Origin of the sequence: Dysgonomonas mossii (assembly GCF_004569505.1) — a bacterium.
Lineage (GTDB): Bacteria > Bacteroidota > Bacteroidia > Bacteroidales > Dysgonomonadaceae > Dysgonomonas.
In genome coordinates this window covers 288,358-346,028 of sequence record NZ_SPPK01000002.1, presented here as the reverse complement: position 1 = coordinate 346,028, position 57,671 = coordinate 288,358, and the positions used below count along the sequence as shown (strand labels likewise).

Genomic DNA, 57,671 nt, shown 5'->3' with positions numbered 1-57,671 from the left:
ATATTGAACCAATCGTTCAGCAACAAAACCGATTACCTACCCAATGCGCATCATGGATATACAAATATTACGGGTACACCATACATCAAGTTTCAGGGCGCAAACTGGAATGCCGATTTAGGAGCAAACCTGAGTGCATTGTTTGACGTGAAAACGGCTTTTGCTATTTCACCCAATGTAAAAGCTAGCGTGAGCTTCTACGAAGTAAACACGCTTTATGCCGAAGTAGGCGGAGGCGTGAACAACAATACATTCCTCGACATTTTGCAAGAAAACCGTTATGCAGACCCTAGCACCCGCATCGAATATTCAAAAACATATTACGATGCCAAGATCGGATTCCGTTCGGGTGTTGTCAGTGGTTTAGAGTTTGACCTCTTTGCCGGATACAAGCACGTAAGAAGAGACCACCTCTATGTATACAACTATTATAAAGAAGAAGGATGGGGAAATGTTGGAAGCCCTGTATATGCTAACATCTCTACAGGACACATCGGCGGGTTGCTGAAAACCAACCTGATCCCATACACCGACCTTTCGGCTCGTATGACTGCTTACTTCTACAATGTAAAATATCATGAACCGTATGTGCAAGTAATAGACGCAGAGACGTTGCCTGATACCAAACCTTGGGGACGTCCTACATTCACTGCCGAGTTTAACGCTGACGTTAATCCAATCAACAACCTTACCCTATCGGTGAATTATCTATATGCAGGCGGACGCAAGGCTCTTGCCTCAAACGCAAGTACCACTGCATGGACAATTGCCAACATGAAGGATATAAACGAGCTGAACTTCAGAGCCGAATATAAGATAAATGACTATATAGCCGTAAACGGACGATTGAACAACGTGCTTTTCCAGAAGTATGAGTTACAATACGGATATCCGCTACAAGGCTTTAACTTCATGGCGGGTGTAAGCCTCAAGTTCTAAAAAAAGAAAATACATTAATCTTCATAAATGGAGTGAGACCCCGTTCGTGCAACGGATCGTTTCACTCCGTTTTCTTTGTAGGGTTACTGTATTTTTTGTTATGCAGAAGTTATGGAGTATGAGAGAAGACAAGAATACATTTTAACCCTTTCTTTAACTACAAATAAACAATATGCCGGTTCGAATAGCGTTATAAACATGAGGAGTTCTTAAGATATTTCCCCGAAAGATAGTTTATAACAACGGTTATACTGTGTAGTTTATATCTAAAATTGAGCTAAAGCCATACTAAACATCGCATACAGAAGGGTATGTAATCAACTTATAAACAAATCATTAAAAATTATCTACATATAATTTGTTTGTTTGTAAATTTTAACTATTTTCGTAAACTGTAAAATGCGAGTAATGAATATCAGAATACTTTCGAAAATCAGAAATTCCACCAATTTATTCAGAAAACATTTTATAAAGCAATCGGGCACAAACGAACTTCTCTCTCTATTTATGTGTTATAAAAAAAGAGTTAATAAAAGGTATTACGTATGAAAACAAAACAATTAGTATCGCTAGCACTCTTTGTACTTATTTGCGTACTGAGTATTAATACTGCCTCAGCCCAGTTTCGTTTAGGTGTAAGGGGAGGTGTAGATGTAGCCAGCAACAAGCTGAATACCGATATATTGAAGGCCAGCAACCGATTAGGCTTCCAGATAGGCCCTACCGCCGAATTTGTAGTTCCTATTTCGGGATTCGGGGGAGACATCTCTGTTCTGTACGGACATAAAGAATATAAGATCAGTGAAAAGCAAGACAATGCGTCTCTATCCGACTATAATTATATAAGCGTGCCTATCAACTTAAAGCAACGTATCAAGCTAGGTCCTTTGGGCTTGTTTGTTACAGGTGGAGTATATGGCAACGTGAAAGTGGGTGACGACAATGCTAAAAATGCAAACGAAGTGGTTAACGCTTTCAAGCACAAAAACTTTATCTTCGGATTGGGTGCAGGAGCAGGAGTTACTTTATTCAGAAACATCGATTTGGGAATGTACTTCCGTGGCGACCTGACAAACAATTATAAAGAAGAATACATGGATGCCGATACGTTCCAAAACAAGAAAAACCAATACTGGACCGTAGGACTCAATTACTACTTCTGATAAACAAAAATGCTGTATGCTGATGTAATACTACCCTTGCCGCTACAAGGGACTTACACTTACGCTATTCCTTTAGAATTTAAAAAATCGGTATACGCAGGGAGTAGAGTTATTGTACAGTTTGGCAAAAAGAAGTTTTACACAGCCATTGTTTTTCAGATATACGAAAAAGAAAAATTATCACAGCCGGTAAAAGACATTGTTACCGTGCTCGAAGAATATCCGATAGCCACCCCTCTCCAGCTAAAGTTCTGGGAATGGGTGGCTATGTATTATATGTGTTCGCTGGGCGATGTATATCGTGCGGCACTACCCTCTGCCCTGAAACTGGAAAGCGAAACACACGTTTTGCTCAATGCCGACTTTGAGACTTCCGAACCGCTTACCGCCAACGAACAGAAAGTATTCTACTGCCTTTCGTCCGACAAAGCCAAAACGATAGCCGAGATAGAAAAGCAAGCGGGAATATCGAATGCCGTAACTGCAATCAAAACCTTGGTAGACAAAAAAGCGGCATACATCAGCGAAAACATACAAGACACATATACCGTAAAGAGCCAAACAGCCATACGCCTCACCCGTCAATACAGCGAAGAAGAGCTAAATGCGATAATGGACGAGCTGGGTAGAGCAAAAAAGCAACAGCACTTGTTTTCTACCTTCCTGTTTATGAAGGACGAGACTCCCCTTGTGCTAAAGAAAACACTGCTCGAAGAAGCAGATACTTCGGCTAGCGTATTGTCTGAACTGCTGAAAAAAGGATTCCTCGAAAGATACGAATACGAAGTCAGCCGTTTCGACTATGGCGATACCAATATAGATGCCGCTTCGGAACTGAACGAATATCAGCGAAAAGCCCTTGAGGAGATAAAAGATTCATTCAAGGAAAAAGATATTACCCTGCTCTTTGGCGTCACATCGAGCGGAAAGACAGAAATATACATACAACTTATAAAGGAGGCAATAGAGAAAGGCAAGCAGGTACTTTACCTTCTGCCCGAAATAGCCCTCACCACCCAGATAACCGACAGGCTAAAAGCCGTTTTTGGTAACAAACTTGCGGTGTATCACTCCAAGTTTAACGATAACGAGCGAGCCGAAATTTGGAACAACCTACTAAAGAACAACGACATACAAGTTGTCTTAGGAGCACGTTCCGCTATATTCCTACCTTTTACAGACTTAGATCTGGTGATTGTTGACGAGGAACACGAAAGCTCGTACAAGCAGCAAGACCCTGCCCCCCGCTACAATGCACGCAATGCCGCTATCGTATTGGCTTCTCTATTCAACACCAAAACGCTGTTGGGTACGGCTACCCCTTCGCTAGAAACATACAACAATGCCCTCACGGGAAGGTACGGACTGGTAAGGCTGGACAAGAGATATGAAAATATCGAGTTGCCACAGATAGTAGTCGTTAACACCAAAGAGCTGAGAAGGAAGAAACAAATGAAGTCGTTCCTCTCTCCTCCCCTCATCGACAAAATGAAGGAGGCATTAAGCAAAAAAGAACAGATCATACTTTTCCAAAACAGACGTGGATTTGCATCTATGCTCGAGTGCAAGACCTGCTCGTGGACATTGCATTGCCGAAATTGCGACGTAAGCCTCACCTATCACAAAGGGCAGCGCATGATGGTATGCCACTACTGTGGAGCAACATACAAAGTGCCTACTGTTTGCCCCGATTGTAATACCCCTACGCTCGACATGCTGGGCTATGGTACGGAACGGATAGAGGAGGAAGTTGCAGAACTCTTTCCCGAAGCTTCAGTTGCACGTATGGACTTAGACACCACACGAGGGAAGCGGTCGTACGAACGTATTATTTCCGAATTTGAACAAAACAAAACCAATATACTTATCGGTACGCAGATGGTATCCAAAGGCTTAGACTTTGATAATGTAAGCATTGTAGGCATACTCAACGCCGACAATATGCTCAACTATCCCGACTTCAGAGCATATGAACGGGCGTACCAACTCATGACACAGGTAAGCGGACGTGCCGGACGAAAGAACAAACAGGGCTTGGTCTTCCTCCAAACCTCGCATCCGGGTAGCCCGTTGATCAGCTTTGTAAGGAGAAACGACTATGAATCGTTTTACGAACTGCAAGCAGAAGAACGAAAAATGTTCCGTTATCCACCCTACTTCCGTCTGATAAACATTGTTGTACGTGGCAGAGACGAGCAACTGACCGACAGCGCAGCACGGGAGTTTGTCTCAGCCTTGCGCATCACCTTTGGCGAGCGTGTGTTGGGACCGGGCAAGCCGCCGGTATCACGCATACAGTCTTTGTATATCCGTCACATCATGCTCAAAATCGAAAATCAGGCATCGATACAGAAGGTTCGTGAAGGTATTTTCCAATGCCAGACCCTTGTATTTGCCAACCCGGCGTTCAAGTCGCTGTTGTTGCACTACGATGTTGATCCGATGTAGATTTAGACCCGCTGTTAGGTTATCATCCTGAACGGAATGAAGGATCTTTTCCAGCCAAATATAAAAAACGCTTTCCGCTACCGAACATAACAAGAATTATTGAAAAGCATTTAAGTTTTTTTATCTGCATTATTGAAACGTTTTATATAACTTTGCGCCAAGTTAAAAGACTTGCATACACTTATGAATGAGAAGGAAAAACAAAGAAGGAATAATAAGACAAATAAAAAACGCACCCCGAAGACCATCATAAAAAAGATGTGGATCGGGTTTGCCTGCTTCATCGGAGTACTCACCATCACATTTGCCCTTATCAGTATAGGAGCAATCGGCTATATGCCTGATGTAGAAGAGTTAGAAAACCCGATTGACAAATATGCCTCTCAGATATATTCTACCGATGGGCAACTGTTGGGCACATATTCCCTTGCAAAAAACAACCGTATATATTCCAACTACGAAGATCTTTCTCCGTATCTGGTACAAGCGTTGGTAGCTACCGAAGATGCACGCTTCTATTCACATTCGGGTATTGATGCATACGCATTACTGAGAGCCGTAGTGAAAAGAGGTATCCTGATGCAGGAAAGTGGCGGTGGGGGTAGTACCATTCCTCAGCAGCTGGCAAAACTGCTCTATTCTCCTCCTTCCGAAAACTGGGTTCAACGTGTGTTTTTACGCAAGCCTATCGAATGGGTTATTGCCGTAAAACTGGAACGATATTATACAAAAGAAGAAATAGTGAACCTATACCTCAATCAGTTCGACTTCCTATACAATGCTGTAGGTATCCAGTCGGCTGCACAGGTGTACTTCAACAAAACACCAAAAGAGCTCAAGATAGAAGAAGCCGCTACCCTGATAGGGATGTGTAAAAACCCTTCGTACTTCAACCCGAGAAGATATCCCGACAGAACAAAAGGTCGTAGAAATGTGGTATTGGAACAGATGTACAAGAGCGACTACATTACCGAACAACAATACGACTCTCTGAAACAAACAGAACTGAAACTCGACTTCAAACGGGTAGACCACAAAGACGGGCTTGCTCCTTATTTCAGAGAGTATCTGCGTATGGCTATGACAGCCAAGAAACCGAAGAAATCGAATTACGCTTCGTGGCAAATGGAACAATATGTGCTCGATTCTATCAGTTGGGAAACAAACCCGCTGTACGGATGGTGCAACAAGAATAAAAAACCGGACGGCTCTAATTACAACCTCTCTACCGACGGGCTGAGAATATATACAACGATCGACTCTCGCATGCAGCAGTATGCCGAAGAGGCAATGGCAGAACACCTCAGCAAGGAACTACAACCCGACTTCGATAAAGAAAAGAGAGGTCGCTCGTATGCTCCGTTCTCCTACTCGGTAGCCAAAGATGTAGACACATTGCTATATCGTGCCATGAAGATTAGCGACAGGTACAAGGCTCTGAAAAATGAAGGCATGTCCGACAAAGAAATACTACAGATATTCAAGAAGCCTGTAGATATGAAAGTATTCTCTTGGAAAGGAGAAGTAGATACTACAATGACCCCTTGGGACTCTATACGCTATCACAAAAGCTTCCTGCGTTCGGGCTTTATGGCGATGGATAATCACAACGGATATGTAAAAGCTTATGTGGGAGGAATAGACTTTAAGTTCTTCCAGTATGATATGGTGAACATGGGACGCCGACAAATAGGTTCGACCATCAAACCATTCCTTTACACCCTGTCGATGGAAAGCGGAATGACGCCTTGCGACCAGATGCTATATGTGCCTCAAACCCTCATTGCCGAAACAGGTAAAGAGTGGACTCCGAGAGGAGGGCGAGCTTCTATGTTTGGCGAAACGGTCACCATCAAATGGGGGCTGCAAAACTCCGACAACCTTGTTACGGCTTACCTCATGGGACGTACCACACCGTATGCCTTTGCACGTATGTTGCACTCTTTTGGTATCACCGGACGCATAGACCCTGTGGTTTCTATGGCACTGGGTACACACGATGTGTCTGTATCGGAAATGGTTGCCGCTTATACCTCTTTTGCTAACAAAGGAATACGTTCCAACCCTGTATATGTAACCCGCATCGAAGACGCCTTTGGCAATATAATAGCTGATGCAGCCTTCGCTCCGAAGATGGACGAAGTGTTCAGCGAAAGTACATATGTGAAGATGCTCGACATGCTTCGCGGAGTAGTGGATGGCGGTACAGGCGGACGCATCAGACGCAACTATGGCATAACAGCGCCAATGGGAGGAAAAACAGGAACAACACAAAATAACTCCGACGGATGGTTTATGGGATTCACACCTAAACTTTCTACCGGATGCTGGGTAGGTGGAGAAGACCGCTCTATACACTTCGACCGCACGACTGACGGACAGGGAGCCAGCATGGCTCTGCCGATAGTAGGTCTGTTCTTCAAAAAAGTATTTGCAGACAAGCGACTCGGTTATAGTCAGGGAGACCAGTTTGAGAGTGTACCGGGATATGGTGTTTGCGACAAGAGCAGCGACGAAGAAGTTCAGGATGCACCGCCTCCGGCTCAGATAGACGAAATGTTTAAGTAAAAACCGGCTATAATCCGGCCTAGACTTTATGCTGAAATATTACTACATCGATGATATATCGAAGTTGCAATGCGGCCCCTTTACTTCAAACGAGTTACTTCGGAAGAATATCAGCCCCGAAACAATCGTTTGGCGTTCGGGGATGGCAGACTGGGCTGAAGCCGGAACGTTGCAGGAACTGAATTTCCTTTTCGACACTAAAGCTAATGCACCGCAAGACCGTAGAGAAGAACAGCAGACACCTCCTCCAATACGACAGCAGCAGAATAGACAAAACCCGACATATAACAGCGGGCAGCGATACCAATATGACGATCAGCACAAGTGGGATGGCATAATACCCATGCCCAAGAATTGGCTTATAGAATCGATATTACTTACTATATTTTGTTGTTCGCCGATAAGCCTTGTTGGAATATTTTATGCCGTGAAGGTAGAAACGCTGTATGGCAAGAGAGAATATGAAGCATCACAAGAAGCATCACGCAAGGCCAAACTATGGACGCTATGGGGTATTGCATTCTTGCCTGTTATCTATATGTTATTGTTCATTTTAGGTTTGCTTGCAGCTCTTTCGCAGTATTAAAACCGAGAAACAATGCCAAAATATCTAATCAGAGTTATTGTGATAGGCTGCGTACTACTGCTTGCCACAATTATATACTTTCTGTTCAGTCCCGCAGAATCGGCATATTTTCCGCAATGCCCTTTTCATCGGATCACAGGGTTCGACTGTCCGGGCTGCGGTTCTCAACGAGCCATACATCATTTACTACACTTTAGGCTGAAAGATGCGTTTGCGAGCAACCCTCTCCTTATACTGGCAATTCCCTATCTTATCATTGGAATTTATTTCGAATACTTTGGCGGTAAAGAAAAATTTCCGACCGCACGGAAGATACTATTCGGAAAAAGGGCTATTGTTATAGTTCTTATACTGATTGTGCTTTTCTGGATAGGGAGGAATATCAGCTTTTCATAATATATAACAGGGATAGCAAGCCACCGGATACAATTTCCCCCTCCAATAGAAAAGAGTGAATCTAATGAAGGGGGAAGAAAATAAAGTATATCTTTTATTTCACAGCTTCTACTGTGTATCCTTTAGCAGCAAGCTGAGCGAGCAAACCGTCCTTGTCGGCAAGGTGCAATGCACCTACGGCAATGAGGCTCGATTTATTTTTCATTATCTCAGGAAGTTTTGCGATCCACTTGTCATTACGGTCTTTATTCAGAGCGTTTTGCGACTTTTGTGATACACCACACGGATCGTCGGGATTATTAAAAGCAAGGTTGTACATATTTGTCAGCTGTCCTGCCTTGTAGTATGCATTCAGTTTATCCAACATATCTTTTGCCTTGTCGCTGTTCACTACATAGCATGCCAATGAAACAGCCTGATCTTTCAACGGTTCGGCATCGAACAGAGCATAAATCTGATCTTCGACAGTTTCGAGACCAACAACGGTTTTTCCTTTCTCTGTCGCTATGCGTTGCACATATCCATCGATAGCCTCGTGTGCCATCGGGTTAAACTCAGGATAAAACTTTGTATATAACGTGATGGTGTACAACATAGAAAGCATGCCGGGTTTGAGTTGCCCAAACTGACTGAGACCAACACCGAAAAGCTCTTTCAATCCATTATCCAGCTTAGTATAGTCGTCGGGAGACAACAAAGCTGCATAACTTTCGCCTGCCGGCATCATCGCCGCCTGTTGCAGTTTGGCCTGCATCGCTGTCTGATCAGACATCAGAAGTTCGCCCACCGTTTGTTCGGTAGTTTCCATGGCACTTCTTAGCCCCGGAATGCTATCTACATAGCTCACATGTGCCAGATGGTGCGTACCAAGTATATAAGAAGGCTTTGATAGCCCATTGCCCGAAACCTTCCAAAGCAAAGCGTTATCATACTTCGTTTCGTTCTGAGCTGTGAGCGTGGTAGCAGCTACAAATAGTATCAGTGCAAAAAATGTTGCGACCAGATTTTTCATATTACATTTATTCGTTAAGTTTCTTACAAAGGTTATTTATATTTTATCATGCTGACGACTAGAAGTATTTCTTACGGCAAGAGATTTTTGGCTATGCCGATTTTCAATTCAGTTCTTTCAAAATGACAAAGAGGATATTCTTATTATTCAGTCAACATTATCTTTCTCAAAATCTTCTATTTCCCGTATCGAATCTTGTATCTTCCTTATATTATTCAAGTACAAATATTTATAGATAAGGAAAGAGAAAACCATCGTAGATGCAATCATAAAGATAAGCAACAAGAGCATAAACGACGACTCGCCGTCGGACGAATATCGCCCCATCAGCTTAGGAAACATACTCGGCAGACCATAATATATATACGACACCGAGAAAGCGACTATCCACACCGCTCCTATAATAATTTCGTACACCAAGAATTTCTTGTAGCGCGTCACCCCCTTCGATATTTCCAGTATTCCCATTTTAGACACATCCGCCTTCTTCAGGTAGCTGATCTTATACAGCTGCCAGAAAAATGCCGGGATAAGCAATGCAAAATAAAGGATACCGGGCAGAGGATGCATACAATAGAACAAGACTCCTGCAAACACACAAGGTATGAGCAGCCACAGAAAGCACTTGTCATACTTCAATAAATTTGCATAAGCGCTTTTCCCCTTATTATCCAACATTTTCTGAATCTTTGATTCATCGATTGTCGGCTTTATATCCGCTTCTTGCCACGTTTTTTTTATGCTATCGAGATCCATATAATTTGGTTAGTTTTCTCCATTCGACATCTGCTTCAACTTATCTTTTATGCGGCTCAGTTTGGTTGCCACATTTGTCACAGAAAGCCCTGTGATTTCGGCTATCTCCTTGTACGGTTTATCGTCGAGATAGAGTAAGACTAGGGCGCGTTCGATTTTTCCTAAACGGTTGATTAATTTGTACAATTCTTGTATTTCTTCATTGTTGTCTACCACGTCGGGAATATCTGTCGATATATCTACATAGGAAACATTAATTCTATTCCTGCGATAGAAAGACACACAGGTATTGAGCGCAATCCTATATATCCAGGTCGAATACTTGCTTTCGCCCCTGAACGACGGATACCCTTTCCATAGGTTGAGTACGACTTCTTGATAAAGATCGCCGATCGGATGCTCTTTGTCGACATAGAAGGAAGCTACCTTGAAGATAATACCCTCGTTTTGGCGTATCATCTCTAAGAATTGCTCATCCCTTTCCTTCGTTTCTTTCATCTATTAGAAGTCGCTTTATTATATATGTCGCAAAAGTGTGCGATTTGTCACAATATTAGGAATTTTTTAATGTTTAATCACGAATAGATGATGAAAATATGAAGCGGTAACAAAAAAATTGAATGTAAAAGCTTGTTGCTAGGGGCATGTTCTCAATTCGGTTAATCACAAGAATAGCCTCTACTGTAAGATATATTTTTTGTTATGTACTAGTCATTTTTCATATCTTTGCAAAAAAATACAAACATCGGATATAATGAAAAAGATAGTATACTTGCTGATTATTTTGTTTAGCATATCCGCGTGTAAATCTGTTAAGTTTATGACAAGCAACGAAAAATCACTGATAAATAGCGGAAGTGCAGATACTCCGTTCAGAGTATTACAAACCGACAACCAAAAAGATTCTCTTTTCCTCAGAAAAAAAAGCATCGATCTGGATGCGAAGAACATTGCGACCAACAAAGACCTGCAACTACTTATCGACCGCCTGCAAATGACACTTGCCGTAGAGTCGGGAGTAGGAATAGCAGCTCCGCAGGTGGGTATCGGGCGCAACCTGTTCCTTTTCTTGCGTATCGACCAAAAAGGAATGCCTGTGCAAGTAGCCATCAATCCACGTATTGTAGGTCATTCGGCTGAGACATTCCTCTTCGAAAGAGACGGATGCCTTTCTGTGCCGGAACTATCGGGCACAACGAATCGCTACACATGGGTAGATGTGGAGTATTACGACGATAACGGAACGCTTATAAAAGAAAGACTAAGCGGCGGCTCACGTGGCGCAGACTTTACGGGCGTGATATTTCAGCACGAGTACGACCACCTGCAAGGTATATTGTTTACCGACAGACTGGCTACTGCCGTTTCTCCTGAGGTTCAGAAAGAGGATTGATGCCGCCATTTGAAGAAAAACAATCGACAACATAAAAGCAAAAAGAGTAAATCAAGGAAATGATTTACTCTTTTTTTTGACGAATATAGTTTTGTATGTGTTCGTATTAAGATTAGAAAGTTAACATAATCGTCGTCTAAAGTAAGACTGTAAAGCAAAAGTATAGTATTCATTTTGCACTTATGTTAACTATTATAAATCCTGACCACAACTTTTCTCCACACAAGCAAATTATATAAAGCTGTTTTTTCGAATGTATTCTTTGGAAATAAAAGCTGTTTACTAAAAATTACCGATCATTTTCCTATGTTGCGAAAACACCCTCAAGAAGCAACAAAAGGTGTAAACATTTATAAATATTTACAGCAGAAAGGGCATTAGAAAAGCGTTTCCGCTATTTGGAGAACTCATCGTAGAGAAAGAAATATTGTCAATGTGTTGAATTTATAGCGGCAAAAAACAAGTCATAAGATGTGATAAAAGATAAAGTACATCATCGCAAAGTTATATCCGGCATGCGACAGCACAGCTCCAAATATAGAGTCACACATCTGCTTGCACGCAAAAAATAGTCGACTGACAGCAAACATTGACAGTATCCACAACAGTGCCGGAACAGGAAGCAATTTCCACACCCCTGCATCAAAAATGATTCCGAAATGAGCCAAATGCGTTAATGCAAAAGCGAGGCTATCAAAGAGAGAAGCCTTCGTTTCGCCAAACTTGGGTACAAAGCTACCGTGTATTACCCCTCTGTACAGAAATTCTTCGCCGATAGGGCTGAATAGCATACTCGGTATAGCTGCAATAAGGAAGAAGATAAGCCGATGACTATCGTCCAACACGACAGACGTGCTGGCTTTCGAGATATAGACAAGCGAATTGCTGATTGTATTGCCATAAAAAAGATAAAACAGCCCGTATATAGCTCCGCACGCCAATGCGCCTAAGGCAAAAGAATAAAGCAAACGAAGGTAATTGTTAGGACGCTTAAAGCCAATTTCTCTCCTGCCCTTCCGAGTGAGAAAAATAAAAGGGGTGAACCACATGATGAAAAAGATGATAAAAGCTGTGCCATATCCGCCCGACATGTTCGCATCCAACACCAAAATAAAACGAGGAACACCAAACAACAGAATTAGCGCAAGACCAAATTGCCAATTATAGCTGAAATAACGTGACCATATTTTGTGTAGTGATTCCATAATTAAAATAAGTATTACGATTGAAAGTATAAATGAAGGATCTTTTTCTATTCTGACATAAGATTCTTCACTTGTGAGCATGGCAATAAAAATACATTTTAAATATCATCTCCAAAAGAAGAAACTCCTAAAATCTGAAAAATGAGCTTAAATATTTACTTAATAAGAAAAAACATCGCCTGAATATCGATGAAAATTGTACTTTTGTGATATAAACAATTTATCGAAAGTATTGATTTAAACTTTTATCGACATGAATGGGATAGACTGGTCTAATTTGTCTTTCGGGTACATGAAGACAGATTATAATGTAAGAAGCCATTACAAAGATGGAAAATGGAGTACACCAACCGAAACTACTTCTGAGAGTATTGACATTCATATAGCTGCCACTTGCCTCCACTACGGACAAGAAGCATTTGAAGGACTCAAAGCGTTTAGAGGCAAAGACGGGAAAATCCGAATTTTCAGAATGCGCGATAATGCTTTGCGTATGATTTCTTCATGTCATGGTATTATGATGGCCGAGCTTCCTGTCGAAGTTTTTGAAGAAACAGTATTAAAAGCTGTAAAACTGAACGAAAAATTTGTTCCGCCATACGGAAGCGGAGCTTCTTTATATATCCGTCCGCTACTGATAGGCACAAGTGCACAGGTGGGCGTGAAACCTGCTGCCGAATACATGTTTCTCGTATTTGTTACCCCTGTAGGCCCATACTTCAAGGAAGGGTTTAAACCTACCCCGGTTGCCATCCTGCGAGGATACGACCGTGCTGCACCGCTGGGTACAGGCACAATCAAGGTAGGTGGCAACTATGCAGCCAGCCTCGTAGCAGGACACAAAGCACACGAAATGGGGTATTCTGCCGTTTTGTATCTCGATGCCAGAGAAAAGAAATATCTTGACGAATGCGGCCCTGCAAATTTCTTCGGAATAAAAAACAATACATATATCACACCGCTTTCGAGCTCGATACTTCCTTCCATCACCAACAAGAGCCTGATGCAACTGGCCGAAGATATGGGAATGAAGGTAGAACGCCGTCAGATACATGAAGACGAATTGGCGACATTCGAAGAAGCGGGACAAGTGGGTACAGCTGCCGTAATCAGCCCGATACTAAGAGTAGATGATCTGGACGAAAACAAGTCGTATGTGATATCTAAAGATGGTAACGCAGGTCCTGTAAGCACCAAGCTGTACAACAAGCTGAGAGCGATACAGCAGGGAGACGAACCCGACACACACGGCTGGGTAACAGTTCTCGACTGATCGGGTATACAATCCTAACAACTTGTTTGCTTGTCTACAATAGTAATTGAATAATGGCAGAAGATAACAATATACAACCCACCGAGAGGATGGTGCTACGCACCGAAGACCTTGTAAAGCGATACTCGTCGCGTACTGTCGTAAATCACGTCTCGATAGATGTGAAGCAGGGCGAGATTGTGGGCTTGCTAGGCCCCAACGGTGCAGGAAAAACCACAACGTTCTACATGACCGTAGGATTGGTGATGCCCAACGAAGGCAAGATTTTCCTCAACGATACGGAGATAACCAAGTTCCCTGTTTACAAGCGGGCGCAACATGGCATCGGCTATCTGGCACAGGAAGCCTCCATCTTTCGCAAGATGACTGTGGAAGACAATATCCGGTCGGTACTGGAAATGACAAAAACATCATCCGAGTATCAGAAAGAAAAGCTGGAAAGCCTCATCGATGAGTTTGGGTTGCACAAGGTTCGCAAGAATCTGGGAGACAGGCTATCGGGAGGTGAACGCCGCCGCTCGGAAATTGCCCGCTGTCTGGCTATCGATCCTAAATTTATCATGCTTGACGAGCCTTTTGCGGGGGTAGACCCTATTGCCGTGCAAGACATTCAGGAAATTGTGGCAAAACTGAAATATAAGAACATCGGGATTCTCATCACCGACCACAATGTGGACGAAACACTGAGTATCACCGACCGTGCATATCTTTTGTTCGAAGGGAAGGTATTGTTCCAAGGAAGTGCCGAGCAATTAGCTGAAAATGAAACGGTAAGAGAGAAATATCTCGGACGTGACTTCCAGCTCAAACGACGCAATTTTGAACATTTGAAATAGCAGAATAAAAAATAACAGAGAGCGCAGATTGATATAATCTGCGCTTTTTTTATTGCTGAAATCTATAACGTATAAAAAAAAGTCATATTGCAACACAAACAAAAGAAGACTAAACAATTACACTACAATATCTTATCACGAGTCACATCCTACAAAAAGTCATATCCAGGCTTACACCACCCTTATTTCCAGACAATTATTACTAATTTCAAGACACATAAAATTCTATGTTTAACGCTAAATTAAGTTATCATGAAAAAAGCTTTGTACACATTAATCGCTGTTTTTGTATTTACAATTACATGCAGTAGCCTGAAAGCCCAGTCAGTCGACGTATTTTTCACAAATGACAAGCTGAGTTCTGACAAATCAAAAGTAACTGCTGATGTTTATAGCAGCCAGCCGTCAACTGTTATTTTCGAATTGAGAACAAGCAAGCATCCTTCTTTTTCGTACAGTGCAGCCGGATATAAGGTGATAGATTGGTCAAATTATATGAGCTGCTATGTGCCCAATACGAATACGATGATTACTTACATGACAGTAAATCTGCCTCAGGGATACTCTCCTATCGAAATCTATTTAACCAATTACCCTACAGTAATAATGCTACTCAGCAAAGTAAACGGAGTTGCAGCTAGTACCCGCCCAATTGTTTTCGCAAATTATTATTGAAATTTACTCATAAAACAAGATCAAAAGCGTCTGAATATTCAGGCGCTTTTTTATTTCCCACTCTACCCTGCGATTTTATTATCACTACAAAAACATTACCTTTGCAATCTATCCTAAAACATTATGACAAAAGCTATTTTTTTTGATATAGACGGCACGCTATTAAGTTTTAAGACACACTCGGTTCCACAATCTACAATCGATGCTATCAACGAAGTAAAGAGACAAGGCATCAAGGTTTTCGTTGCCACAGGTCGCTTGAGAAAACAGATACAAAATCTGGGCGACTTGGAGTTTGATGGCTTTATAACCGTAAACGGAGCGTATTGTGTAACTACCGATCATGATGTTATCTTCAAAAAGCTGATCCCCAAAGAAGAGCTGAAATCACTGATCGAGTATCAACAAAACGAAGTAAAATTTCCTTTAGCCTTCATGCTCAACGAAGGTTCGTTTGTAAACTATATAGACAGCAATGTAGAAAAGATAGCTAACCTTGTGAAGGTAAATGTGCCTCCTGTAAGAAACCTTGAGGAACTGATAGATCAAGAGGTTCTACAAGTAAACCTGTATGTAGACCATGCGTTAGAAAAAAGGATAATGAACGAAGCATTGGTAAGTTGCCATGCCAGCCGATGGCATCCTACATTTGCCGATGTAAATATCAAGGGGATAAACAAGAGCACAGGGATAGATAAATTTCTCGAACATTTCGGTATCCATAAGTCCGAAACAATGGCTTTTGGCGATGGAGGCAACGATATAGAAATGCTTCGTCACGTGGCTATCGGCATAGCGATGGGTAATGCCGGAGACGATGTAAAAGCTGCTGCCGACTACGTTACCGATGATATAGATGATAATGGCGTTGCAAATGCATTAAGGCATTTTGGGTTGGTAAAAGGAAATAAGAGTCTTTAAAATCTATATATTATAGTATTTTGTCTATATTTTTTACGATATTCAACAGTCTTTATTTAAAAATATCTTCTAGTATATTAGAATCGAAGAATATATAATTTATTAACAAATACATCTACTGTTATGAAAAAACTGATATTTGCTTTACTACTGGTTATATTACTGGGAACAACACATGTCTATAGTCAAAATTATCTTAACATTGTAAATTATCATAAAATAGCTAGTCCTAATTATGGAATTAAAATCAAAACTAACATTCCTTTTGAAGGAGGGAATGGAATGCCAGTGATTAAGATAGAAGGCTATAATTATGACCTCTCCGAAGTCATTAATATTAACTTGGTATTTTATGTATGGAAAAGTAAATTTGTTCGAATGAGTGCTACTTCTTTCGGGTCATCAACTCCTCCTATTTATTTATCCAATGAGGATGATAAAATAACTATTTTTATGGATTTTAGAGAATATCAACAACGATTTACTATCAGTGCATTTTCTCCGGCTTATCCCAATAGCCTACCTGCCCATTTTGAGGGGTGGAGAGTTATTGATGAACCTTTGGGAGGAAAAGAACAAACTCTTGTTCCTTATAAAAATAAATTTGCAGGAGATGTTAGTATAGGAAATAACATATTAGGAGGAAAACTAGATGTCAACGGTACTATCCGTGCCAAAGAAGTAAAAATAGAAGCAACAGGATGGTCTGATTTTGTATTTGACAAAAATTATAATTTACCATCATTACAATATGTCGAAAAATACATCAATGATAACAAACACCTTCCTAATATCCCTTCCGAAAAAGAAGTTTTGAAAGAAGGTGTCAATGTAATAGAGATGCAAACAAAACTTCTACAAAAAATTGAAGAACTAACCTTGTATGTAATAGAGCTAGAAAAACAGAACAAAAATTTACAACATCAAGTCAACCAACAAAATAATCGGATTGAACAATTAGAAAGTAAATAACAATATCTCGTCCTAAAACAAGTAAAAAGAGGCGAAAATCCCTTCCACCTCTTTTCAAACCTAAAATCACCTAAATTCAGGAAATACTGTTCCTAGTTATTTAGACAAGGAATTGCATATCTCCAAATTCACCTTTTTTACTCGTGGTTCGTCCACTTTTATTTCTTTTCTATCGTATGTTATCAAACCGTTTACCTCTCCTTCCACATCCGTAGTCTGGGTGTAGACAGCAGCGGAGAAACCGGCTTTGATAAGTTTTTTCAACTGTTCGGCATACTTCACGTATTCGTCTGTCACTTCTTTGGCATTCTTAAACTGAACGTATCCCCAGTTTTTGTCAGTTTGCCACAAGTGATTCTGTAGCGGAAGACCTATACCTCCATACTCTCCAAGCACTGTAGGACGTTCGGCATCGTAGAGATACATGTCAGGGCCCGGATAATTGTGCAAGTCGAGCATATCGCCTGTACGGTAGAAGTTACCACCACTGGCAGGGTTTACAAGGCGAGAAGGATCATACGCTTTTGTCCATTCGGCTATCTCCTGTGTCTTGAACTGCCCCCATGCTTCGTTGAACGGAACCCACACAGCGATAGATGGATAAGAGATCAGATAATCCATTATCGCTTTCCACTCCTGACGATAGTTCGCTTCCGATTCGGCGCTACGAATCAGCTCCGATCCCTTGAAGTAATCTCTGTTTTGCCACTGTGGCGAACGGTCTCCGTTAGGCATATCCTGCCATACTAATATCCCCAGACGATCGCAATGAGTATACCAACGTGCAGGCTCTACCTTCACGTGCTTGCGTATCATATTGAATCCAAAGTCTTTGGTCTTCTGTATATCGTACACCAAAGCCTCATCGGTAGGTGCTGTATATAATCCGTCGGGCCACCAACCCTGATCGAGCGGGCCAAACTGGAAATAATCTTTATTGTTGAGTTGCAAACGCATAATGCCATTATCATCACGTTTGAACGAAACCTTACGCATTGCCGTATAGCTCTTTACCTTATCCTGAACTTTGCCTGCACTATATAGTGTTACCTCTACATCGTACAAGAACGGACTTTCGGGCGACCACAATTTAGGATCGGCGATAGGTAGTTCGAGCGTCTGTCCCGCAACGGCTTTTCCCGAAGCTACAGTTTGTCCCTTATCTTTTACTACTACCTCTACAACATCTGAAGATGAAGTATTTGCCGGACATACATCGAATGCTATTTTCTTCGTATCGAGGCTAGGTATAGCCTTAATATTTGCAATATGTTTGTTATTCACCGGCTCCAGCCACACTGTTTGCCAGATACCCGACACAGGGGTGTACCATATACCATGAGGATCTTTGTGTTGCTTGCCGACAGGCTGATAGCCGTCTGTTGTAGGATCCCACACCTTTACAACGAGTTTTTGACTGCCCGATGTAAGGAAAGGAGTAACATCGAAACTGAACGGGGTATATCCTCCCTTGTGTGCACCCACTTTTATATCGTTAACAAAAACCTCAGTCTTCCAGTCTACCGCACCAAAGTGAAGGATCACATTCTTACCCTTCCATGACGATGGTACTGAAAAAGTACGTTTGTACCAAAGCTCGTTTTTTGCTCCCAATTCTTTTTGCACTCCCGACAGGCTCGATTCTACAGCAAACGGAACAAGTATCTGCCCGTCGAAGCTGCGAGGTTCGGCTTGTCCAATGGGTAAGATTGCATATTCCCAAAGTCCGTTTAGGTTTGCCCAATCGGTACGTTCCATTATCGGACGAGGATACTCGGGCAATACGTTTTTGGGATCGAGCGACTCAGCCCATTTTGTTTTTATCTTATCTCCCGCTGGTTTCCATTGGGCAAAAAGACCGATACTGGTGACAAATAATATTAACAATAAAAAATTCTTCTTCATGTCTTATATTTTGAGTTAATGATTTCTTCTAGAATAATGCTTATTCTATAAAAATTATCGATATGTTATGTTGATCTTCGTGTAGTGAGAGAAAGAAAACTTTCCTCTTTCTTTACTTCCCGAACGAAGCTTATGTTCTGGGCTCGCTTCGTCCGGGGCAGTAAATACCAATCATTAATTAGGTTGCAATCTCCTATCTATTACAATCACTATATCTTTAAAACACGGGCTTATCTGCCGAAGAAGACGGTTTGCCTCCCTCTACATAAGGCCATGAATTGTTATCCCATTTCACTTGATCGAGCAGCAGCATACGCCCATCAGGGTGGTTAAGGTCTACGCCATGATACAATATCCAGTCGTTACCAGCCTTGTCCTGTACTATTTCGGAGCAGTGTCCGTTGCCTACAAAGCGGGAGCTTTTGCTTATGACCACAGTATATCCATTGTCCATCATATCCTTGCCTGTTTTATCCACATAAGGGCCAAACAACGACTGGGAACGACCAACAACAAGCTCGTAGGTACTGTTTGCACCTTCGCAGCAACTGCCGATAGACGCAAACATGTAGTAATAATTTCCTCTCTTGTGGATATATGTTCCCTCAAAGGCTGTTCCGGCTATTTGTTTTTTCTGCGCTCCTTCTTTTACCGACAGTCCGTCGTCGCTCAGCTCTATGGCATAGATACCACGGAAGCTACCCCAGAAGAGGTATTTCTTGCCTCCTTCTTCGATATAAAACTGGTCGATGGAATTCTGAACGTCGATCTCGTTGCTTCTAAAAAGCTTTCCTTTGTCGGTGAATGGTCCTTCGGGCTTGTCGGCAACAGCTACGCCAATGCCGCATGTCCACTCGCCACCCCATACCGACATGGAGTAGTACAGCACATATTTGCCGTTGATGTAATTAATATCAGGCGCCCACAAACCTCCGTTGGGCTCGAAGGTGGGGCGTGTAGCATCCGTAAATGCCGTTCCTAAAAATGTCCAGTCTACAAGATTATCCGATCTGTAAATAGGAGTATTTCGTGTGTTCTCTGTTGCATACAAATAAAAATGTCCATCCTGTGCCTTTATGATTGTTGGGTCGGGCAGGCTCAGAGCCACTACAGGATTTGTATATTTCTGATTTGGAGTTACAGGTTCTTCTTTTTCAGAACTGCTACATGCATTACATCCCGTTGCCACAAGCAACTGTATAATGAACATATATGTAAAAATTTTCTTCATGGTATTATTCGAATTTTATTGCATTATCTTATGACATGCTTTTCGTAGCGTTCTGCTCTGCTAAGTTAGCATGCCAAGAATAAAAGATAGGTATACTTTTCAACCAAAAGAGTATCAAAATAAGCCAAATTCGGCCTTTGACTAGTTTTTATTACTATTTGACCGATTTTTATCATTAGCGCCACTCTCCTTTAAGGCTCGTATATTGAAGTTTAAGATGGGCGGGGAATTTCTTCCCTGCCCATTGTTTTTATTTTTTCTTCGGATTAAAATACGTCTCTACTCTGTCGGGGCTCAGCATTTGCCAAAGAGAAGCTACAGTCCAGCCGGGAGCAAAGATGTCGTTATAAAATCCTTTTCCGTTTTTGCCATAGTCCCAGTTGGTATGCTGTACTACTTCGGGATAATAACCCACCTTGCCGATATTGAACATGTGTCCTTTTACAGGCATTAGTTGCAGCATAGAGCTTTTTATTACCGACGAAAACTGTGAGAAACGGGGTTCGTTGCGTTCTTTGGCTAGCCAATCGAGCACAGTTGCAAATTCGAAGATGAAGACATCCACATGGTTGTTCTCTACCGAGACATTGCCCCATCCACGCGATTTGAAGCCCACATCACCCAGCATCTGCCCTTGAGCAAAAGGCACATCCCACATATAGTACCACGACAGGCTAAAGTATGCCGCCTTCTTAGAAAGGTCGATGTAACGATCTCTTTCTTTTGGGGCAGAAGCCATTGCCAGATAATACATGGCTGTGGATGCGTATAGCGACGCTTCTTTGTCTTCGCAATTGGCATCGAGCGTAGAAGAGAAGTAATCGGCTTTGGATATCAGCTCTTTTTCGAGATATACAGCCGTACGTTTTGCACTCTCCATATATTCCTTGTTCTTGAAGTAGGTATAAGCCATCGTAAGAGGTAAGGTTGCCGATGGGGTGCTGCCTCCCGAAGGGTCGGTAACACGGAATTGGCCGTCAAACTTACGAGGAAAACTACCGTCTTGTCCTTGCAACTTTTGGAAATTAGCAAGCAGTGTTTTTATCTTGGCTTCCCACTCGGGGTGCTTGCGTCCTTGCTTCTTTTCGTAGTCGAGATAATTAAGGATAGCAAATGCCCCTTCCGACTGACGGCGAATGCTGTATATATCTGTTTCGTTGTTGTGACTATAATCTACAAACTCACGGAAAAATCCGTTTGGAGTAAAACCATGTTTTAGGTAACTGTCGAACACCGAGTTTGCTTTATTTATTAGGTCGGTATTGTTGGTTTGCTCGCCATATTCCAACGCATTGAAGGCATTGAGCAATACACGCCCTACAAACCCTACCTCAACCGAGCCGGTGCTTTCGCAATCATCGGTACGCATGTGTACTCCTGAGAAATATTTGAGATCGTATTTGTTTACATAACTCTCTGTAAAGAAGTTAGACAAAACTCGTTTTGCTTCGGCAGTGCTCATCGCATCGGCGTATACCTGCGGGCGATATGTGTCGTAAGAATAGTTCCACACATCGGCTACAAAAGCAGAGTAGTCGGCGGCTTTGCCTTTACGAATCTCCCATACCAATTGGCGGGTTTCTCCTTTCTCTAGCTTTTCGAATGCCTGAACGGCAGGAGCCAACGTCAATTTGCGGATATATGTTTTTGGAGCTTCGCTATACGGGAATCCGAAAACAAGGGCTGTAGTACCCCCTACATTACGGAATCCGGTAAAGCCAAGCGAAGTTTTGTCAGTAAGGATAATTTCGCCTGCACTGTGGGTAGCCAAACTTTCGTTTTCGAATTTATCGAGACGAACTACTGTATAGAAGTCGCCTGTTTTGTCGCTATAGATACCCGTTAGCGGTGTGCTCAGTCGGTCTTCACGTACCTGCCAGCTGTCGCTTGTAGCAAACGAAGGAGCCTCTTTTGGAGAACGCATATTGCGATGATACCAAAATCCGGGCATCAGAAACTGACAATCGGCATGCTGCATAGCCGATAGTTTACACACTTCTTCGAAGTTGTAATAAACAAGATCTGTAGCTCGCAGTGTGACAGTGATACGTGTTGCAGAGCCGTTTTCCTCCTTTTGCTGCCTGATCTCTATCGGCAAAAGCTGCGAGGCTTTCAGGTAGCCCGAAGCATCTTCGGTAAGGGTATACGACTCTGCCGGATTTCCGGGCGATTTTAATGTAATCTTATACTCCGATTGTACTTCCTGCGCATCTATCATTGCGCAAGAAAACAGGAGTAAGACAACAGAAAGCAATCTCTTTTTCATTATATTTTAAGTTTTATTTGGTTGTCGTTTCATTCTTGTATCTGCTTATCATATTTCCATCTTTACTGTCATCCTGAACAAAGTGAAGAATCTCTTGCCTCATTAGGCGTTAATATTGTTCGTTCTTCTTGTTTTATTCGTTCTTTCGGATTTGTAATCCGAAAGCTGTTTGTTTTAGCGGATTTAAAATCCGCCGTAAAAGTTTTCGGATTACAAATCCGAAAAAACAAGTGATGGACGGTATACTTCGTTATTCAGCATCACAAAGTGTTGCAAGCATTAATTTAACAAACTTACTTTCAGCCATGTATTCGGTTTATTTTCTTCGCTATTTGCGAGCATTTCTTTGTAACCATTTACAGCATCGCTATAGGCTGATAATCCCAATGCTAATCTTAAGTCTTTGCCACTGCCAGACTTTATATACTTCTTAGGAATGATGATCTTCAGATCGTAGCCTTTATCATTGGTAGAGGAAACCGCCTGCACATCACTTGCCATTTTGGTATACCACACCCCCTTTTTCAGTTCACTTACTTCTGTATTACCCTGATAGCTGCACCATACTCTCATCGACTCCATTCCATCGCTGAGATAAACATATACACCATCAGCATCAGAGCTTTGCGAACCATATAATTTATTATCATTAACCTTGCATTCGACATACAGGTTTTCCTCGTCTGTGCCTAACCCCGCACGAAGATTTGTTTCGCCCTTTGCCCCTACAAACAAGGGATAAGTGGTAATATCTTTTGTAGCAACCTTTAGTTCAGGAATAATATATCCCTTGATAAGCCAAGGCGCTACCTCTTTGGAGTTGAAATTGGATGAAGCAAAAGCTACAACCGTATTTTCGTCCCATAGTGCCAAAGAGTTCCATTTTGCTTCTTTATCGAGCGGCACATCAAAAGGACGTGTTCGTTTCGTGAAATTGCGAGCCGACTTATCTCCTATCGCTACTTCGAGTGTGGAGTATTCCCAGTCGGAGGCTCGTTTTTCGTTTGTCTGATACGAAATCAAAGTTTCGCCTGTAGGGAGTTTCAGCAGATAGGGAGCACCCATATATACCGAATTGTCTATCTTCTCAGCAAGGGCGTATTCTCTGTGTGGAGAGTCTGCCAATACAGGTTTCACCCAATTATCTTTCAGTTTTGTACGCACTGTGTATGGTTTAAAGCGGTCTACGTTGTTATCTTCTATAACCACTACTATTTCGTCGCCCAATATTCGGGCTACCGGCATACCATCACGCCTGTTTTTGCGGAAGGATACCATTTGGGCATCGCTCCATGTAGCTCCATTGTCGGCAGATCGAAGCAGGGATATCTCCTGTTCGTCGGATTGCTGATACGGATTTTCATTTGCAAAATATATCTGCACCTCCCCGTCGGGCAATTGCAGGAACGAGGGTTCCCAACATCCATCGTTGAAACGTGGAGCTGCATTGTATAGCACCTGTGCCGGCAGCCATGTAGCTCCGTTGTCGGTGCTGCGCCTTATCACAATGGAGTAAGGTGCTATTTCGGGCTTTGCAGGGCGATAGTTGCAAGCGGCAATAATGTCGCCATTCTGCAACTGTGTTATCTCTGCGTTTGCGATATTCACTATTGTAGATTCTCCATCTTTGCCTTGATAAGTAAATCGGGGGAATACGGTTACCGCCGACGACCATGTGTGTCCTTCATCGTAGCTACGGCGAAATTCCACACTACCTGTTCGTGTTTCAAAGATGGCAATCAACGAATTATCCTGCATCCTGAGCAAGCGCGGATAACCTCCCCGCTCGGCAAGCTGCTGCATGGAACTGTAGTCCCAAGCTATGCGGATACCATCTACTGTACTTTCGATCTCTTCTTCGGGAGTATTCTTTGTCTCCGACTGACAGGCAGTGAAAGACAACAATACGGATAAGAATAAAGCTGTATATTTCATTATAATACTTTTATAAACTCATTTGTAATCTTTTGCGCTTTGGGACGAAAGAATAATCTCGAGTAATTATTTTAAACTACCTATATCACAAATAAGAGAATATCTGAGAGTAAAGTTTCTTCATTTTACACTGAGGCAAAATGAAGAAACTGTCCAAAAAATTATCTTGCAACTTTAGGGCTAATAATATCTCCTGTAATTTTCATTACCGGCACAGCATCGTCCGTAAAACTTACATCTGCAATGTACATCGCACGTGGGTGAATGCTATCTTTGGAGTGATGCGCATGGAATACTATTTTGAGCTGACCCGCTTTGTCGCGGAACATGGCGCTATGCCCTACCCCTACAAGGCTGTCAGGCTTTTGCAAAATAGGATTCTTTTCATACTTTGTCCAAGGTCCCATCGGGCTGGTAGCTGTAGCAAAGCCTACGCCATAAAACGGACTTTCGTAGCTGTTTGCCGAATAGGTGAGATAGTAAATCCCTTTGTGCTTGGTTATAAATGCACCTTCGTTGACACGTGGCCATACCTCTTCCCATGCTTGCGAAACGTTGATACACTTGGTCAGCGTCTCGGTTTTGATGGTCTTCAGATCGCTTTCGAGTTCGGCTACCCATATATTCAGACCATCGTTGAAACGGTCGAAATAAAGATATGGTTTACCGTCGTCGTCTACAAAGAGAGAGTTATCTATACATTTTTCGTCTGCCATCATCGGTTCTTTTACATCCTGTACAAAAGGTCCGAGCGGCGAATCGGCGGTCGCTACGCAGATATGCTCGTCGGCAGAATAGTACATAAAGAATTTGTTCTTTTCTTTAATATAATATACCTCGGGAGCCCAGAACCAACGATCAGCCGACGAGTCTTTTTTGTCGAGAGCAAGAACGGGTTCTTTTTTCCATGTCAGCAAATCGTCGGATGTGTACACTTCTATTCCATTCTCGGCATTGGTTCCGTAAGCATAGTATACATTGTCGTACAACATAATAAACGGATCGCCCAATGGTACAGGGTTTTTGTATTCAAAGTCGGTCTTTTCGCTGCTGCCGCAAGACAGGCAAACAAAAGAAAGCAGCAGGAATACAATAGCTTGTAATTTTTTCATTCTATTCTGTTTTATGATTTCCCCCTTCTTATTAAGAATAGAGAAAATATTTTTTTGATGAAGCTACTCGGGAGAGCAGCCTCATCAAATACTCATATTAATAATTAGGATTTTGATCAATATTCGGGTTGTTATTAGCCTCATCGGATGGGATAGGCAAACAATTGTGACGACCTGTAACAAAATTATTGAAATCCGGGTCACGTTGTTTCAATTCATCGATACCTGCCTGATTGTCGAGCAATCCCCAACGTTTGATGTCAGCCCAACGATGCCCTTCGGTAGCGAGCTCAAGCATACGTTCCATTTGCAGACGCTTGAGGAATGTATCCTTATCGGTGGTTGCCGCAGGGTGGTTTACCGACAGTTTAGGCATATTGGCTCTGGCACGTACTCTGTCTACTTGTGCTACTGCTGTAGAGAGGCTTCCGCCTGACTGAACAATAGATTCGGCATACATCAAAAGTACATCGGCAAAACGAATCAGTCTTACGTTGGTAGGATTGTGATAATCATCATAATCGCGATAATAGTCTGAGCCATACTTGCGGAAGAATACACGTCCTTTCCAGTTGTTTTGACCCCATGTAGCAGCATTACTTGTATACTTATAAATCCTCTCGTTATTGGTAAAATCCGCCTCTTGTCCTTCATAGAAAGCTGTATATCTGAGACGTATATCGTAACCGCTATTCAAGTCTTTTTCTTTCTTAAACTCTGTTACCAACCAAGGACGAAGCTCGCCGTCGGTCCAGCCGATACCGGGAGGTGCAAAGAATTGTCCACGGTTCAATCCCAAGTTCGGATCTACATCAAAGTCACCATCTCCGGCAGGAGCCTTGTGTGCATCAGAATATTGTATTTCGAATACCGACTCTATATTATTCTCTTTATCCTTGTTGAAGTTATCAAAATAATTTGTTGTCAGGTCGTAATACTTCTTGCCTTCGCCTTCTACCAGCCAACTCAAATCTGTCTTGGCTTCGTTCCATTGGTGTAGCTGCATATAACATTTTGCTCTGAAAGCCAATGCCGCACCTTTGGTCGCACGTCCTTTGTCGTTGTCACCCCATACCTCCGGTAACACTTTTTGTGCTTCTGTAAAATCATTGATAGCCTGTTGATATACTTCAGCTCCGGTATGTCCTTCGGGTTGCATACCCGGTGTAGAAGGTTCGAGCACGATAGGCAGACTCTTGTTGGTGCTACCCCATAGCAAAGCCAGGTTGTAGTAATATAATCCGCGAAGGAAATATGCCTGACCCAGAATCTGATTTTTGTTGTTCTCGTCGGCGAATGTTATATTCGGCACATAGTACAAAACCTGATTAGCTCTGAAAACAGCCTCGTAACAGTCGCGGTACGTCCATGCATTACCTTCCCAGAAGTTATAATTATTGTATCTGAAATCAGTCCACTCTTTCAACTCCGCCCATGGGCTTTGACTAAAACCTTCATCGGAAGTAAGGTCTAAGCGGAACCACATCCAACGGCTATATGTGCCGGGCTTGTAAAACATATTGTATACAGAGTTTACTCCGTACAATGCATCTTTTTCTGTCTTCCAGAAGGTAGCAGTTGTGATCGTATTGGGATTCTCTACATCCACATCACAAGCACTGAATAAAAATACAGTGAATAATATATATATAAGTTTTTTCATTGTTTTGGTATTTTTAGATTAGAATGATACTTGTGCTCCAAAAGTTACCCCACGAGGATTAGGGAATGACCCGCCATCGTAGCTGCGATCCCAGATATTCGTATTCAGGAATTCAGGATCAAGCCCTTTGTATGATGTAAATGTGATTAGATTTTGAGCATTCACATACACACGAATACCACTGAATACTTCACCCAATAGAGATTTTGGAAGATTATATCCCAAAGCCATTTGTTTTACTCTCAGGTAGCTTCCGTTTTCTAACCAGCGATCCTGATTGCCGCGCACGTTGCGAGAATCGGCGTAGATAGGACGTGGATCTTTTGCGTTCGGATTGTCGGGAGTCCAAGGGTCGTAGTCGGCACGATAGTTCGAGTTGTCGTCAAACCTGTCGTAAGCACTGCGAGGTCCGTTGAATGATTTATGTCCGAATGCACCTGAGAACTGCAACTGAAGATCAAATCCTTTGTATTCGAAGCCCCAATTCATCCCCAATTGGAATTTTGGCAAAGTAGAGCCGCAATATTGTCTGTCGGCATCGGTAATCATACCATCATCGTTGGCATCGACAAATCTCACATCACCCGGTCTGGCATTTGGCTGTATCAGTTTGCCTTCACTATTTTTGTGAGCTTGTACCTCTTCTTCGGAACGGAACAAACCATCGGTTTTGATCAAATACCACTCTCCGATAGGGTGTCCTACTTTCGACTTCGTATCCCACTGTGTAAACTCTGTACGTCCATATCCTAATTCTTTAATCTTATTCTTAAGGAAAGATCCGTTTACGTTGAAACTATAGCCAAAGTCTTTACCAATCTTATCGCGCCATGTAGCCGACACCTCAATACCTGTATTCTGCAAGGTTGCTGCATTTACGTTCGGGTTACCGCCATTGTTACCGGTTACCATTAGTATTTGCATCGGAGTCAGCACGTCTTTTGTCTCCTTCATAAAATAGTCTACCGATATCGCTAATTTGTTGTTCAGCAAAGCGGCATCGAATCCGGCATTGATTTGCGAAAGTTTTTCCCATTTCAAATCGGCATTAGCTAGTTTAATTTGAGTCATACCTGTTTGTACAGATTGTCCTGTACCAAACACCGCTTGAGGGAATACGGTAATAAATGAAACCCAATCCCACACACCTATATTTGAAGTACCCAGCACTCCATAGTTCGCTCTTAGCTTTAGGTCATCTACCCATGACACATCGAAAAAGCTTTCTTTACTGATTCTCCATCCTGCCGATACAGAAGGGAAATATCCTACTCTGTTGCTAGGTGAGAATTTTGAAGACTCGTCTCTACGCATTGTAAAGCTCATGAGATATCTGTCGTCATAATTGTAATTGATTCGTCCAAATACGGAGAACAATTTTTGCAAGTCTTTATAGTTACCTGTCTTAGGATTAGATAGTGCTGCATCGAGATTATCAAAGTAGTCGCTTCCCGTCATGAGCACATCATTCTTTGTACCCCAGATTTGCTCATAAGTAGAGGTCTGGTAGCTTATACCCAATACGGCAGAGATATCGTGCTTATCGAATTTCTTATTGAATTCTAATGTATTATCGAATACGAATCCTTGATATTGAGCCTGATTTTTATTTAGTGAAGAAGGATCGTATGGCTGATTGTATGTCCAGTAACCTTCTTTACGCAAATATTTATGCTTATCGTTGCTAAAGTCGAATCCAAAATTGAAGCGATATTTAAACATCTTGAAAGCTTCCAGTTCAGTAAAAGTATTACCTCTGATACGCAAGTTGCTATTTGTTGTATTTTCAAAATCTTCTTTCGCAAACGGATTAGAACCGAAGGTAACATCACGGCTACCGTCACCAAATCCGTAACCACCCTTAGCTGCATTGTTAGAGTCGTGAATAGGGATGGTAGGCAACATACGATATACATCTATAATCGGATTGGTATTAAGCTCATCTACTCCGAAGTGGCTTAGTACAATATTTTCGCCGATACGGAATGTTACATTATCGCCAAAGTTGCGTGACGCTGAAGTATTGGAACGCAATGTGAAACGCTCGCTCTTAGCTCCGATTGTAGTACCCGAATTGTGCTGATAGTTACCCGAAATAAAGTAACGGCTGTCTTTTGTTCCTCCCGAGAAGGAGATATTATGGTCTTGTACAATACCGGTCTTGAATACTTCTTCCTGCCAGTCGGTATTACCGTCAAAGTGGTTTGCCGGAGCTTTGCCCGCATTGGCAAAAGCAAGGTCGTTGAGCTGAATCCATTGGTCGCGGTTTGTAAGATTATATTTAGGCAACCACTGGAGTGTCATACGCGAAGATACATCTATCTTCATCTTGCCTTCTTTCCCTTGCTTGGTCGTAATGATGATAACACCATTACCCGCGCGCGAGCCATATATAGCTGCTGCCGAAGCATCTTTGAGCACCTGAATACTTTCTATATCGTTGAAGTTGAAGTCTCGGTTGGCACCCGAAACGATACCATCCACCACATACAGCGGCTGACTGTCTCCCAACGTACCTGTACCACGAATCTCTACCTTTCCTTCGCTACCCGGATTTCCGGCTGTACGTACAGTCAAGCCCGGAAGTGTACCCAGAGCATCGCCCACAGTACCGGTTACGATCGTGTTTTTCATTTCAGTCGGATTGAATACCGAAACAGCTCCTGTAAGGTCTGCCTTCTTGATGGTTTGATACCCGATCACGACTACCTCTTCCAAGCGTTTATCGTCGGTAGCCAGTGATACATTTATAGCAGGCTGTCCTGTATAAACAACCTCCTGCGGTGTCATTCCCACAAGGGAGAACACCAAAGTCTGATTTCGAGATACCTCGATAGAATAATTACCGTCAACATCAGTGATAGTGCCCCTTGTTGTACCTTTGATACTGACACTCACTCCGGGAAGCGGATCGTTGATATCATCCACAACCTTTCCCTTTACCTCCACATTCTGCCCATAAACTGCTAATGAACAGACCGCAAACAGTAGAAATAAAATTCTTTTTAACATGTTTCTAGATTTTGGTTTTTTATAATTAGGTTAACTCATTATTTATGAGGATAAATAATAATTTCTTTCCTTTCTGGTATTTGATAAATGATTGTTGCCGTACTCTAGTGGCATTACACAATAATAGAGAGGCATTAAGATAGTCTTCACTTCATGGTTTGATTTTTAATAGGTTTTTCTGATAAATCAAAGTTACAGGAGAGCGAACAAAAGCAAATGTACTTTTCAACTAAAAAAGTGTAAAAAACAGTCCAGACGTGTAATTGCTCAATTATTACAAGTATTTGGTTATTTTTTACCATAAAATAAGCTTCCCGAAGAGTTCGTATGTTCGCAGATATACTGTATTTTTACAAAAATGAAAAACAGAAGACTACTTTTCACCATTTTTCTGACCGTTTTTTATACCATAAATCTATTTGCTCAGGAAAATTCCAATTTTCACTTTCGTAAGATTCAGGTAGATGACGGGCTCTCGGAAAACGCCGTGTACTGTATCCTACAGGACACGAAAGGCTTCATGTGGTTTGGAACCAAAGACGGGCTCAACCGATACGATGGGGATAACTTCCGCATATTCAGAAAAAACAATCACAACAACCAGTCTTTGGGCAACAATTTTATCCGTTGCATTGCCGAAGGAAAAGAAAACATACTTTATGTAGGTACAGATGCCGGACTATACAGAATGGATATGACCGACGAGAGTTTTGCGAAGATAAATACCAAGACCGCCAACGGCATAGAGGTTACCTCAGCCGTAAATGCATTGTATATAGATAGAGACGGCAATCTGTGGATAGGAACAATGGCGCAAGGCATATTTATGTACAACCCTGCAAAAAAAACACTGAAAGCCATAGAGATAGAGAAATACAGACTGGGGCTGAACGCTACGTGGTCTATCGTAACCGACAAATCGGGATCGATATGGGTAGGTACAAGGCTGGGGCTGCTCAGGTACAACCCCGACAAAGGCAAGCTGGAAGCACCCGAAGGCATGTTTAGTATACAAGACAACTCGCAAAACGAAATACTTTGCATGCTCGACGACAACAAGGGCAATCTGTGGTTGGGCACGTGGGACGATGGTATCAGGCTGTTCAACAAGCAAACCAACGAATACACTTCGTTCTTCGGACTGGGATCTAAGTCGTACTATATTACGCACGTGCGCTCTATATTTCAATATACCGACAACTCGCTGCTTATCGGTTCCGACGACGGGCTGTACCTCTTTAATACAGACACCAAGTCGATAAAACGGCTCGATGCCCCTCAGGTGAAATACAGCCTCAGCGACCAAAATGTGTACTCGATAGCCAAAGACAAGGAGAACGGGATATGGATAGGCACTTACTTTGGAGGGGTAAACTACCTGAATACCTCACTGCTGAATATAGAGACTTACTACCCCGATGTTTTGCACAACCTGCTATCGGGAAAGGCGGTCAGCCAGTTTTTGGAAGACAACTTATCCAACATCTGGATTGCCACAGAAGACGGCGGGCTCAACTACTTCGATACCAAGACAAAGGTATTTTCGCAACCCGTAAAAACCTCTTACCACAACACCCATGCCCTGATGATGGATGGCGATAACCTGTGGATAGGTACATTTTCGCGCGGGATAGACATATATAATACACGCAGCCATTCGCTCGTTAACCACAGAAGCAATATCAGGGACGAAAGCACGCTGAATGATGACTGCATCTTCTCGCTGTACAAAACCAAGAATGGAGATATATACGCCGGTACACCTGTGGGGCTGAATAAGTTTGACCGAAGCAACAATAGCTTTAAGCGTATCCCCGAGGCCTTCGGCTTTATATACGATATGAAGGAAGACGACTACGGCAACCTGTGGGTGGCAACATACGGAAGGGGTGCGATAAAACTGGATATGCCCCGCAACAAATGGGTACACTACGACACGATACAAGGGCGCAGCAACCCCATTGTAGGCAGCAAGCTGACGAGTATACACATCGACAATACGAAGCGGGTGATATTCTCGAGCGAAGGGCGTGGCATTTTTATCTACGACTACAAAACGGATAACTTCAAAAACGTATCGGAAGACGACGGCTTGCCCAACAATGTGATTTACGGCGTTCTCGACGACCCTTTCGGCAATCTCTGGGTAAGCTGTAACAAAGGGCTGGTAACCTTCAATACATCCGACCCAAAAAGTCATAGGATATACAATAAAGCAGATGGGCTGCAGAGCAACCAGTTCAATTACAAGTCGAGCTACAAGACCAAAGACGGCAAGTTTTACTTCGGAGGGATAAACGGATTCAGTTGTTTTTACCCGAAAGACCTGAGCGAGAATAAAAACGGTATTATTCCATCCATAGAGATCACCCAGATACGTGTGTTGGGAAATATCAGTGCCGAAAAGGAACAAGAGATACAAACCCGTCTGAATAAAAAACAACGCATAAAATTGCCTTACAACCGTTCGTCGTTCACCATATCGTACGTTAGCCTCAGCTATATATCGCAAACCAAAAACCAATATGCCTATATGCTCGAAGGAACGGATGAGGAATGGAACTATGCGGGCAACAACAAGAGCGTAACCTATGTAAACCTTTCGCCGGGCAAATATACCTTCAGGGTGAAGGCCTCGAACAACGATGGACTGTGGAACGAAACAGGCACAGCGATAGAGATAGAAATATTGCCGCCTTTCTGGCTGTCGATACCGGCACGGCTCGTTTATTTTGCACTCGTTATATTCTTGATTTATATGCTGGTGTCGTATTATACAAAGAAAAGCAAGATAAAACAGCAGAAACACCTCGAAGCTTACAAAGCCGAACAGGAAACACTTGCCTTCAAATCGAAAATCGATTTCTTTACCACCATTGCACACGAGATACGCACACCGCTAAGCCTTATCAGTGCACCGCTCGAAGAGGTGATTTCGTCAGGCGAAGGCAGCAAGGAGACTCATCAGAACCTTTCGATGATAGAGAAAAACTGCGACAGGCTGACAGTGCTTATCAATCAGTTGCTCGATTTCCGTAAGATGGATTCGACTAAATATATCGTAAATCCCGAAACAATAAACCTTAGCGAGCATATCAGCGAACTGTATGAGCGATTTAAGAAAACGGCGCAGAACAAAAAGATAGACTTTGAGCTGCACATGCCTGCCCAACCTATAATAGATGTAATATCCGATCCGGATGCGCTGACCAAAATAATAGGTAACCTGCTGACTAATGCGCTGAAATTTACCCGAAGCAAGATTATCCTTACTCTTATACCGAACAGTGATAAGACGTATACCGTCACTGTAGAAGACAACGGACGAGGCATATCCGACAATCATAAAGAACTGATATTCGACCCTTTCTATCAGGTACAGCAAGACGACAGCAAGGTAGGTACAGGCATCGGGCTTTCGCTGGTGAAGCATTTGGCAGAGATACTGAAAGGAAAGATCGAGGTAAAAGACAGCAAAACTGGTGGCGCATTGTTTGCGTTCACTTTCTCTGATATATCCAAAGAGTTTTCTATCGACCAAAGCGAAACGGCAAGTAGTGAAAGTACCTCCTTCGAGGATGGAGGACTAGCAACAATCAACGGCAAGAACAGCGTACTTGTGGTAGACGACAATCCTGAGATGATACAATTTATAAAAAACAGCCTACAGAACGAATATACGGTAGATACGGCACTGAGTGCTACCGAAGCGTTGAAACTGCTCGAAGACAAGAGCTTCGATCTCATCGTTTCGGATATTATGATGCCCGGTATCGATGGTATATCGTTTACCAAGCGACTGCGAGCTGATCTCAACTACAGTCATATACCGGTGATACTGCTATCGGCAAAAACCGAGAATACGGCGAAGGTAGAAGGACTGTTATCGGGGGCTGATGTGTTTATCGAAAAGCCGTTCTCGATATCGTACCTCAGAGCTCAGATAGCGAGTTTGCTCGAAAACAGGAAGGCGATACTCGAAGCGTTCAACCGTTCGCCGCTATCGTCTTACGCAAGCTTGGTAACCAATAAGGGTGACGAAACATTCCTCAACAAGCTGAACGAAGAGATAGAAAAACACCTCTCGGAAGAAACATTCACCGTGGAATCGCTAACCGATATACTGAGCATCAGTCGCTCTAACCTGCAACGCAAGTTAAAGAGCATCAGTGGTGTGACTCCAGGCGACTACCTGCGCAATTATCGCCTGAAAAGAGCATGCAAACTACTGCTGGAGACAGACATGCGGATAAATGAAGTGGCTTATTACGTAGGTTTTAACTCGGCATCGTACTTTACCAAGGCATTCTTCAAAAGCTATGGCATGTCGCCAAAGGAATTTGTAAATAAGATGAAGAGCGGGGAGTAATATTTTCGGTAGGAGATACAAATAAGTAAGCTAAATAAAAAGAGGCAATCGAAAAATATCCTCTTTGCATCTATAAAAAAAGAGCAAAGAGGATATCCTGAAATTAATATGTTATATAACTAATTATAGTTTATTCAAATGGATTAGGAGCTCCTTCGCCTCCAACAGTCACATTATAGATAATCCTAACAGTTTCAGAGGCATTAGAAGCATCTACCCATACATACATTCCGCCCATCTGTATGATGTGTTTTTTGCTCACATTTACGATCGGTGCCGTTCTACTACCCTTAAATTGTGTAGGAAATAACCCACCCCAGTTAAATGATGTAGCTCCACCTATTTCTGAGCCAAGAGTTAATGTACCCACAAGCTCTCCGGGATCCAAGTCGATAGTATTATACAAAGCAGTATAAGTGATCGAATTAACCTGATTAACAGAACTTTCGTTTTCAACATTTGCATCACACACTTTAGGTCCTTTCACTTCAGAACTCTGTCCACATACGCCCCCAATATATAAACACATTAGGGTAACCACTAAAATAATTTTTTTCATAAGCATAAAAAAGTTTAGTTAAACAATAGATTTAAAATGCTTCCGAGTTAAAGAAACATACGTATTATAGTATAATAAGTTTTTTAACTTATAAATGAGCTTTCGAGAAGAATATCGCTGTGTTAAAAACGCTGCATATTCACAGGCTCATCACTATTACTCCATACGAACAGGCTTTATATTAAACGGATTCCCTAAAATGAGAATATTTGTATTTGTTTTATAAAAATAATATAAATTTTTCATAAAAGGCCTACAATATCAAAAGTATCAGATAGAATACCAGAGAGGATGTATAAAATAATTTAACAACAAAGACAATAGTTTATCTCATCCAAGGTGCATCATTAGGATCATTCGTTATTGTAACCCTAAAATACTTTATTTGAGATGCTCCACAACTATTTCTTGCGATTACCGAATAGTCATAAACTCCTACAGGAAGATATTTAAATAAGATAGAAATACCGCCTTCATCATCTGTCATATATCGGTAGGATAATGGCTGACCATTTACTTTCCATTCATAAGATGTAGGATAACCAGTAAAAGGAGCATTCAACATAAAGGTACTGGTCATATCTCTATATTGAGTAAGGACATTATTATCCGCAGAATAATTGTATTGAGGCACTCCCACACAGACTACGGAACTTTCGGCTGCATCGCTTTTCTCTCCATTCGCTACGGCTGGCTTCACTCCAGAGCTCTGTCCACATACACCCCCAATATATAAACACATTAGGGTAACCACTAAAATAATTTTTTTCATAAGCATAAAAAAGTTTAGTTAAACAATAGATTTAAAATGCTTCCGAGTTAAAGAAACATACGTATTATATGTATAATAAGTTTTTTAACTTATAAATGAGCTTTCGAGAAGAATATCGCTGTGTTAAAAACGCTGCATATCCACAGGCTCATCACTATTACTCCATACGAACAGGCTTTATATTAAACGGATTCCCTAAAATGAGAATATTTGTATTTGTTTTATAAAAATAATATAAACTTTTCATAAAAGACCTACAATATCAAAAAAAGAACCTCATTATCTTTACTTTATGAGTTTACGAAAACAGAATGTATATGTTAATCACTCAACACCCTTTATCCTGATAGGTTTTTCTTCAATGTTTCTAAATTTTCTTTTGTATCGTGAGACAGCACATTGATAACCAATTCGGAAGGTTGGTCTACCTCCTCCTTTTTTTCTGCAGCTGTAACCTTAGACAGAGCATTTGCATTGTAAACGCCAATACATTCTCCCTCCAGCTGTTGCTGACGAATTGTCAATCGGAGATGCTCTATAGCTTCACCAAAGTGAGGGTCAGACTCATATCGTGCGAAAGTAGCGAGACTGATCCCACAAAAAACGCACAGGCCTTCGATGGTGTATGGGCGTGACACAGGAAGCTCTACCACCTCTCCTACCCTTGCTCCCGAGCGGATCAGCTCGGCTTTGTGCCAGGGATTACTGTCGCACCACTCGAAGTATCTATATGCCTGTGCGAGAAGGCTGCCCGGGCTTTCATACCTTATCTCCCTGCCGTTGTTTTCACGGCTTTTGTAACAGGTTTTGCGGGCAGCCATTATTTATCTTTTTTCAAATGTTTCTTTGCAGTCTTTGCGGATGCGGATTGCACTGCGGAAGTTTCTTTATCTGCAATATGCTCGTTGTCGGAGTTTTTAGCAAGCCAGTTTTTCAACTCTCTTACTTTGCGTATCAGGCAACTGGCACACGACTGAGGGGTTTCGTTTGTGCCGAAAACCCGATTATATAATCCATAGATACGGCTCATCGAGTAACGGTGTGTTTTCTCTACTTCGTGTACCAATGCTTCTACTTCTGATCTTAATGCTAGATTTGTCATTTTATTATTTTTTTGTTGTCGATATATTTTAGAATGAAAAATACAATGAACGCAACTACAATGCCGATACCTGCCAAAGTCCACGATTGCCTCGTAAAAGCAAATATCCCGAACAGCATCCATGTGAGGTGAAAGGTGAGACAGGGACGACAGCTGAAAGGCTTTCGGTCGAGAAAAGCCCACACTTCGGGAAGCCTTAGCGATAGCACCACTCCGCAGTAAAGGGAGGTGACAATGCAACACAGCATCGTAATAATGATAATTAGCGCATCCATATATAATAAGATAATTTTGTAGAGAAATAATGCAGTTTTTGGGGGAGGAAATCTTTTATTTAAGCACCAAAAAGAATTTATTGTCTGCTTTTTATTATTTTTACTTTTATGGAAAATTCCTGTTTTGTCTTTTTGAGTGTAAAGAAAAATCTATTGTTGCAAAACAACGAGATGTAAAACACAGATAGTATATGCAAAAAAGAAAAATCGCATTTATAATAGTTTTAGTTTACAACCTATTGGGGACAATAGCAATATGCTCAATCTACCCATCAGACGCTTTCTACTTCTATCACTCAGAATTCCTGTTTCTTTTCACCTTACCTGTTACTATTATCAGTTTTGGCTATAGATTTATGCAATCGGAACCACTGTGGCCTGTTTTTATTATTCAAACAATTATGTTTATTATTTCAGCTTTGTGTATAGATTGGTTAGTGAGAAGAAGGTTTAGAAAATAAAATATCCACCTCCCTTTGTGAAGAAGGGAGGTGGATAGATAAAATTATTTATACAAGATTTTCATTACTCTAAAGTAGGATCTAATCCACCTACGCCATCGACGGATACAAAGTAATAAATAGTAACAGATTCTTTATCATTACTTGCTGTTACCCATATTGTCATCCCAAATCCCTTACTTATAATATGCTTCTTGTCTACTGTAACAGATGCACTTGTCTTACTACCTTTATATTCGACCGGAAAACCACCATACCATTGGAATTTGGTTGCTCCCCTTATTTCGCTACCGAAGGTTAACGACCCAACTCTGTCGAGTCTACTTATGTCGGTATAGTTCTTGATAGCATTGTAAGAGATGGAACTAGGGTTTGGATCTAAAATAATGCGAACACTGGAGTCTTCAACTGCATAGCTTTGTCCATTATAGGAGACTGTTGCCTTAGCAATGGCATTACCTTCACGTGCAGCATAATATACTGCTTCACATGTACCCTCTCCCGAAAGTAGAGATAGTAGCATTGAGCCTTGCCAATTTACTACTACCTGCTCTCTCATATCAGAAGGTATATCTAATGTATAAGTAATTTTATTCCCTTGATAAACAGCAGAACTACTCGGAATCATTTTGGCTGGTTGGCCTTTTAAAGTACTTGATTTCTTTGACTGACATTGAATATAGGCATTTGCACCCGAACTAATCCGAAATTTACCTTGTACATTTAATCCAACATCCTTATGACTATATTTAACTATAAAGGTTATCGTTCGATAATCATCATTTGGCTTATTTTCTATTCTTCTTAAATAATTTTCATCATAAGTCCAGGATACATAACTATTTATATACAAGTCATTTGTTGATACATGAAGATTATAACTAATTGTATCTCCTGAATAAACCGATCCTGGACCAACTAATTTATAATCACAGCCGCCACCAGTACCACCGCCAGAATCATTACTATCAATAGATACATTATATGTTCCAGAATAAGAACTACTTCCATTCGTATATGAATAAGAACTACTTCCATTCGTATATGAATAAGAAAGCGTTCCGGATTGTCCTGCATTTGTCCATATCACATCTGCAGACATAGCATCAACGTCTTGTGATAGAGTTGTAGTTCCATTCAGAAATTTACCATTTGTTACTTTCCATGTTGCTTTTGTTCCTGATACGCCATGAAAACCAGAAGTAATGCGATAATTATACGTTTGATTTACTTTTGGTCTAGACTCACCTGTTATCATAACAGTATTTTGAGCAAAAGACAACAATGTAAATAATGATAAATAAATCATCAATAAAATTTTCTTCATAAGCTTAATAATTAGTTTAATAGTTCTTTTTAGAAATGTTTTGAATTCAATAAACACATGTGCACAATAAGATAATATTGAAGAAAAAAGATGACGGTTTTTTGACGATTTGGATGATATTTTTTTTATGAAATTGCGAAAGACTCCGCTCTTCAGTACGACAGACAAGGATTATAGCCGCGAGTAATATGCAGGACAATAAAAATTCCTCTCAAAGATTTATTAGATAGTCTTTTATTCCTCCTAAAAGAAACTCCCACAGAAAATTAAGCAGAAAGCACCTACATTACTTTTTTCAATAGCTAATAGACAGAAGTTATTGTATATTTTAACTATTAATAGACAACCCGCTACCAATGACGTATTTAGTACACTAACACAAATCGATTAAGCCCCACAAATAGGCTTTAAATGCTACAAATACGTACACCGCAAAGCTTCCCGAAAGGACAAATATTATTTTATTTACTTTTAAAGTGCTAACTTCGCAGCGAACTTTAGGGCAAATACTAACACAAATTACACTGCATTATTTTTATTTTTTAATACACAAAACTATTATGATAAAATATATAATATTATTATTAGGAATCAGTATCAGTATCTTCTCGCAAGCCCAAGTAACCATCGGGTCTGCCAGCGAGCCTGTATATGGTGCTATCCTCCAACTCAAAGAGAATGATTCGAAGGGTACAAATGCCACTAAAGGCTTTGGTTTTCCGAGAGTTTTTTTATCAAACGGAGACAAACTGTTTCCTATGTTCCCAGAGGGATACAATATCGCACAAGACACTATTAACGAAGGACTAACGGTATACAACACCAATCCTAAGTTTTCTAACGGACGAGGTATATATACATGGCAACTAAACGACTCTTTGTATACATGGACAGCCCTGAAACCAAAAGTGTCGGTTGTAGAAAAAACATTGGCGGTTGTAGTCAAGAATGACAACCAAACTATCGCCGCAAGAACAAATAGTGAAACAAATCCGGCGAGAACAAATATTATATGGGATTCGATAAAAGGTATAAATACAGAAGGCATAAAAATTATAAACAACACAGATATATATCTTCCTCCTCTCAAAGACTTTAAGATAACCGGCTACGTTGGCATTTTTACAAATGGCACTGATGGAAGCGCAACTTATATCGCTAGCCGTTTCTACCTGGTAAAAAATAATAATCCGACTCTTGTTTCACTGCCAATATCTACATGGGGATATTCTGAATCATCTACAGAAAGCTATCACGATGGCGGTGTCACAAACCCGATATGTATTTTGAACTCAGGAAAGGAAGGTTCATTGATACGAATGATAGCTAACGGACCGGCAAACAATAGAGTCACACGCATGGCGGCATCTACATCACATGATGCCAAATATATGAGCTCGATAGGTAGCTATCTACTGATAGAAGAATTATAAAAAAACTATAAGCCTTAATAGCATTACATATCCTTACTAAAATGTAAGATCGTTTCTACACAACAGACAGGACTTCCCAACCTTACAGCCCTTTATTTTATATTGTCATGTGACAGATATAAAATAAAGGGCTTTTTTTATTTTTACAATTCGCAACTTCAATACGAATAAGAACTTCTATACTAATTCTTTGCGTCTTTCGGCAAACTCTTTATTGGCAAGCACCCCTTTCTTGATGCGCGAGATAGCCCGCTGTATATTATGCGCCTTAACCCCTGTAATCTCCGATAGAGAAGTATAGTTTATAGCAGGTTTCAGCGAGATATACATCTTAAACAATTCGAAATCACGAATATCATAATTATCATATACATACTGCATTATATCCGACTCCAACTTACTTTGCTTGGCTTCGATCTCACGGAAATAACCGCTATCGACATCCGACTTGTCGTAGTTGGGCAATAGCTCGCAATATCTGTTTTGCTTGATGCCCTCCGCCATCAGGTTGGTATAATACGAACGGATAAAATAGTGCATGTAATTCTCTATTTTGTTTCCCGAGAAGAGAATGTTCTCGTACATTTTCAGGTAGCTGTCGTTGAAAACATCACAGTTGTACGAACGGCGCACCTCAAGATATTGTGTCAGCTTTTTATTATTGTCGGCAAACCAACGGTTGAAAGCTTCTGCCTTTTCGGCAAAAACGACGTCCGACATATCACGTTTTTTACTGAAATACTTTTTCCCTTTGTTGCCTTTGCTTACGTTGAATAATAGCATAATATAATAAGATAAAGAATGGTTAATAATTGATTATAAATACGTTGAATACACATTTGAGATAAAGATCACTGCACAAAAAAGAGCAAGCGATACCCATCGGGACGGAAATCCCGACAATTGTTAATAGCTACAAATCAGTTGTTAATCAGCGCCTTTGGCTCTGCCCCTTGAATTCGATGCGGCGGGTAACCGAAATAATGCGCTCCATCACCCGCTGACCATAGCGAGCCACAATCTGATCGCCGTTGAGATTGGTGGATACGATAACCAGTTTTCGGTATTTTTCGGCGGCATCCATCACTTCGGCAAAGGCTAGGCGGCGGTTGCCATAATTTACCAAAGTATCTTCCGTACCAATATCGTCGAGACTTATAACATGTTTCCTCAGCAGCTTGTCTATATCGCTGTTCATCTTCTGAGCATCGTACACATTCACCACCTTGTTCATATACTTCAGCAAGATGGCAGGCAGCACATGATAACCCAGCATTGTTTTGCCACGACCATAGTCGCCATACAGAAAAAGTCCCCTCCCCCGATTGTCTGCCAACCAGTCTGCCACTTCTTCATACTCGGGCAGCCAGTTCAATTCGCTCCTTTTCTGTGCCAGACAGTCTTTCATATAGTGATAGAGCACCGTGCGTGCTTCGGGCACACGTACTATCACTTGATTCTGAGGCACAGGCATATCGTGCTCTTTCATTCGACAGCATATTTCATTAAAATCGTTCATCTCCTAAGCTTTTTTGTTGTTTACTCTCGGCTACGGGCTGCATATAATCCTCCGATTTTTCCCACGTGCGGACAGCAGCCTGCCAGTTTTTCATTTTGTTACGCCCTATCATCCAGTCTTTTGCTGTATAGAAGTCTATAAACTTACGGGCATCTACCCTGCCGCCCCTTTGGTTGCAATAAGCCTCCACCTCCTCGAAGGTGGGCACTACGAATACGGATTTTGCATTGCTCTCATCGCCTGTAAAGGGCAACCTTTTCTTTTCAGGTTTTACCTGCTTCTTACTTGCCGGTCTGCACCCTTTTTTGTTGTACAAGAGTGTATATACGGGCGAACGAAGCCTGCGCTGTCCTGCCTCAAAGTCTATCAGCCCCTTCTCTTTTAGCCTGTTGCGTGCATCTATCATGGTCTTTTCGCTAAAACCGATCGTAGCACAGACAATACCGTTGGTACACTCGAAAGGGTTTTCCCATTGGCGAGCGTTCGACTCCTGCATCAGGAAGTAATACAGATCTGCCTCGCTGGAGCTCAATCGCACCTTACGGCGGACTTGCCAAAATAGATTTATGAGTTCAATGTAGTTCATACAAGCGATTAATTGTTTTACAGCCGGTGTTCGGTTAGTTCTTGCCGGAGAGGCACACATTGCACTCCCATTAGCTTGTGTATCTGTCGGAAAGTATATCCCGCGATTGTTCACATGCTTCGCTTTCGTTACGGTTATATTCTTCCACTATGGCTCGCAAGCGTGAAGTCAGCACAGCAGAGTCTTCGTAGAGTAAATCCCAGTCGCTATCGAGTACTTCAGAGGTTTTCAGTTGTACGGTATCCATGTATGTTTCAAACTCTACACACACCCGCACACCGTTAATCACATCGTCAAAATCGGGTATCTCCGACCTGTCGGATTCATACAAATGGCCGGTAACGGCTTTCACTAAGCTTGCCATCTGTCTTTCATTGCAATAGCAGTCAATTTTCATTGCTCCCATTTTTCTTTCGTTTTAATTGCCAGATTGTATTTATTTTCTTTAATTTGATAGTAAATAATACTTTCAATACAAATATACACATACTTGTGAATAAATAATACACATTTATGTGAATATTATAGTTAATTATAGTTAACTCGTGTTGAATAGGCAATACAGCATAGATAATGAATAAGATAGCTCGGTAATCATTTTCTAGCAAAGACTTAAGAAGAAAGAAAAGAAGAAGAAAAAGCAAAATAATCACATTACATGCCCATTTAATAATACACATATTAGTGAACAATGGAAATACATGAGAGAATAAAGAAAATAAGGGAAGATTTGTTTAAAGGGTCTAACAGCGAATTCGCCAGATCGATAGACGAAAAACCAAATACGACTAGCAACTGGATAAGTGGAAACCGAAAAATCGGATTGGAAGTGATAGAGAAAATACTTGCCCGTCTACCACAAATAAATGCAAGCTGGCTACTCACCGAAGAAGGGCCGATGATGAAAGCCGACGCTGACAAGGAAGAGCCTTACCTGATAACAAAGGCGGGAGTGAAATACTTTCAGTTGGCAAACGGAAAATACCTGATGCGGGTTCCCTTTGTGCCGATAAAAGCCTATGCCAAGTACATAGACGACTATCGTGATGCCGAGTTTAGCGGTTCGCTCGACGAGTACAATTTCATTGTAGACCAGATAGGACACGGAAAGTATATGGCCTTTGAGATAAAGGGCGACAGCATGGACGACGATACACGCAAAAGCCTCGCAAACGGCGACATCGTGCTGGGGCGTGAACTGGGATCGGAACACTGGAGAGACAAGTTGCGTACAAATGAGTATCCGAACTGGATAATTGTGCTCGACAACACCATCCTCTGCAAACAGATAATAAATCAGGACGTAGAAAAAGGCACGATTACCTGTCATTCGCTAAACACCTCACCCGAATATTCAGACTTCGAGTTGAGCTTTAACGATATACGGCAGATGTTCAATATTATACAAAGGGTATCGAATATGATGTAACTTTTTGAGCAAAAGAAGAGACGTATACTAGGACAGTAGGGGCGATCCCTTGTGGTCGCCCGGATACAAACGGGCAGGGACAAGCCACTGCCCCTACGTATAGGACATCGTTCTTTCGGATTAACGCCGTCCTTTCGGATTTGCAATCCAAAAGCTATTCTTATCCGGATTTTAAATCCTTACAATAAAACTTCGGGGTTACAAACCCCGAAGGACGAAGAAATCAACAGAAGGGAGGACCATAAAATATGGGGAGTTTTCTAAAACTTAACCATAAAGACATGCCAATATAACAATAAATAAATATTATAAAATAGGGGAATACCGAAATATGACTTTTTATGTGTTAAATCAAACATTAACATATTAAAAAGAAGACACTTAGACATGTGACCCACAACCCAAAATATGACTTTTTTAGGGCTGTAAAATTATGCTAAAAAATTATTTTTCTATTAACATAAAAATAAATATCAAAATTATAATTCTGTTACAGAAATAGATGTATATTTGATCATAAATAGCATATTATCAGGCAACACAAAACGTTCAAGACTTCATTTTCGATATGAATTTCGATATGAATTGAAATGAGTTCGGACAATACAAATCAATATTTCTGACGATAATTCATTAGAATCTTGTGCCTTAAATGTGCAAAAAGAGGTAAGCTCTTGTGAGATAGAGAGTGAGTACTAAAGTTAAGATTGATATTGTTGTTTTAGAAACAATGGAATAAATGTAATGTACAATATAAGTAATTCATAGAACAGTAAGTATGTTAACAAAAAGTAGTGATAAAATTAATACTTCAATAAATAATAAACCATAAATCAGGCAGAATGAACACAATACACTATTTATTCATCGTATCGCTTCTGATATTTGCAGTTTTCTTTCTTTTTGCAGGGTGGAAAAACATCAAACTATTGCTAGACGACTGGGATTACATCAAATCGAACAAAACGGGCGTGGGGAGATTCCTTTATGTTGCCGGTTTTGTAGGTATCGCTGTATTGCTCTCTGTCTTAGGCTTCATTTTCATCTACTTCCTACAGATTGCCAGTTCGCAAGCTTATCTATTTTCGGAGTAAGAACTAGAACAGAAAACTTTACAATAAACGAAGGCCTACGCCACCATTCCCTCTACATCAAAAGCAAAGGGAAAGACTATTTTTTCGCTGGTCTTTCTAGCTTGCACGTTAAGATCACAACTGCAACAAGGCTATTCTTGTGCAAAAAAATGACAAAAACCCCCACATATATTCTACAAAAAAGTCATATAAAGCCCCCTACCGAAGAGGGTTAAACGACTGATATAAAAAATATTATTATCAGCATATCGGTACAAAAAGTCATATCGCACAAAAAATGATAAAAAAGGATTCATCTTATCATTAGATTTGCATAGAATTCATTGATATCACCTTTCCTTTTATGTGTAAGATTATGTCTAAATATTATATCTCCATTGAGCACACCGAGGACATCGACACCGGGCAATATGCGATCAATGATCCGGATATTCTGATCAAAAAGCGCAGCTTCTTGATATTTGACATGATTGTAAAAAACTTTGGAACGTATAACCGTGACTTAAAGGAATATGCTGATAGATATTGTAAAATATTAAACTCGGTATCTCTCTAAACATGATAAAATTTGTCTTTATATAAATCCGAAGAGGCTGTACACCCAACACAAGCCTCATCCATTCAAAAATCCTAATCCTTAAGATCATTCTCAGTAATTAAGAAAGGTCCACAAAATCACTTTGTAGACCTTTCACTTACACAAACTTTACAAACTACTTAATATATTAAAAAATACGAAAACCTATATTTTTTAATAAAAAAACAGATTAATAAAACTTTAGATTTTTCCTCAAAAAGAACAAAACTTATAAAATTATTTTGCTTTTTTTGATAGTTTGATAGTCCATATGAGAGTATTTAAAATAACTTATTATTGTTGTATTTGTAATGTTTACACAAAGATAGTCAATTTCACACATTATAAAAATTAATTCTCCTAAAAAAAATCACCTACAACCCTCTGCCAGAGCATATATGCTAATAATTCGTTAATATATAGCGTATTATATACGTCATAAAAAATGTGATTTTATTTAAAAAAATTTCAAACGCCTACTTTAAACCTCCGCATTACCAAATATCCGAGCAGAAACAGCAACAAAATCCTGCCACACCAGATCTGAAAAGACTGGAAAGAAGTCAGCCTGTTTACTTCCTGCACCTCTACCACCGGATAGGGCACGGCTATGCTGTCGGTCTTAAATACTGAATCCCTCACCACCTTGTCTCGATAGAGATATTTATACTTCTCGAGCCATACCGTATCGCCTTTCATCTTTATCAGCACAGAGTCGTACAGGTGAACCGAGTCACGCAACAGCTTGTCCCGATATTCCACCCTAATGCTTTCTACAGGCACATACACCGTTTTGGCCTTGCAAGACGCAAGTATCACAAGCAGCAAACAGACCGACAAACCAGCTGCATATCGCTTTACAGATTTTAGAATCATTCTTCAAATTTTAAATCGTTAATCCTGTTTAACCACCCTCTCCTGAACTTTCGATTCGCCGGACGTGCTGCCACAATCCTATTCACAAAGGCGATACGCTCTTGGCGGATTTTTTCGAAAAGTTCACACTGAGGTGTATAATCATTCACAGCAGCCAACGTTTGGTTGCCCACAACACCATCGGCAGTAACGCCCAAGATCTTTTGCGGCAACTTGATGCCATAGCTGCCCGAAGCCCATACCCAGTCGACAAGGATATTGGCTATGCTCTGATTCACAATCTTATCCCCCTGCCACTTGTCCCAATAGAGGCTTTTGAGCACATCCGCCCACTCTGCGTCCGAAATATTCTTCAGGTCGGCAACGGTGGTTGTGGCGTATCCTCTTTGGCGGCGGTAGAACCTGTAGGTAGCTATCGTTATGCCCTTATTGGTAGCTCCGCCCCTATCGTCGGGATCGTCTACAAAGCCACCTTCCCATCGGAGAATAAATGGAATAAGCAGTTCAACCTTTGCCATCTTTGTCTTCATTTTTCTTTTCGTCTTCTACTTCTATGATATCGGTTTTCTTTCCAAAAAACTTTAGAATGTTCACCTTCACGTTTTTACCTCTCGATGCGAAGTAATTCACATAAATGCTTTCCAATTCTACCCCGTATATAATCACAAGCATGAGCATAGGGAGCAACTCCACGCCAAAAGGCAAAGCAAATGCCTGTCCGAAGGTGTATGCCAATATAACCCAAATGATGTAGCTAGTTATCTTGTCGATTGTACGGCGCACGGCTTTCGATTTCTTTACGTCTTCTTTTCTGGCTTTGGCGGCGGCTATTCCAAACTTCAGGTCGGCAAGCGTTAGTGTCAGTGCCAGGATCAAGAGCCATTTAGCCCAAATAAAGAAATCCAGAAGCCCTACTAAAAAATTATCGGTGTATGTCATAAGTTATTTTTATTTGTTTGTTGTTTTTGTGATGAATAAAAAATGTCGGATTGTTTTCTTTGGGGAACACTCGTCCTTCGGGATTTGTAATTCCGAAAATTTACGAAGCAGGGGAGCCCTTACGTTGTAAGGGATTTGTAATCCCCTACAACGAGTTTACAAGAATGTGCCGTAATTGAGTCCGGCGTCTGTCTTATTAATAAATACCGCCTCCACTTTACTGCGGCTCTTTTCGCCGGCTTCTGATTTGTCGATCAATATCAAACTGATCTTGCTGTTTTGCAGAGACATTGTCTCTACGTCCTTATTGTTCAAGTCTGCCATGTTATATCGGGTTTTGTGTGGTTATTTTCAATCTCAATTGCATAAATGCCCCTTTGATAGGAAAAGCCAATTCGCCCGGGTTACCACTCATTGCCAGCACCGAGTTGTAGAAGTCGGGGTGCCCCGATGCAATGTAATTGCCAGCCTTGTCTCGCTGCATTTCAGCCTGCTGCGCATTGTTGAGGCTCATAAGGCAACGCAGGTCGTTGGGCAATACATCAAACCATTTGGGCTTTTGCTCATTCTGCCAAAAAGCCTTGTCGGTGGCGTCTGTGTCGTTTTCGTTATAGAAGTCTTTCCAGCATCTTCGAAGCTGCACATTGCCTGTCAGCGTAAAAGTAGATTTCCCCGCCTCTGCCACAAACGAAGAATATGCCGGATAGTTTATTCCGTTGTATGTCACACTACCCGAAGCGTCGCTCACCAATTTGGGCTCTACAAAATACCAATATCCGGCTTGCAGGCTTCCCGAAGCAATTGCACCCGAAGGTATCTTATTTACAATACGCATCTGAACAGTAGAGTGCAACACCTTATCCAGAACCTCATACACGATGGCGTTAGACGTTTCGGGTACAAATGAAGTGACACCTGCCATTCCGTTAAAAATATTGTTGCGGGAAATTACAGCCGAACTATACGTCACTCCGTTGTATTTCACCTTTGCCTCCTGACCATCCTTCGAACGCACAATGTAAGCACGATGCACACCATTGCTGTAAGGTACAATGCCTCCGTCTTTGTTTACCTCAACGGACGAAAATGATGGCGTGCTGTCGATCAATACGCCTTGATCTATAGGCAGATTGTGTATAATATCCAACTTATTGAGCTGATATTTACCTCCCAGCCAGATTATATTTGTAGCACATTCACCCGCTACAGCCTGCGAAACGTCGATATTGGAAGCCAATGCTATAGAGCCGTCCGTTATGGCAAGCGAGCTATTGGCATAGACCGGCGAAAAGCTTGCCGACTTGCTTTTGTCGGATGTGATACCGATGGCGTCACATCTGTCGAAGGAATAACCGAAATATACCAAATGCCTTTTTTCGTAATTGTGCAAAGCTGAATCTTTTTTCACAAGACCGTCTACACACGAGTTTTTAGAGAAAATCCATTTGCCCTGCTTCATCGTCTCGCCCATGTCTGTAACATTGGGCACCGTAATAGATTGCGCCTCGCAGCGGGCTACAAAATCAGCTCTCAGCTCCTCTTCCGTGTTACCGTTCAGTGCCTTGTACTCGGTTTCTGCTCCGATCTTGAGTTCGCAATCGTTGAATGCCACAAAATTATTCCTGTAACCGGATACATCAGAGCTCAAGATGGTTACCTTACAGTGATCGAACAAATCAAGATTGGTATTCGACAATACGGCATCGGGTACATTTATAAATGAGTTTCCCCCGTTGGTCGAAGTCTTGGCATAGAGCTTACAACTGTGTTTTGTTCCCGAAAGGTCTGAATAGATAGTACATCCGACAAATATATATCCGGTACGGTATAAAGGCTGTGATATATGCCTCACAGTCATATCATAGAAGTAAAGGCTATTTTGCCAAACAGAACCTTCCCCATAGGCATTTATGTTTTTATTCCATATCGTACTATCCATGCCACTACCTATCATATGCAAATAGTTGTAATTTGCACTCGCCTCTGTAACAATAGAGCCGGTATGAATACCGCCGGAGAAGACGTTCTTGGTCACTCCCGAATTTCGCTTTAGATCTATAACTCCATGAGACTTCGCCGGATTTGTCCTTGTGTACACAGATCGTGTTCTCTGATCGTAGGCTGTAGCACTTAGCGCAGAAAAGAAAGCAACATTATCTATACTCTCATCCAGCCTGCCATACTTATCTCTATAATTATACTTGCCCATCGTCTTCTGTTTTTTCGGTTATTATCACTCGTCCTGTAGCCAGTACAAGAACATTACAATTGTCAAAGTCTGCCCTGTCGTTCTCTTCCAAATCGTTATACAATCGCCTGAATGGATGTGACTGACTGTCAAACAGCAGATTGTCATCGACCTCAAATGTGACATCGCCTTTCTTTACTTCGTATATCATGGTAATGTAGCTTTTGCGTAAATAAATAAGTATCCGGTAGGCTCTGTGCCAACTTTTTCGACCTTAAATTCCACAAGCGACTTCGCCTTTATCTTTACCGATACGGTTTTACCTAAGGGCACTTCTTTGCCGTCTACCCATAGTTTGGATACATTCATCGCCTCTACCCGATAGATTATCATCTCCTCGCCTATAAACATTTCGTAGGGCGAAGCAAGTCCCATATTGATCGACATGCGACGCTCCAACTGCAACTGCTTTGCATATTCTGCCAGATTCTCGAACAGGTACTTGCCCGAGCTGAGCGCACCGTTGCTATCTTTCTTCGAACCGAATATCCAGAAACCGCTCGGTTCTTTGATTTCGGGAAGCTCCGACAAGGGGATAGCTGCTATTTTAGTGTTTTCTGCCATATTTTTTTGATTTATTTTTATTCTAAAATCTTCTTTGTTCTTCCGATTCTCTTTTTCTATACAATTTGTTTTATCCCTCTTTTTATACTCTTTGTTATTGACTACACTATGTTCCGTCGAATGTTGTTTCTGAACGATAGAGCGGATAGGTAGGGGCAGTGGCTTGTCCCTGCCCGTTTCTATCCGGGCGAACACAAGGGTTCGCTCCTACTCCGCTAATCTTCATCATTCGTCCTTCGGAGTTCTTCTTCGTCCTTCGGGGTTTATAACCCCGAAGTTTTATCATCAGGATTTAAAATCCGAATTGAAATGACTTTTGGATTGTAAATCCAAAAGGACGGTGAGACGATTCCTCAACATACCAAAGAGGGTAAAGCCAAAAAACAAGAGAGATCATTACATTATATCAATATTGCGAACTTTCCGTTTTCGGTAACTATCACCCTCCTGCTCTCTGTTCCCAACGCAAATATTTTGTTGAATTTTTCGGCATTCACCTCAAAGAGAGGATAGATAGAATCTTTGGAAAGCGTGATGCTATATCCCGCTGTTTCGCCCAATTGCCCCGATACCTGAGAAAATGCAAGCGTAGCCCCACCGTCGGAACCAAAAGAGTAAATATTGCCTTGCATATTCCTGAACACCACCAGATACTTGTTGCCAAGGGCTTTGAGCAGGTTGTTGGTTTTGTCTGACTTGAGGGTATTCACAAAGGTGGTTAGTTGCTGCCTGTACAGTGCGCCATCGTTTGTTTCAGTGAAATTGCTTTCTCCGACTTCCGACAGCATGGTGTAAGGGGTATCTACGTCTTTGAGGATGCGATCTACAAAACAGGAGTCGTACAAGGCATCATCTTTGAAGTAATATGCTGCAAAATCCGTTATATCCAAAAGATAAATCTCAGCTATACCTCCCGAATTGTATCCGCATGTGTGTTTTATATTCTGCACCAATCTGCAACTCATATTGTTCTGTTTTTTTTTTGAGACAAAGCGGCAACCGCCGTTAAAGCTGAATACCGCTTTATCAAGTATGTTTTCTTTAAACTTATGATGTGACATTCGTTCTCCCCCTTTGCTTTTTTAGTCGTCCTTCGGGGTTTAACTACGTTACATTCTGTTGATTGCTAATTGCAACCCCAAAGCTCTGCTATCAGGATTTACGATCCGAAAGGACGACAAAGAGGCGAATATCACAACTACATCGCAGAACAGGTTAAGGAGTTACAACTGTCTTATCCACAATGGCAGTAACCACGTCCTCACCCTTGAGTAAGCGGCCGATCTCCATCTCTGTTCCCGCCATTGTCACCGTCCACCCGTTTGCATCAGCCTCAGCAGCACCCGAAGCGTAATTGAACGCCGTTGAGCTCAGCCCGTTGATACGTCCCAGCGCTACCGAACGGTTGCTCTTATCCACTACCACAGCCGTAAACTTACCAAGACTGAGAGCATCACCCTGATTAAGAATCGTATAGTCGTACTCGCTGAGAGTAAAATTTAGGGTGTGCGTACGGTATTTACCGCCGTTGCTGTTCTGTGCCAGTTCGTCGGAGAAAGAAGCCGTATTGTCTATAAAGTCCACCTTATAGGCTTTTGCACTGTCGGCAAGCGTGATGGTGCTGATTTCTCCTTCGGCCGAAAATTCGTATTCGTTAGCCGAATCGTGATTGATCAGATAAACCGATTTGATACCGGCAACGGAATACACACATGTTTTCTTTGTAATATTTGATGTTAATTTGCAAGACATAATTTTTATTTTTTTGATTCGTTAATTTTTTGTCGCTTTTCTTTTTTTGACTTCTTTTGTTCTCTGTTCTTATCCTCTCCGTTTTTCGGGGTTTGCAATCCCGAAGCTTTATTATAAGGATTTAAAATCCGGATAAGAATCGCTTTTGGATTATAAATCCCAAAGGACGGTGTCGTATAGGTAGGGGCAGTGGCTCGTCCCTGCCCGTTTATATACGGGCGACCACAAGGGTTCGCCCCTACTCCTCTAATACCCTTCGTCCTTGGGGGTTTGCAATCCTCGTAGAACGAAGCAAGAGGACAGAGTCACATTCATTCTTGTTTTTTCTCCTTTTGACATAAATGCTTATTCATTTGTTTTGTTATTTTTGAAATAACTATGACTATACGAAAACCAAATATTACTGTACTTCTAGTTGGCATCTTTTTAGTGTCAATATTCGCTATATCATTTTACTTTTCTTGGACTGACAGATATATCAGACTAAACGGAGAGCTAAGAAAAACTGAAATAATAAACATTCGACACTTTAAAGGTGGATCGGGAGCAACAGTAAGCATAGAGGGTAATAACTTAAATGCAGGACGAATATCTAGAAATTATTTAGTTGGCGATTCTATCTTAATTAGATACATTCCTAATGAATATTGTGTTGTACAAGAAAGTGTCCAACCGAATAGATATTACTTATACTTTGCATTAGAATCTATATTATTGATTATAGGTATAGCATTAATAGTCGAGTCATTGAAAGGAAAAAGTTTCTCGTATTATTATTATACTGCTATCAACTTCAATCAAATTGGAGACAATCTCCTAAAATGGATATCTAAAAAACTGAAGCGGTAGTCTTTTCTCTCTTCTGTCATCCTGAATTGACTGACGTCGAACGTTGTTTCCTTCGTCCTTCGGGTTTGCAACCCCGAAGCTTTATCATAAGGATTTAAAATCCAAAAGAACGGTGTATAACACGAAAAGATGACAAGAACAGCAAACAAGAAGTCGGTAGATATAACAGCCGATTAGTTGCTCGGACTATAAAATACTACTTCGTCTTCGAAAGGGATAGCAAAGCCAAGGCGCAAACGTCCGTCGATGAAAATCTTATTATCGTTCGGAGCAGCAAACTGCCCTAAACGGATTTCCTCCAAGTCGCGAACGAGGTCTGTACCTACAAGGAAGTTTTTAGAATCGGCGGCTATCATATCGTTATCGTCAAGCCCTTTCACCGGAACAATCTCCACGCCCATATAGCGCACCGAGTCGCCCTCTACTGCAAAGTTTGGACTAACCACTACATTGTCGCCCCAGATGCCTCCCAACGCCATTTTGACCTTCATGTATGCCGAGTACGAAACGTAGATGTTCAGCGAGCCGTTTTCCAAGCCCATCGCCATTACATCTTCGGGGATGGAAGCGAATACTTTTTCTACTTCTGCCAATACATTTGCCTTTGTAAGCGATACGCCCAATAGCTTAATGGCTTGTGTGCTGTCGGTCAACACTTTTACGGCTCCGTCGAAGTCGTTTGCGTCTGCCGAGCTGTCGCCTTTGAATATCTTAGTTTCTATCTCGCTGCTAAGTTCCGAAGCAAGGATTGTCATTGTTGCCTCTTCGAGGGTGGCGGGTAATTCCTGATTTTTGGCTCCCGGACTAAGCATCCATACGGTGCGTTTGCGCTCGAGGTCGTCGATGCACTGCTCAAGGTTGATTTTGTAGGTTTTTACTTTCAGTTCTTTTTCGCTCAGTTTGGCGATCTGGTTTGGTGTCCACGAGCAATCGCGTGAGTCTGCCTGAAGGATATTTCCTTCGAGGTCGATCAGGTTGAGTTGTGTAGCGTCTTTCACCCCGATCACAGGTGTGATTTTTCCTTTTTCGATCAGCTTTCCGCCAAAGATGGCTTTTGTAAACCAATCCATGTTAGACGACGGTTGATAAGTAAGTGATGAAATGTCGTAAATGTTTGCCATAATTTTATTCAATTTTTTAATGTGAGAATATCCCAATGTGCCAATCATATTCAATATGAATTCGGATCAGCGTATTGGCATATTGATTATTTTCTTCTGTTGATAGTTTGGTTAAGAGCCGCTGCCATGCGCTCGGCTGTGCTCATCTCGGCAGGAGACTTGCCTGTGCCCGAAAGCTGTACGGCAGGATATGCCGAAGGTGTCTTGCGGCGCATTTCTTCGACCTGTGTTTTGGTATCTTCGAGCATTCCGTTTGCTTCGTCGAGGGCTTGCAGGAGTTGTTCGATGGTAGCCTGCATTTCGGCAATCTTGGCTTTGAGGGCTTCTGCCGTTTTTCCGTCAAAGTCGGACAGCCTGACTCCTCTTTTCTTGTTTCGCAACGCTTGTTTGGCTTTAGCATCTTCGGGGTTGGTTTTATCGTCCGAAGGCTCTCGTGTTTCCACAAATTGTCCGTTCTCGTCTACTACCAGCAGGTTTCCGTTCGACAGGTTGTGTTCTCCCGCCGCCATTTGCTCACCATCGAGCGTCACAAATCCATCGGCATCCACATACGCCTCTTTGCCGTCGGCAAGAACAAAGACCACATAGGCCGTGCCGCTGGCAGTCGTGTCTGCTTTTTCTACGGCATCGATGTCGAGCAGCATGTTTGCGATGCGTCCAAGCAATGTCTGTTTCACTTTTTTCTTTTTGTTATTCATACTTTTGTTATTTATGCGGGATAGGGAAACTTGCTGAGAGAAAAAGCCTTCGAGGGAAAATCCCTTTACATGCCCGCTCATCACTTCCTTTTCCCAATAGTTTTTGTCTTCTATCTTGTAGCTGCACATGAGTGTACCTTTTGGCAGGTCGCTAAATCCGAGTGCTTTCGACTTATCGTTTTCGGGATCTTCTACTATCCACAGTTCGGTGAGGTAGTTGCCTGTGAGGGGCGACCGGTGCTGATGGGTGGTGCTATGCAGGGCAACGCCTGTTTTCATCATCTTGCGGGCAATTTTCTCTACCTGCTCCTCCGAAAAGCGGATGTAATAGTCACCCGTTTGCGGCGAATGGCGGTAGATGAGTTGTCCGGGTTTGAGCACAACGCCTGTGAGCACTTGCTTTGCGGTATCTCGGCTAAGATGTAGTTCCTGTTGTCTGTCGAGAGCGATAAAATCGACTTGGTTTGCCGGAAAGTCGACGAACGAAATGGCATAGATGCCCGTCAGGTCGTCGGCACTTTCGTCGATCATGCAATCGTAAATCGGTGTATTCATTTTGTTGTAAATTGTGGGTTCGTACTATGAGATAATTTTGAAAAAATAAAATGCAAATAAGTGGGGAAGTTTTATGTAACCTGCGCCATTCTTTTGAATTTGAAATCGGGATAGCATGAGCTTCGGGGTTGCAAACCCTGAAAGATGCAGGGAATAGACAGGGGATTACAAATCCCCTGTGACAAAGATGTAGGGGCAGTGGCTTGTCCGTGCCCGTTTATATACAGACGACCACAAGGGATCGCCCCTACTCGCCAAAGGACGAGAAAGGAAAAGGACGGAAAAGAGAAGGTAAATAAAACAGGGATAATACTAAAAAATAAAAACACCTCATTTTTGAAAAATAGGTGCAAAAAGCGGCAGGCTTTTTCTTTTACTATTTTCTTTTATAGTTTATGTTTTGTTTATGTTTATATATAAGCCTTACGGTTATGCTTTATATTTTGCAGGAGGGTTTGCTTGGGGTTATACGCTCTTGTATGGGGAATGTTTTGCTTGAGTTTTTAGGGTAAAGAGAGGGGGATAGAAATGTATCAATTGGAGCTTATTTATCCCCCGAAGCCTTATTGTAAGGATTTGTAATCCGAAAGAACGAAGGATGACAAGAAGAAAAACAGGGGATTACAAATCCCCTGTGACGAAAGGTTATGCAATAAAAATTGTCTAAACAATTAATTTGTGTTTTATTTTAAGAAATAAATTAGCCTATTTAACAAATATATTTTAACTTTAAACGACAAAAACCTAAACCTCAAATATTATGAAAGCTAAACACTTGAAACTAGCAATTCTTATTTCCTTCCTTTTGGTAATGATAGGCTGTACGGACGACAATACAATTATTCCCCCAAAAGTAGAAAACAAAACATTAGCTGTCGCCGATACTGTATGCCTGATGTTTAAGTCGATGAATGGCAGTAGCGAAGGAGGAATAGAGGGTATAGAGACAAGTAAGTACCGCCAAGTGCATAATAGCCGGATGAACGGAGGTATGCTCAACTTTGGCGAACTGGTAAGAGATTCGTATATCATCTTTATTGAAGGAACAGACAGTGTAAAAATAAATGGATTTATAGGTTGTGCTTATATAACTCCTTTGGGCTGGGGTGACCAAAGATCATACACCGTTATAAAAGGTTTGAATGCGGTTTGTAAATATAAGTTTGAGGGTAATGCTTTAAGGATTCAATATGAGCCCTATACCGACAGCTGGATAACTTTAGGCTATGGCAACAAAGAAAAGATAGAGGTATATATTGAAAATAAGCATCTCTACGTAGAAGCTATGTACAAAGAAGGAGACTATATCAGTCCTGAAGCGGAAGAGCTCTATTTTTGGGAGGCAAAATACTCAACTTTGTTTAGTGTTCCTATAACTATTACTGCCGAACAGGCAAATACTATAATAGAAAGACAGAATTGGCAAGACTTTTTTGATGAGGTTAGTGCCAATTGGTACAACATACCTATAGGGCAATATTATGCCGAGACTTTCAAGACTGCAAGAGACTTGAAACATAAGTTTCAGGGAGCAAGCTGGTCTATTCACAAAATGACCTATCTGCCGAAAACAACAGTAAACTGAAAATAAACATTTTAAAACAGGGGATTACAAATCCCCTGTGACGCAGCCCCCCCCGAAGAACGGATGAAACACAGTTTTATCCGGCGATAATCAACAAAAGAAAGGCTATATTTGTATTCTTAAAACGTATTTACAAATATAGAAACCCAATATATTATGAAAAATCTTATACGGTACTGCTTTCCCCTAATCATCCTGCTATTTATCGTATCTTGCAGCGACAACAAAGATGAAGAAACCAAAGGCGTGCCTTTGCAAACAGCAGAAGGGATTTCGAAAGTAGACCTCTCCGCCAGAGGCGAATGGAAGCTTATGATTGGTTACATTTATAGCTACAGTACTTCGGCTTCTGATTACAATTTTTCGATAGACAAGAACAAGATAATGGTACTTTCGCCTAAAGACCAACCTTTCTTATTCGACAGAAGTTACAAAGAAGGAGATACAGGCTATGCACCTTTATGGTTGGTATCGAAAGATTATACAACAAGAACGAAGACGTCACCGACTCCTCCCGTCTACCCCAATATAAAAGATCAGAGCACTGCCGAAAAGTTTTTCAATGCAGATGCGTTGTGTTGCAACTATCAAAGTACGGTTAGTCCGCATATCAAAGACTTGGTATTTACACATGCCAATGCCTTGCTCGAATTTGAAACGGAGGGACTACCCGACAATGCTAAAATTGAAGTATATAACTACGGAAGAATAACC

53 protein-coding genes (2 of these 53 only partly in view) are annotated in these 57,671 nt (G+C 41.5%); 20 read left to right on the top strand and 33 right to left on the bottom strand.

All coding sequences use genetic code 11. The features are described 5' to 3' along the window. From E4T88_RS06770 to E4T88_RS06745, 6 genes are all read left to right on the top strand, one after another. Window positions 1–939, top strand: partial view of a TonB-dependent receptor gene (locus E4T88_RS06770; RefSeq protein ID WP_228093791.1) — the 3' portion only. It extends 843 nt beyond the left edge of the window; 939 of the gene's 1,782 nt are visible here — the last part of the coding sequence; the start codon falls outside the window, past its left edge; it ends in the stop codon at window positions 937–939. 545 nt (window positions 940–1,484) lie between these two features. After that, a complete protein-coding gene (locus E4T88_RS06765; RefSeq protein WP_135104711.1) occupies window positions 1,485–2,102 on the top strand; it encodes an outer membrane beta-barrel protein in 618 nt (205 codons plus the stop codon). A gap of 9 nt (window positions 2,103–2,111) precedes the next feature. Continuing rightward, the gene (gene priA, locus E4T88_RS06760) at window positions 2,112–4,550 is read left to right on the top strand and encodes a replication restart helicase PriA (protein ID WP_135104710.1); all 2,439 of its coding nucleotides are present in this window, start codon (window positions 2,112–2,114) and stop codon (window positions 4,548–4,550) included. 183 nt (window positions 4,551–4,733) lie between these two features. Beyond that, on the top strand, window positions 4,734–7,118 hold the full coding sequence (locus tag E4T88_RS06755; protein WP_135104709.1) for a transglycosylase domain-containing protein: 2,385 nt from the start codon (window positions 4,734–4,736) through the stop codon (window positions 7,116–7,118). Between the two features lie 28 nt (window positions 7,119–7,146). After that, entirely contained in the window at window positions 7,147–7,704 is a 558-nt protein-coding gene (locus E4T88_RS06750) for a CD225/dispanin family protein (protein WP_135104708.1), read from the top strand. 12 nt (window positions 7,705–7,716) lie between these two features. Further along, window positions 7,717–8,100, top strand: coding sequence for a DUF2752 domain-containing protein (locus E4T88_RS06745; protein WP_135104707.1), 384 nt, complete (start codon window positions 7,717–7,719; stop codon window positions 8,098–8,100). A gap of 94 nt (window positions 8,101–8,194) precedes the next feature. Here the strand turns inward: E4T88_RS06745 and E4T88_RS06740 are convergent, their stop codons facing one another. The 3 genes from E4T88_RS06740 to E4T88_RS06730 all read right to left on the bottom strand — a co-directional run bounded on the left by E4T88_RS06740 (window position 8,195) and on the right by E4T88_RS06730 (window position 10,366). Then, window positions 8,195–9,112 carry a TraB/GumN family protein gene (locus E4T88_RS06740; protein ID WP_135104706.1) on the bottom strand — a complete coding sequence of 306 codons (918 nt, stop codon included), beginning with the start codon at window positions 9,110–9,112 and terminating at the stop codon, window positions 8,195–8,197. Between the two features lie 147 nt (window positions 9,113–9,259). After that, window positions 9,260–9,868: a hypothetical protein gene (locus tag E4T88_RS06735; RefSeq protein ID WP_135104705.1), complete on the bottom strand. Its 609-nt coding sequence runs from the start codon at window positions 9,866–9,868 to the stop codon at window positions 9,260–9,262. A 9-nt stretch (window positions 9,869–9,877) separates the two neighbouring features. Further along, the gene (locus tag E4T88_RS06730) at window positions 9,878–10,366 is read right to left on the bottom strand and encodes an RNA polymerase sigma factor (protein ID WP_135104704.1); all 489 of its coding nucleotides are present in this window, start codon (window positions 10,364–10,366) and stop codon (window positions 9,878–9,880) included. 322 nt (window positions 10,367–10,688) lie between these two features. Here E4T88_RS06730 and def point away from each other — a divergent pair, with 322 nt between their 5' ends. Further along, window positions 10,689–11,261: a peptide deformylase gene (def, locus tag E4T88_RS06725; protein ID WP_135104703.1), complete on the top strand. Its 573-nt coding sequence runs from the start codon at window positions 10,689–10,691 to the stop codon at window positions 11,259–11,261. Between the two features lie 464 nt (window positions 11,262–11,725). On the opposite strand, the gene E4T88_RS06720 is transcribed toward def, so the two are convergent. After that, window positions 11,726–12,466: a CPBP family intramembrane glutamic endopeptidase gene (locus tag E4T88_RS06720; RefSeq protein WP_228093788.1), complete on the bottom strand. Its 741-nt coding sequence runs from the start codon at window positions 12,464–12,466 to the stop codon at window positions 11,726–11,728. Window positions 12,467–12,719: 253 nt separating this feature from the next. On the opposite strand from E4T88_RS06720, the gene E4T88_RS06715 reads away from it, so the two are divergent. The 5 genes from E4T88_RS06715 to E4T88_RS18265 all read left to right on the top strand — a co-directional run bounded on the left by E4T88_RS06715 (window position 12,720) and on the right by E4T88_RS18265 (window position 17,143). Next, window positions 12,720–13,739, top strand: a complete 1,020-nt coding sequence (locus E4T88_RS06715; RefSeq protein ID WP_135104701.1) for a branched-chain amino acid aminotransferase — start codon at window positions 12,720–12,722, stop codon at window positions 13,737–13,739. A gap of 89 nt (window positions 13,740–13,828) precedes the next feature. Continuing rightward, entirely contained in the window at window positions 13,829–14,575 is a 747-nt protein-coding gene (gene lptB / locus E4T88_RS06710) for an LPS export ABC transporter ATP-binding protein (protein WP_374043269.1), read from the top strand. 252 nt (window positions 14,576–14,827) lie between these two features. Next, the gene (locus tag E4T88_RS06705) at window positions 14,828–15,250 is read left to right on the top strand and encodes a hypothetical protein (protein ID WP_135104700.1); all 423 of its coding nucleotides are present in this window, start codon (window positions 14,828–14,830) and stop codon (window positions 15,248–15,250) included. A gap of 123 nt (window positions 15,251–15,373) precedes the next feature. Continuing rightward, a complete protein-coding gene (locus E4T88_RS06700; RefSeq protein WP_135104699.1) occupies window positions 15,374–16,171 on the top strand; it encodes a Cof-type HAD-IIB family hydrolase in 798 nt (265 codons plus the stop codon). 123 nt (window positions 16,172–16,294) lie between these two features. Next, window positions 16,295–17,143: a hypothetical protein gene (locus E4T88_RS18265; RefSeq protein ID WP_228093786.1), complete on the top strand. Its 849-nt coding sequence runs from the start codon at window positions 16,295–16,297 to the stop codon at window positions 17,141–17,143. 96 nt (window positions 17,144–17,239) lie between these two features. Here the strand turns inward: E4T88_RS18265 and E4T88_RS06690 are convergent, their stop codons facing one another. The 7 genes from E4T88_RS06690 to E4T88_RS06660 all read right to left on the bottom strand — a co-directional run bounded on the left by E4T88_RS06690 (window position 17,240) and on the right by E4T88_RS06660 (window position 30,267). Then, window positions 17,240–19,048, bottom strand: a complete 1,809-nt coding sequence (locus E4T88_RS06690; protein ID WP_135104698.1) for a glycoside hydrolase family 2 protein — start codon at window positions 19,046–19,048, stop codon at window positions 17,240–17,242. Window positions 19,049–19,265: 217 nt separating this feature from the next. After that, window positions 19,266–20,279 carry a family 43 glycosylhydrolase gene (locus tag E4T88_RS06685; protein ID WP_135104697.1) on the bottom strand — a complete coding sequence of 338 codons (1,014 nt, stop codon included), beginning with the start codon at window positions 20,277–20,279 and terminating at the stop codon, window positions 19,266–19,268. 250 nt (window positions 20,280–20,529) lie between these two features. Beyond that, window positions 20,530–22,497, bottom strand: coding sequence for a hypothetical protein (locus tag E4T88_RS06680; RefSeq protein WP_438503327.1), 1,968 nt, complete (start codon window positions 22,495–22,497; stop codon window positions 20,530–20,532). Window positions 22,498–22,824: 327 nt separating this feature from the next. Then, a complete protein-coding gene (locus E4T88_RS06675; protein ID WP_135104695.1) occupies window positions 22,825–24,480 on the bottom strand; it encodes a sialidase family protein in 1,656 nt (551 codons plus the stop codon). Between the two features lie 161 nt (window positions 24,481–24,641). After that, complete coding sequence (locus tag E4T88_RS06670) at window positions 24,642–25,592, bottom strand: glycoside hydrolase family 43 protein (protein WP_135104694.1); 951 nt, start codon at window positions 25,590–25,592, stop codon at window positions 24,642–24,644. A 97-nt stretch (window positions 25,593–25,689) separates the two neighbouring features. Then, window positions 25,690–27,255 carry a RagB/SusD family nutrient uptake outer membrane protein gene (locus E4T88_RS06665; protein WP_135104693.1) on the bottom strand — a complete coding sequence of 522 codons (1,566 nt, stop codon included), beginning with the start codon at window positions 27,253–27,255 and terminating at the stop codon, window positions 25,690–25,692. An 18-nt stretch (window positions 27,256–27,273) separates the two neighbouring features. Further along, window positions 27,274–30,267, bottom strand: a complete 2,994-nt coding sequence (locus E4T88_RS06660; protein WP_135104692.1) for a SusC/RagA family TonB-linked outer membrane protein — start codon at window positions 30,265–30,267, stop codon at window positions 27,274–27,276. A 358-nt stretch (window positions 30,268–30,625) separates the two neighbouring features. On the opposite strand from E4T88_RS06660, the gene E4T88_RS06655 reads away from it, so the two are divergent. Beyond that, window positions 30,626–34,636: a hybrid sensor histidine kinase/response regulator transcription factor gene (locus E4T88_RS06655; RefSeq protein WP_135104691.1), complete on the top strand. Its 4,011-nt coding sequence runs from the start codon at window positions 30,626–30,628 to the stop codon at window positions 34,634–34,636. A 130-nt stretch (window positions 34,637–34,766) separates the two neighbouring features. Here E4T88_RS06655 and E4T88_RS06650 read toward each other — a convergent pair whose 3' ends face one another. The 6 genes from E4T88_RS06650 to E4T88_RS06625 form a co-directional block, all read right to left on the bottom strand. Next, window positions 34,767–35,195, bottom strand: a complete 429-nt coding sequence (locus E4T88_RS06650; protein ID WP_135104690.1) for a hypothetical protein — start codon at window positions 35,193–35,195, stop codon at window positions 34,767–34,769. A 325-nt stretch (window positions 35,196–35,520) separates the two neighbouring features. Continuing rightward, window positions 35,521–35,967 carry a hypothetical protein gene (locus E4T88_RS06645; protein ID WP_135104689.1) on the bottom strand — a complete coding sequence of 149 codons (447 nt, stop codon included), beginning with the start codon at window positions 35,965–35,967 and terminating at the stop codon, window positions 35,521–35,523. A gap of 338 nt (window positions 35,968–36,305) precedes the next feature. Continuing rightward, window positions 36,306–36,788 (bottom strand): terminase small subunit, encoded by a 483-nt coding sequence (locus E4T88_RS06640; protein ID WP_135104688.1) that lies wholly within the window; start codon window positions 36,786–36,788, stop codon window positions 36,306–36,308. After that, a complete protein-coding gene (locus E4T88_RS06635; RefSeq protein ID WP_135104687.1) occupies window positions 36,788–37,069 on the bottom strand; it encodes a hypothetical protein in 282 nt (93 codons plus the stop codon). Before E4T88_RS06635 ends, E4T88_RS06640 begins: the two co-directional genes overlap by 1 nt. After that, on the bottom strand, window positions 37,066–37,344 hold the full coding sequence (locus E4T88_RS06630; protein ID WP_135104686.1) for a hypothetical protein: 279 nt from the start codon (window positions 37,342–37,344) through the stop codon (window positions 37,066–37,068). Before E4T88_RS06630 ends, E4T88_RS06635 begins: the two co-directional genes overlap by 4 nt. Window positions 37,345–37,869: 525 nt before the next feature. After that, complete coding sequence (locus E4T88_RS06625) at window positions 37,870–39,114, bottom strand: hypothetical protein (protein WP_228093784.1); 1,245 nt, start codon at window positions 39,112–39,114, stop codon at window positions 37,870–37,872. 578 nt (window positions 39,115–39,692) lie between these two features. Here E4T88_RS06625 and E4T88_RS06620 point away from each other — a divergent pair. Continuing rightward, window positions 39,693–40,565 carry a phage tail-like protein gene (locus E4T88_RS06620; protein ID WP_135104685.1) on the top strand — a complete coding sequence of 291 codons (873 nt, stop codon included), beginning with the start codon at window positions 39,693–39,695 and terminating at the stop codon, window positions 40,563–40,565. A 177-nt stretch (window positions 40,566–40,742) separates the two neighbouring features. Here E4T88_RS06620 and E4T88_RS06615 read toward each other — a convergent pair whose 3' ends face one another. From E4T88_RS06615 to E4T88_RS06600, 4 genes are all read right to left on the bottom strand, one after another. Continuing rightward, window positions 40,743–41,348 (bottom strand): hypothetical protein, encoded by a 606-nt coding sequence (locus E4T88_RS06615; RefSeq protein WP_135104684.1) that lies wholly within the window; start codon window positions 41,346–41,348, stop codon window positions 40,743–40,745. 148 nt (window positions 41,349–41,496) lie between these two features. Continuing rightward, complete coding sequence (locus E4T88_RS06610) at window positions 41,497–42,054, bottom strand: P-loop NTPase family protein (protein ID WP_228093783.1); 558 nt, start codon at window positions 42,052–42,054, stop codon at window positions 41,497–41,499. 16 nt (window positions 42,055–42,070) lie between these two features. Then, a complete protein-coding gene (locus tag E4T88_RS06605; protein ID WP_135104682.1) occupies window positions 42,071–42,670 on the bottom strand; it encodes a hypothetical protein in 600 nt (199 codons plus the stop codon). Between the two features lie 70 nt (window positions 42,671–42,740). Beyond that, window positions 42,741–43,076 carry a hypothetical protein gene (locus tag E4T88_RS06600; RefSeq protein WP_135104681.1) on the bottom strand — a complete coding sequence of 112 codons (336 nt, stop codon included), beginning with the start codon at window positions 43,074–43,076 and terminating at the stop codon, window positions 42,741–42,743. Between the two features lie 285 nt (window positions 43,077–43,361). On the opposite strand from E4T88_RS06600, the gene E4T88_RS06595 reads away from it, so the two are divergent. The 3 genes from E4T88_RS06595 (at window position 43,362) to E4T88_RS06585 (ending at window position 45,749) form a co-directional block, all read left to right on the top strand. After that, window positions 43,362–44,099 (top strand): LexA family transcriptional regulator, encoded by a 738-nt coding sequence (locus E4T88_RS06595; protein ID WP_135104680.1) that lies wholly within the window; start codon window positions 43,362–43,364, stop codon window positions 44,097–44,099. Between the two features lie 842 nt (window positions 44,100–44,941). Continuing rightward, window positions 44,942–45,193: a hypothetical protein gene (locus E4T88_RS06590; protein WP_135104679.1), complete on the top strand. Its 252-nt coding sequence runs from the start codon at window positions 44,942–44,944 to the stop codon at window positions 45,191–45,193. 355 nt (window positions 45,194–45,548) lie between these two features. Further along, on the top strand, window positions 45,549–45,749 hold the full coding sequence (locus tag E4T88_RS06585; RefSeq protein WP_228093781.1) for a hypothetical protein: 201 nt from the start codon (window positions 45,549–45,551) through the stop codon (window positions 45,747–45,749). A gap of 489 nt (window positions 45,750–46,238) precedes the next feature. Here the strand turns inward: E4T88_RS06585 and E4T88_RS06580 are convergent, their stop codons facing one another. The 10 genes from E4T88_RS06580 to E4T88_RS06540 all read right to left on the bottom strand — a co-directional run bounded on the left by E4T88_RS06580 (window position 46,239) and on the right by E4T88_RS06540 (window position 52,149). Further along, on the bottom strand, window positions 46,239–46,646 hold the full coding sequence (locus E4T88_RS06580; protein ID WP_135104677.1) for a hypothetical protein: 408 nt from the start codon (window positions 46,644–46,646) through the stop codon (window positions 46,239–46,241). Next, on the bottom strand, window positions 46,643–47,164 hold the full coding sequence (locus E4T88_RS06575; protein ID WP_135105274.1) for a glycoside hydrolase family 108 protein: 522 nt from the start codon (window positions 47,162–47,164) through the stop codon (window positions 46,643–46,645). Before E4T88_RS06575 ends, E4T88_RS06580 begins: the two co-directional genes overlap by 4 nt. After that, the gene (locus E4T88_RS06570; protein WP_135104676.1) at window positions 47,151–47,585 is read right to left on the bottom strand and encodes a phage holin family protein; all 435 of its coding nucleotides are present in this window, start codon (window positions 47,583–47,585) and stop codon (window positions 47,151–47,153) included. Before E4T88_RS06570 ends, E4T88_RS06575 begins: the two co-directional genes overlap by 14 nt. A gap of 156 nt (window positions 47,586–47,741) precedes the next feature. Then, a complete protein-coding gene (locus tag E4T88_RS17970) occupies window positions 47,742–47,909 on the bottom strand; it encodes a hypothetical protein (protein WP_167755437.1) in 168 nt (55 codons plus the stop codon). 1 nt (window position 47,910) lies between these two features. Then, entirely contained in the window at window positions 47,911–49,794 is a 1,884-nt protein-coding gene (locus tag E4T88_RS06565) for a hypothetical protein (protein ID WP_135104675.1), read from the bottom strand. Then, window positions 49,781–49,984, bottom strand: a complete 204-nt coding sequence (locus E4T88_RS06560) for a cupredoxin domain-containing protein (RefSeq protein ID WP_135104674.1) — start codon at window positions 49,982–49,984, stop codon at window positions 49,781–49,783. The genes E4T88_RS06565 and E4T88_RS06560 overlap by 14 nt, the downstream gene beginning before the upstream one ends. Further along, window positions 49,981–50,397 (bottom strand): hypothetical protein, encoded by a 417-nt coding sequence (locus E4T88_RS06555; RefSeq protein WP_135104673.1) that lies wholly within the window; start codon window positions 50,395–50,397, stop codon window positions 49,981–49,983. Before E4T88_RS06555 ends, E4T88_RS06560 begins: the two co-directional genes overlap by 4 nt. 106 nt (window positions 50,398–50,503) lie before the next feature. After that, window positions 50,504–50,683, bottom strand: coding sequence for a hypothetical protein (locus tag E4T88_RS06550; RefSeq protein ID WP_135104672.1), 180 nt, complete (start codon window positions 50,681–50,683; stop codon window positions 50,504–50,506). 115 nt (window positions 50,684–50,798) lie between these two features. After that, on the bottom strand, window positions 50,799–51,362 hold the full coding sequence (locus E4T88_RS06545; RefSeq protein ID WP_135104671.1) for a hypothetical protein: 564 nt from the start codon (window positions 51,360–51,362) through the stop codon (window positions 50,799–50,801). 250 nt (window positions 51,363–51,612) lie between these two features. Then, complete coding sequence (locus tag E4T88_RS06540; RefSeq protein ID WP_135104670.1) at window positions 51,613–52,149, bottom strand: hypothetical protein; 537 nt, start codon at window positions 52,147–52,149, stop codon at window positions 51,613–51,615. 378 nt (window positions 52,150–52,527) lie between these two features. On the opposite strand from E4T88_RS06540, the gene E4T88_RS06535 reads away from it, so the two are divergent. Further along, window positions 52,528–52,998 carry a hypothetical protein gene (locus E4T88_RS06535; protein WP_135104669.1) on the top strand — a complete coding sequence of 157 codons (471 nt, stop codon included), beginning with the start codon at window positions 52,528–52,530 and terminating at the stop codon, window positions 52,996–52,998. 173 nt (window positions 52,999–53,171) lie between these two features. On the opposite strand, the gene E4T88_RS06530 is transcribed toward E4T88_RS06535, so the two are convergent. Both E4T88_RS06530 and E4T88_RS18785 read right to left on the bottom strand, forming a co-directional pair. After that, window positions 53,172–54,119 carry a hypothetical protein gene (locus E4T88_RS06530; protein ID WP_135104668.1) on the bottom strand — a complete coding sequence of 316 codons (948 nt, stop codon included), beginning with the start codon at window positions 54,117–54,119 and terminating at the stop codon, window positions 53,172–53,174. A gap of 86 nt (window positions 54,120–54,205) precedes the next feature. Further along, window positions 54,206–54,946, bottom strand: coding sequence for a hypothetical protein (locus E4T88_RS18785; protein ID WP_497707117.1), 741 nt, complete (start codon window positions 54,944–54,946; stop codon window positions 54,206–54,208). A 1,186-nt stretch (window positions 54,947–56,132) separates the two neighbouring features. Between E4T88_RS18785 and E4T88_RS06520 the strand changes: the two genes are divergently transcribed. Continuing rightward, complete coding sequence (locus E4T88_RS06520; protein ID WP_135104666.1) at window positions 56,133–56,957, top strand: hypothetical protein; 825 nt, start codon at window positions 56,133–56,135, stop codon at window positions 56,955–56,957. Window positions 56,958–57,113: 156 nt separating this feature from the next. Next, window positions 57,114–57,671: the 5' portion of a hypothetical protein gene (locus E4T88_RS06515; protein ID WP_135104665.1), read on the top strand. The gene runs 231 nt beyond the window's last position; only the first 558 of its 789 coding nucleotides appear in the window; the start codon lies at window positions 57,114–57,116; the stop codon falls past the right edge of the window.

Coding starts and splice junctions, on each gene's coding strand:
- E4T88_RS06680 (WP_438503327.1), bottom strand. CDS start 22,497: ATGATAGATGCGCAGGAAGTACAATCGGAGTATAAGATTACATTAAAA.
- E4T88_RS06595 (WP_135104680.1), top strand. CDS start 43,362: ATGGAAATACATGAGAGAATAAAGAAAATAAGGGAAGATTTGTTTAAA.
- E4T88_RS06755 (WP_135104709.1), top strand. CDS start 4,734: ATGAATGAGAAGGAAAAACAAAGAAGGAATAATAAGACAAATAAAAAA.
- E4T88_RS18265 (WP_228093786.1), top strand. CDS start 16,295: ATGAAAAAACTGATATTTGCTTTACTACTGGTTATATTACTGGGAACA.
- E4T88_RS06600 (WP_135104681.1), bottom strand. CDS start 43,076: ATGGGAGCAATGAAAATTGACTGCTATTGCAATGAAAGACAGATGGCA.
- E4T88_RS06720 (WP_228093788.1), bottom strand. CDS start 12,466: ATGGAATCACTACACAAAATATGGTCACGTTATTTCAGCTATAATTGG.
- E4T88_RS06705 (WP_135104700.1), top strand. CDS start 14,828: ATGAAAAAAGCTTTGTACACATTAATCGCTGTTTTTGTATTTACAATT.
- E4T88_RS06605 (WP_135104682.1), bottom strand. CDS start 42,670: ATGAACTACATTGAACTCATAAATCTATTTTGGCAAGTCCGCCGTAAG.
- E4T88_RS06765 (WP_135104711.1), top strand. CDS start 1,485: ATGAAAACAAAACAATTAGTATCGCTAGCACTCTTTGTACTTATTTGC.
- E4T88_RS06530 (WP_135104668.1), bottom strand. CDS start 54,119: ATGGCAAACATTTACGACATTTCATCACTTACTTATCAACCGTCGTCT.
- E4T88_RS06670 (WP_135104694.1), bottom strand. CDS start 25,592: ATGAAAAAATTACAAGCTATTGTATTCCTGCTGCTTTCTTTTGTTTGC.
- E4T88_RS06655 (WP_135104691.1), top strand. CDS start 30,626: ATGAAAAACAGAAGACTACTTTTCACCATTTTTCTGACCGTTTTTTAT.
- E4T88_RS06750 (WP_135104708.1), top strand. CDS start 7,147: ATGCTGAAATATTACTACATCGATGATATATCGAAGTTGCAATGCGGC.
- lptB (WP_374043269.1), top strand. CDS start 13,829: ATGGTGCTACGCACCGAAGACCTTGTAAAGCGATACTCGTCGCGTACT.
- E4T88_RS17970 (WP_167755437.1), bottom strand. CDS start 47,909: ATGGCAGACTTGAACAATAAGGACGTAGAGACAATGTCTCTGCAAAAC.
- E4T88_RS06580 (WP_135104677.1), bottom strand. CDS start 46,646: ATGATTCTAAAATCTGTAAAGCGATATGCAGCTGGTTTGTCGGTCTGT.
- E4T88_RS06570 (WP_135104676.1), bottom strand. CDS start 47,585: ATGACATACACCGATAATTTTTTAGTAGGGCTTCTGGATTTCTTTATT.
- priA (WP_135104710.1), top strand. CDS start 2,112: ATGCTGTATGCTGATGTAATACTACCCTTGCCGCTACAAGGGACTTAC.
- E4T88_RS06540 (WP_135104670.1), bottom strand. CDS start 52,149: ATGTCTTGCAAATTAACATCAAATATTACAAAGAAAACATGTGTGTAT.
- E4T88_RS06565 (WP_135104675.1), bottom strand. CDS start 49,794: ATGGGCAAGTATAATTATAGAGATAAGTATGGCAGGCTGGATGAGAGT.
- E4T88_RS06590 (WP_135104679.1), top strand. CDS start 44,942: ATGAACACAATACACTATTTATTCATCGTATCGCTTCTGATATTTGCA.
- E4T88_RS06715 (WP_135104701.1), top strand. CDS start 12,720: ATGAATGGGATAGACTGGTCTAATTTGTCTTTCGGGTACATGAAGACA.
- E4T88_RS06620 (WP_135104685.1), top strand. CDS start 39,693: ATGATAAAATATATAATATTATTATTAGGAATCAGTATCAGTATCTTC.
- E4T88_RS06640 (WP_135104688.1), bottom strand. CDS start 36,788: ATGGCTGCCCGCAAAACCTGTTACAAAAGCCGTGAAAACAACGGCAGG.
- def (WP_135104703.1), top strand. CDS start 10,689: ATGACAAGCAACGAAAAATCACTGATAAATAGCGGAAGTGCAGATACT.
- E4T88_RS06660 (WP_135104692.1), bottom strand. CDS start 30,267: ATGTTAAAAAGAATTTTATTTCTACTGTTTGCGGTCTGTTCATTAGCA.
- E4T88_RS06550 (WP_135104672.1), bottom strand. CDS start 50,683: ATGATAAAACTTCGGGGTTATAAACCCCGAAGGACGAAGAAGAACTCC.
- E4T88_RS06575 (WP_135105274.1), bottom strand. CDS start 47,164: ATGGCAAAGGTTGAACTGCTTATTCCATTTATTCTCCGATGGGAAGGT.
- E4T88_RS18785 (WP_497707117.1), bottom strand. CDS start 54,946: ATGTGCAGCTACAAGATAGAAGACAAAAACTATTGGGAAAAGGAAGTG.
- E4T88_RS06735 (WP_135104705.1), bottom strand. CDS start 9,868: ATGGATCTCGATAGCATAAAAAAAACGTGGCAAGAAGCGGATATAAAG.
- E4T88_RS06560 (WP_135104674.1), bottom strand. CDS start 49,984: ATGATATACGAAGTAAAGAAAGGCGATGTCACATTTGAGGTCGATGAC.
- E4T88_RS06545 (WP_135104671.1), bottom strand. CDS start 51,362: ATGAGTTGCAGATTGGTGCAGAATATAAAACACACATGCGGATACAAT.
- E4T88_RS06535 (WP_135104669.1), top strand. CDS start 52,528: ATGACTATACGAAAACCAAATATTACTGTACTTCTAGTTGGCATCTTT.
- E4T88_RS06685 (WP_135104697.1), bottom strand. CDS start 20,279: ATGAAGAAAATTTTTACATATATGTTCATTATACAGTTGCTTGTGGCA.
- E4T88_RS06730 (WP_135104704.1), bottom strand. CDS start 10,366: ATGAAAGAAACGAAGGAAAGGGATGAGCAATTCTTAGAGATGATACGC.
- E4T88_RS06625 (WP_228093784.1), bottom strand. CDS start 39,114: ATGATTTATTTATCATTATTTACATTGTTGTCTTTTGCTCAAAATACT.
- E4T88_RS06630 (WP_135104686.1), bottom strand. CDS start 37,344: ATGGATGCGCTAATTATCATTATTACGATGCTGTGTTGCATTGTCACC.
- E4T88_RS06740 (WP_135104706.1), bottom strand. CDS start 9,112: ATGAAAAATCTGGTCGCAACATTTTTTGCACTGATACTATTTGTAGCT.
- E4T88_RS06650 (WP_135104690.1), bottom strand. CDS start 35,195: ATGAAAAAAATTATTTTAGTGGTTACCCTAATGTGTTTATATATTGGG.
- E4T88_RS06635 (WP_135104687.1), bottom strand. CDS start 37,069: ATGACAAATCTAGCATTAAGATCAGAAGTAGAAGCATTGGTACACGAA.
- E4T88_RS06615 (WP_135104684.1), bottom strand. CDS start 41,348: ATGCTATTATTCAACGTAAGCAAAGGCAACAAAGGGAAAAAGTATTTC.
- E4T88_RS06675 (WP_135104695.1), bottom strand. CDS start 24,480: ATGAAATATACAGCTTTATTCTTATCCGTATTGTTGTCTTTCACTGCC.
- E4T88_RS06555 (WP_135104673.1), bottom strand. CDS start 50,397: ATGGCAGAAAACACTAAAATAGCAGCTATCCCCTTGTCGGAGCTTCCC.
- E4T88_RS06645 (WP_135104689.1), bottom strand. CDS start 35,967: ATGAAAAAAATTATTTTAGTGGTTACCCTAATGTGTTTATATATTGGG.
- E4T88_RS06690 (WP_135104698.1), bottom strand. CDS start 19,048: ATGAAGAAGAATTTTTTATTGTTAATATTATTTGTCACCAGTATCGGT.
- E4T88_RS06520 (WP_135104666.1), top strand. CDS start 56,133: ATGAAAGCTAAACACTTGAAACTAGCAATTCTTATTTCCTTCCTTTTG.
- E4T88_RS06745 (WP_135104707.1), top strand. CDS start 7,717: ATGCCAAAATATCTAATCAGAGTTATTGTGATAGGCTGCGTACTACTG.
- E4T88_RS06665 (WP_135104693.1), bottom strand. CDS start 27,255: ATGAAAAAACTTATATATATATTATTCACTGTATTTTTATTCAGTGCT.
- E4T88_RS06700 (WP_135104699.1), top strand. CDS start 15,374: ATGACAAAAGCTATTTTTTTTGATATAGACGGCACGCTATTAAGTTTT.
- E4T88_RS06610 (WP_228093783.1), bottom strand. CDS start 42,054: ATGAAAGAGCACGATATGCCTGTGCCTCAGAATCAAGTGATAGTACGT.
- E4T88_RS06585 (WP_228093781.1), top strand. CDS start 45,549: ATGTCTAAATATTATATCTCCATTGAGCACACCGAGGACATCGACACC.